The organism is Dietzia sp. NPDC055343 (assembly GCF_053645265.1).
On sequence record NZ_JBSHMJ010000010.1, the window covers coordinates 57,672 to 103,011 of the forward strand.

Sequence of the window (45,340 nt, forward strand, 5' to 3'; positions counted from 1 at the left end):
GCGCTCGAAGAACACGACGTAGGAGTCGGCGGTCATACCGATGCCGATCACGAGTCCGGCGATGCCGGCGAGGTCGAGGCTGTAGTCGACCGTGTATCCGAGGAAGACCAACATCCCGTAGGTGAGGAGGAAGGACAGGGCCAGCGAGATGAACGCGAGCACGCCGAGCAACCGGTAGAACACGGCCGAGTAGATGAGCACGAGGAGGAACCCGATCGCGCCGGCGAGAAGCCCCGCCTCGAGCGAGGCCAGGCCGAGCGAGGCCGGCACGTTGTCGACGTTCGGGTCCTCGAAAGAGATCGGGAGGGCGCCGTACCGGAGGTTGCCGGCGAGCGTCGACGCCTCGTCGGTCGAGAACTCGCCGGTGATCGAGGTTGCCGAACCGACCGGGGTCACGCCCTGGACGACCGGGGCGCTGATCACCTCGCCGTCGAGGAGGATCGCGATCTGCTTCTGCAGGTTCTCCTGGGTCAGACGCGACCAGGTGGCGCTTCCCTGCTCGCCCGGGCCGGCGTTGAACCGGAAGGAGACCTCGTTTTTTCCCGCCTGCTGACTGAACCCGGAGCTGACGGAGTCTTTGACGATCTGCTGCCCGTCCAGGCGTTTGCCGTCGTCGGGCTCTCCGACGAGGAGCGGCACCGGACCGAGTACGTACTTCCCGGTCTCCCCACACGCGATCAACGCCTGCGCAGGATCATCGAAACCCGCGAGGACATCCCGCTCCGGACAGCGGAACGTGGCGAGCGACTCGGTGAGCTCCTGGGGGTCGCCCTGCCGCACCTCGCGAGCCTCGGCGACCTCCTGGGCCACCGCCTCGCTGTCCCCCTTCGCTGCGGGCACCGGTTCACGATCGCCCGGCTCAACGGGCTGGAACTGGATGACCGGTCGAATGGTCAGCTGCGAGGTGGTTCCGAGATCTCGGGCCTGGCTGGAGTCCTCCCCGGGAACGGTGAGCACGATGTTGCTGCCCTCGATCACCACGGAGGTTCCGGCGACGCCCAAACCGTCGACGCGGTCTCGGATGATCTCCTGCGCGAGCTGGAGATCAGCCTCAGCCGGCTGTCCCTTGGGGATCAGCGTCACGCGCGTCCCGCCCTGGAGATCGATCCCCAGTTTCGGGGAGAGCCCCCGGTCCGCCACCGCGAATGAGGCGACGAAGATGATGAACAGAGCCAGGAAGAAGATGGCGAGTAACCGCCATGGCCTCGGTCTCGCGTCCGCGCGCCGGGGACGTACTGGTGTCACGGGGAACTTCCTTGCGTAGGTGACTCGGTGGCCGACAGCGGACCGGACGGCCCTATCACCCTACTTCCGGGTAGGGCCTTACAGAGAACTCGAGTCGTCCGATCCGGAATCTGTCCCGGTATCCGTGGATCCGGCGGTGTCGAGCTTCTCCCGGATCACTCGCCGGTCCCAGACGGTCTTGACGCCGGGCGCGATCTCGAGCCCGACGGTCTCCTCGTCGATCGACGCGATCGTCGCGTGGACGCCGGAGGTCGTGAGCACCCGGTCACCAACCGTGAGGGAGTCCTGCATCTCGCGGAGTGCCTTCATCGCCTTCCGCTGTTTGGAACTCTGCAGGAACATGAGCACGATCAGCACGACGATCATCAACGGCAGAAGCAGTTCAAGTCCCATGGGGTCCTCCTGGTACGGACCCAGCGCTGCTGCAGGCCCTGTCAATTGTGGTCCGGATGGCGGACGGTCTCGTCCGAGGATGCCAGCCGGGGGCTCACCGTGCCGAGTCGGGTCCCCCGTCGACCTCCATACGGAGCATGGGCTGCCCACTCCCCCGTTCCGGACGCGTCATGCCCAAGTGGTCCCACGCCGCCGCCGTTGCCACCCGGCCTCGTGGCGTGCGCGCGAGAAGGCCGGCCCGCACGAGAAACGGTTCACACACCTCTTCCAGCGTGGTGGCTTCCTCACCGACGGCTACGGCCAGTGTGCTCAGTCCGACCGGGCCGCCCTCGTGTTGGACCAGCAGGGCTCGCAGTACGGCCCTGTCCAACCTGTCGAGCCCCAGTTGGTCGACTTCGTAGACCTCCAGTGCCGCGCGGGCGACCGGGACGGTGATCCGGCCGTCGGCCCGCACCTCGGCGAAATCCCGGACTCGCCGCAACAGACGATTGGCGATTCGCGGTGTGCCCCGCGACCTGCCGGCCACCTCGAGCGCCGCATCGGGGTCGACCGGGATGGTCAGGATGTCAGCGGCCCGTGTCACGATCCGCGCCAGATCCTGATCGGTGTAGAAGTCCATGTGTGCGGTGAAACCGAACCGGTCACGAAGCGGCCCGGTCAGTGCGCCGGACCTGGTGGTGGCACCGACGAGGGTGAACGGCGCGATCTCGAGAGGAATCGAGGTGGCGCCCGGCCCCTTTCCCACCATGATGTCGATCCGAAAATCCTCCATCGCGAGATACAACATCTCTTCCGCGGGCCGGGCGATCCGATGGATCTCGTCGATGAACAGCACGTCGCCCTCGATGAGGTTCGAGAGCATGGCCGCGAGATCCCCGGGACGTTCCAACGCGGGGCCCGAGGTGATGCGGAGTGAGCCGCCGAGCTCCGCGGCGACGATCATCGCCAGGCTCGTCTTGCCCAGGCCGGGCGGGCCGGAGAACAGCAGATGATCCGGTACGACCCCACGCCGGGTAGCGGCGGTCAAGACCAGGTCCAGCTGCTCCCGGACCGTCTCCTGGCCGATGAACTCGCCGAGGTTTCGCGGGCGCAACGCCCCCTCGACATCCGTGTCGAACGGGGTGAGTGCAGCAGTGAGCCCTGACTCCGGCTCGCCACCCGATTCCTCGAAGGGACCCGTCATCAGCGTTTCCCGAGCGACTTGAGCGCCATCCGGAGGGCTTCTGCAGGACCCAGACCCGGATCGGAGGCCAACACCGCGGTGGCGGTCTTGTCCGCCTCTGCGGCGGAGAACCCCAGCCCTTCCAGCGCCTCGGCCACCTCGGTCGCGGCGGGGACCGCGCCACCGCTGCCGTCGGCCGAAGCCGCGCCCGCCTCGCCGGGAAGCGGCCCCACCTTGTCCTTGAGTTCGAGAACCATGCGTTCCGCTGTGCGTTTGCCGACGCCCGGGACGCGGGTGAGCGCCTTGACATCACCGGAGCCGAGTGCGCGGATCAACTCGTGCGGCTCGAGAGTGGCCAGGATCGCCAGCGCCAGTCGCGGCCCCACGCCGGACACGGTCTGAACAGTGAGGAACAGTCCCCTGGCCTCCACCGAGTCGAACCCGTAGAGCGTCAGCGAGTCCTCCCGCACCACGAGTTCGGTGTGGAGCATGCCCTCCGAACCGCGGCGCAACCCGGCGAGCGCCGCCGGTGTCGCGTGCACCAGGACCCCGACCCCGCCGGTCTCCACGACACAGCGATCCAGACCGATCTCGGCCACCGTTCCCCGGATCGAGGCGATCACCAGCGGACTCCCTTCGTTCGAGCCATCCCCCGGGCGGCTGCCCGGGCACGTTCCTGGTCCGCGGCGGATCCCCGGCCCCGGATCCCCCGCGACGCGGCCGACTCACGCGCCACCGCGACCTTCGCCTCGAAACCTGCGCGGGACCGCGCCACCTGCGCGTCCAGCGAGGCGACACGGCCCTGCATCGGAGCCCGCCAGCTGTGGCATACGGCCAACGCGAGCGCGTCCGCCGCGTCGGCCGGACTGGGCGGCTTCTGCAGTCCCAGGATCCGGGTGATCATCAGCGTCATCTGCTTCTTGTCCGCGCGCCCACTTCCGGTGATGGCGGCCTTGACCTCCGACGGTGTGTGGAATGCCACCGGGATGTCCCGGTAGGCGGCGGCGAGCGCGACCACGCCGGCGGCCTGCGCGGTGCCCATCGCCGTGGACACCTGGTTCTGTGCGAAGACCCTCTCGATCGCCACGACGTCCGGCTCGTGGACGTCCATCCACTCGTCGGCGACCGTGTGCACCGCCCGCAACCGCCGCTCGAGCGGCTCGTCCGCGGTCGTCCGCACCACGTCCACGTCCAATGCGGTGACAGCCCGACCCGGTGCGGTCTCGATCAGCGCGAGACCGCACCGGGTCAGCCCCGGGTCCACACCCATGACGCGCATAGCGCCCCCTCCACGACCGGCGGTAGAACCTACGTTCGAGACCCTACCAGCGGCACGGCCGTCAGGCGTCGAGGGCCGCCAGCACGTCGTCGGGGACGTCGATGTTGGTGAAGACGTTCTGGACGTCGTCCGAGTCCTCGAGCGCGTCGATGAGCCTGAACACCTTGCCGGCGCCGTCGGCGTCGACGGTCACCTCCACCGAAGCCCGGAAACCGGACTCGGCCGACTCGTAGTCGATTCCCGCGTCCTGGAGAGCGGTACGCACCTGGACGAGGTCGGTGGGCTCGCAGACCACTTCCCACTGCTCCCCGAGGTCGTTGACCTCCTCGGCGCCGGCCTCGAGGACCGCCATGAGCACGTCGTCCTCGGTCAGCTCGGCTTTGTCCAGCACGATCTCGCCCTTGCGCGCGAACAGGTACGCGACCGAGCCGGGATCGGCCAGGTTGCCGCCGTTGCGGGTCATGGCGACGCGCACCTCTCCCGCGGCGCGGTTGCGGTTGTCCGTCAGACACTCGATGAGCATGGCCACGCCGTTCGGGCCGTAGCCCTCGTACATGATGGTCTCCCACTCGGCGCCGCCCGCCTCCTCGCCGGCGCCGCGCTTGCGGGCGCGCTCGACGTTGTCCGCCGGGACGGAGTTCTTCTTCGCCTTCTGGATGGCGTCGAAGAGAGTCGGGTTGCCGGTCGGGTCGCCCCCGCCGGTGCGGGCCGCCACCTCGATGTTCTTGACCAGCTTGGCGAAGAGTTTGCCGCGCTTGGCGTCGATCGCCGCCTTCTTGTGCTTGGTGGTGGCCCACTTGGAATGGCCTGCCATGTGTTTCTCCGCCCTCCGGGGGTGTCTGGGTCCGGGGCCCGCATGTCCGCGGGCTCCGGCGCGAGGTCTCGCTGACCGCCCAGTCTACGAGGTCGCGGCCCGTACCATGTCGAGGAAGTACCTGTGTACCCGAACGTCGTCGGTGACCTCGGGGTGGAACGAGGTGGCCAGCGCGTTGCCCTGACGCACCGCGACCGCGTGGTCGCGTCCATCGGACGCCCGGACCCGGGCGAGTACCTCGACGCCGGGGCCGATGGTCTCGACCCACGGGGCACGGATGAACACCGTCCGCAGTGGTTCCGGCCCGAGGGGGTCGACGACGAGGTCGGCCTCGAAGGAATCCACCTGGCGGCCGAAGGCGTTCCGCCGGACGGTCATGTCGATGGCCGAGAACCAGGTGGCGTCGGCGCGGGTGTCCACGACGTGCGAGGCGAGCAGGATCATTCCGGCGCACGACCCGTATACGGGAATCCCGGCGCCGATCCTCTCGGCCACCGGTTCATACATCTGGTACACGTCGAGCAGTCGGCTCATGGTGGTCGACTCGCCACCCGGCAGGACGAGGCCGTCGACGGCGTCGAGCTCCGACTGCTTCCGGACCAAGATCGCGCGGGCGCCGACCTCCTCGAGATGGCGGATGTGCTCGATCACGGCGCCCTGGAGGGCGAGCACCCCGATCGTCGGTGCGGGCCGGCTCATTCGCCGGAGGCCGGGCCGTCCGACCCCTTCCCGCGGGACAGATCGACCGGGAATGACTGGGCGCCCGGCCGGAGGCGGCGGGACAGCCCTTCCTGGGTGACCGCAGCGACAAGGCGTCCCTGACGGTCGAAGATGCGGCCCTGGGTGAGCGTGCGCCCGCCGGAGGCGGAGGGGGACGTCTGGTCGTAGAGCAGCCAGTCATCCGCGCGGAAGGGACGCATGAACCACATGGCGTGGTCGAGGGACGCGTCCTGGGTGGGTTCGCCGGGGTGCGGGATCTTGGCGGAGCCCAGAAGGGTCATGTCGGACATGTACGCCAGGGTGCACACGTGGAAGTTGGGGTCGTCGGGCAGTGTGTCGACGCAGCGGAACCAGACCCGCTGCTGGGCGGCCAGCGACGAGAGGGTCTCCATGCGGTCCCGCGGCACGATGCGGATGTCCCACTGCGCCCACTCCTCGACGAACACCCGATGGGTCTCGTCGAGATCCTCGATCGTCGGAACGGCGATCTCCTCGGGATCGATCACCCGCGGCATCGAATCCTGGTGCTCGATGCCTTCCTGGGCGACGAGGTGGAACGACGCCGACATCGAGAAGATGGGCTCGCCCTCCTGGATCGCGGTGACCCGCCTGGTGGCGAAGCTGCGGCCGTCCCGTAGGCGGTCCACCTGGAAGACGGTGGGAACGTCGGGGATGCCGGGCCGGATGAAGTATCCGTGGAGTGAGTGGACGTGCTTGTCGTCTTCGACGGTGCGGACCGCCGCGGTCAGGGTCTGTCCTGCCACCTGCCCGCCGAAGGTGCGTTGGAGGTTCGTGGTGATCGCCGGGCCCCGGTAGAGGTCGCGGTCGATGCGCTCGATGTCGAGGATGTCCTCGATCTTGTTCACGACCGCTCACCCGCGCTTCCCGGGGAGCCGGCGCGGTTCGGGCGGACGGTCGATCGCGAGCCCGCCGCCGGGCGACGGGACCGGACCCGGGGCAGGGTCCACAGGGGGGCTGCATGCATGGACAGATCCTAGCGCTGCGGGTACGCACCGCGGTCACGTGTGTCCCGGAGACGAGATCACCCCGGTGGCTCCGGGATTCGGAGCCACCGGGGTGGTTCTGCGCGCACACTCAGCCGGAGCTGATCACCAGCCGCGCTCGGCGAGCCGGTGCGGCTCGGGGATCTCGTCGACGTTGATGCCGACCATGGCCTCACCGAGACCACGCGAGATGTCGGCGAGCACCTTCGGATCATCGAAGGAGGTGGTGGCCTTGACGATGGCCTTCGCCCGCTCGGAGGGGTTGCCGGACTTGAAGATGCCGGAGCCCACGAACACACCCTCGGCGCCGAGCTGCATCATCATCGCGGCATCGGCCGGGGTGGCGATACCGCCGGCGGTGAACAGCACCACGGGCAGCTTGCCGGTCTCGGCGACCTCCTTGACGAGCTCGTACGGCGCCTGGAGCTCCTTGGCGGCCACGTACAGCTCGTCGGCGGGCAGCGACTGCAGCCGGCGGATCTCACCGCGGATGGTGCGCATGTGGGTGGTGGCGTTGGAGACGTCACCGGTACCGGCCTCGCCCTTGGAGCGGATCATGGCCGCGCCCTCGGTGATGCGACGCAGTGCCTCGCCGAGGTTGGTGGCGCCACAGACGAACGGCACCTCGAAGTCGAACTTGTCGATGTGGTTGGTGTAGTCGGCCGGGGTCAGTACCTCGGACTCGTCGACGAAGTCCACGCCGAGCGCCTGCAGGACCTGCGCCTCGACGAAGTGGCCGATGCGGGCCTTGGCCATGACCGGGATGGAGACGGCCTCGATGATGCCGTCGATCAGGTCGGGGTCGCTCATCCGCGCCACGCCACCCTGGGCGCGGATGTCGGCGGGAACACGCTCGAGGGCCATGACGGCCACCGCGCCGGCGTCCTCGGCGATCTTGGCCTGCTCGGCGGTGACGACGTCCATGATGACGCCGCCCTTGAGCATCTCGGCCATGCCCCGCTTGACGCGTGCGGTTCCGGTGGTGTTCTCGCTCGACTCGCTCACGAATAGGCCTTCCTGGCTCAGACGACGTGTGATAGACGTCCAGTGTAGGTTGCCCTCACCCGGACTCTCCAACCGCCGCCCTGGCCGGCTCCCGCTCGTTGACCCGGCCGCCTCGCCTCACCCCACTGGTGCCGGTGCATCGACCAGTTCCACATAGTCGGGCATCGGCGCGTGACCGGCGAGCCGGAGCAACCGGACGAGGGTCTGCTCGCGCAGGCTCCGTGTGTCCCGGACCGCGTCGTTGTAGAAGCGCCGCGCCATCGCGACGCGGTCGGTGACGTCGTCGAGCTCGGCTTCCAGGTCGTCGGGCAGCGCGGCCGTCTCGAGCCCCGCGAGGATCACGCCGAGTCTGTTCTCCGCCAGCTCGGCATCTGGCGAGGAGCCGACGAGGTCGTCGTCACGTGCCGGGCGTCGGCGGTCGGGAGCCGGGGCGGGATCGACGCCGACCACCTCGCCCGGGAGGTGCGAGCGCGCGTCCGCCAGTGCTCGGGTCAACCGCTCCGCGCCGGCCGGGTCCCGGGCCGCGAGGTCCCGCGCGACAGCCGCACCGACGGTGTGACGGCGTTCGAGGACCCCGATGAGAGACGCCCGCGCGAGGTCGGTGCGGATATGGAGACGGTCCAGGCGGTGCGCGGTCAGGTAGGCGCCGAGCAATGCGGCGAGGACGAGGACGGCGACGACGACGAGAAGCACCACGAGCTCAACGGACACGGATCGTCTCCCCCGGCCCGCGGATCGTCTCGTACACCCGGATCACCCTGTCCGCGACGACAGGCCAGTCGTAGTCCCGCACAGCGACGCTGCCCTGCGCACGCAGGTCCGCGCGGCGGTCGTCGTCGACCAGCACGCGCGTCAGGGCCTCCCCGAGGGCTTCCGGGTCGCCGACGGTCGCGAGCTCACCGCATCCGCCGTCCCGCAGGACCCGGCGAAACGCGTCGAGGTCGGATGCCACGACCGCGGTACCGGCCGCCATGGCCTCGACGAGAACGATCCCGAAGCTCTCCCCGCCGAGGTTGGGTGCGCAGTAGACGTCGGCGGCGGCCAGGACCGCGGCCTTACGGGCGTCGTCCACGCGACCGAGGAAGTCCACGGACATACCTCGGGGAAGGCGTTCCCGTAACGCCTTCTCGTCCCCGTCCCCCATGACGCGCAGACGCAGGTCTGGAACCGAGTCGAGAACATTCGGCAGCGCGGCGACCAGGACGTCCATGCCCTTTCTGGGCTCGTCGTAGCGGCCGAGGAATGCGATGGTGGGCACGTTTGCGTACTCCGCCGACGCGTCGACCCCGGCGAAGGCGCCCACATCGACACCGTTGGGGATCTCGACCGCGTCCGAGCCGAGCGCCTCGATCTGCCAGCGCCGGGCCAGTGCCGAGACCGCGATCCGTCCGCGGACCTTCTCCAGCAGCGGCGCGAGCACCGCGTCGGAGGCCTCGAGGATCATCGAACTGGTGGTGGAGGTGTGGAACGTGGCGGTGATGGGGCCCGAGGCCATGGCCAGGGCGAACATCCCGACCCCGGGCGCGTTGGGTTCGTGGATGTGCAGCACGTCCAGCGGTGCCTCGCGCAGCCAGTTGCGGGTCGCCCGCCACGACGCCGGGCCGAAGCTCAGGCGTGCCACCGAGCCGTTGTACGGGATCGCCACCCCGGGCCCTGTGAGTGTCATCCCGGGGGCAGGGGCGTTCTCCGGCCGACCCGGTGCGAGGATCCGGACGTCGTGCCCGCGGCGGCGAAGCTCCTGGGACAGGTCCACCACGTGGGCCTGGACGCCACCGGGCGCGTCGAACGAATACGGGCAGATCATGCCGATGCGCACGGTCGGATCAGCCCTCGAGCTTTTCTCGACGCTCGGCCGACAGGTCGTCGAGCCACAGCGGCTGGAGCATGTGCCAGTCCGCGGGGTGGAGCGCGATTCCCTCGGCGAACGTGTCCGCCATGGCCTGCACGCCCGCCTCGACTCCCCCGGACACGTCGATCGGCGGGGTGATCCGCACGCGCATCGTGTCCTCGTCCTCGTACCAGAAGTGGGCCACTAGCAGCGGGGCTCCGGTCTCCACAGCGAGTTTGGCAGCTCCCGCGGGCATCCGGGTCTCCTCGCCGAAGAACGTCACGGGTACGCCGGTGTGCCGTAGATCCCGTTCGCCGGGAAGACACACGATCCCGCCCTCGGCGAGGTACGCCTTCAGCGCCTCGAGAGGCGGAACTGGCCCCCCGGAATGCGGATAGATGGTGAAGCCCAAACCCTCCCGATACTCCAGGAATCGCTGGTAGAGCGACTCCGGCTTGAGCCTCTCAGCGACTGTGGCGAATCCGCCGTAGCGGCGAGCCAGCCACGTACCACCGAGATCCCAGTTCGCCGCGTGCGGAAGTGCCACCACGACCCCTCGCCCGAGAGCGAGGGCGTCGTCGATGTGCTCCACACCGGAGATGGTTCGGTCCATCTCCTGCGCCACCGCCTCACGGTCCATGGACGGCAGTCGGAACGCCTCACGCCAATAACGAGCGTAGGACCGCATCGAGTCCCGGATCAGCTCGTCCGGGACGTCGGCGGGGGGTACGCCGAGGACGCGGGCGAGGTTCTTGCGCAACTGCGAATCGGGGCGCTGCCGGCGAGCCGCGAGATCCGCGCCCGCGCGGAACAGCCCTCGGGAGAGCCCCTCCGGCAGAGCCCGGACGACCGCCCAGCCGGCGGCATAACCGTAATCGGAGAGCGTCTGGCCCACCCGGCTCATCGGTCACCGACCGAGGCCGCGCCCTTGTCCGCCACCCGGGACAGGTAGTCGGCACGGCCACCCAGGACACGCTGGATGACCGTGATGAGGCTGCCCAGCGCGACCACCGTGACCGCCACCTCGAGGGCCCACGGGACGCCGAGTCCCTCGAGCCCTGCGCCGACGAGGACGATCACCAGCCGGTCCGCCCGTTCCATCAGCCCGCCCGGGGTGCGCAGGTCGCCCGCATCCGCCCGGGCCTTGGAGTACGAGACCACCTGAGACAGGACCATGCAGGCCAGCAGCATGACCAGGGCGAACCGGTTGGTCGGCTCGGTGTCGACGACCCACCACACGAGGGCACCGAGGATCACGCCGTCCGCCACCCGGTCGGACACCGCGTCGACGAGCGCGCCGTACGGCGAGCCGCCGTCGCCGGCCCGCGCGACGGCCCCGTCGACCAGATCGAACAGGGTGCATAGGCCGATCACGATCGCGCCCGCGAACAGATGGCCGGTGCCGAAGAACCCCACCGCCGCAGCGCAGGTCAGGACCAGGCCCGTGAGCGTGATCCCGTTGGCCGTAACGCCGATGCGTACCAGGAAGGCGGCGACGGGGTGCGCCACCTTCGTCACCCCGGACCGTCCGTACTCGCTGAGCATTCTTCTCCCCGCTTCTCAGGTGTGGCCGGGCCCGGAAGGCGTCGTGGTCCACGCGTCAGCGAGCAGCTGACGGGTCTGCTTGAGCAACTGCGGCAACACCTTCGTACCACCGGTCACGGTGATGAAGTTGGCGTCGCCGATCCATCGTGGCACGACATGTTGATGCAGGTGTTCGGAGAGCGAGCCCCCGGCGGCGCTGCCGAGATTCAGCCCCACGTTGAACGAGTCCGGATTCGACACGGCCTTGATGACGCGGAGCAGATGCTGGGTGAACGACATGAGCTCGCGGGCCTCGTCGTCGTCGAGATCCTCCAGGTCAGCCACCTTGCGGTACGGCACCACCATCGAGTGCCCCGGGTTGTACGGGTACAGGTTCAGGACGACGTACACGTGCTCGCCCCGGGCGACCACCAACCCGTCCTCGTCGCTCATTTGCGGAATATCCAGGAACGGCTCCCCGGTCATCCCCTCGGCGGGCTCCGGCCGGGTCTCGGCGATGTAGGACATCCGGTAGGGCGTCCACAGCAACTGGAGACGGTCCTCGCCCACGCCGTACTGGCGGTAGGTCCCGGTGGATACCGGACCGCCGCCCGTCACAACCGCTCCGCGGTCGGGGCGTCGTTACGCTGCGACGAGACCCAGTGCTGGATCTTGTCCATCGCGGCGTTGCGCGAGACTCCGTTGAGCTGCGTGCCATCCGGGAACCGGAAACTCACTGCGCCGGCCTCGACATCACGGTCGCCGGCCAGCAACATGAACGGCACCTTGCCGGTCGTGTGGTTGCGGATCTTCTTCTGCATCCGCTCGTCGGAGGTGTCCAGCTCGGCCCTGATTCCCCGGCCACGCAGCTCGTCGATGATGTCCTCGAGGTGCTTCTCGTGCGCATCCGCGACGGGGATGCCCACCACCTGCACGGGCGCGAGCCACGCCGGGAACAGTCCGGCGTAGTGCTCGAGCAGCACCGCGAAGAACCGCTCGATCGATCCGAAGAGCGCACGGTGGATCATCACCGGGCGCTTCTTGGTGCCGTCGGCGGCGTTGTAGGTCAGGTCGAACAGCTCCGGCAGGTTGAAGTCCAGCTGCACCGTCGACATCTGCCAGGTGCGGCCGATCGCGTCGCGGGCCTGCACCGAGATCTTGGGGCCGTAGAACGCCGCCCCGCCCGGATCCGGCACGAGCTCGAGGCCGGAGTTCGTGGCCACGCGCTCAAGGGTCTCGGTGGCCCGCTCCCAGAGCTCATCGCCGCCGACGTACTTCTCGGGGTCCTTGGTGGACAGCTCGAGATAGAAGTCGTCCAACCCGTAGTCGCGCAGCAGGGAGATGATGAACGAGAGCACCGAGGCGATCTCGCCTTCCATCTGCTCCTCGGTGCAGTAGATGTGGGCGTCGTCCTGCGTGAATCCGCGGGCGCGGGTCAGGCCGTGGATCACCCCGGACTTCTCGTAGCGGTACACCGTGCCGAACTCGAACATCCGCAGCGGCAGCTCGCGGTACGAACGGCCCCGCGAGTCGAAGACGAGATTGTGCATCGGGCAGTTCATGGGCTTGACGTAGTAGTCCTGCCCCGGCTTGGTCTCGTTGCCGTCCGCGTCGTACTCCGCGTCCACGATCATGGGCGGGAACATGCCCTCGGCGTACCAGCTCAGGTGCTGGGACTTGCGGAACAGGTCGCCCTTGGTCATGTGCGGGGTGTTGACGAGCGAATAACCCGCAGCGAGGTGCCGCTTGAGGGAGTGCTGCTCCATCTCGTTGCGGATGATTCCGCCGCGCGGGTGGAACACCGGGAAGCCCGAACCGATCTCGTCGGGGAAGCTGAACAGATCCAGCTCCGTGCCCAATCGCCGGTGGTCGCGCTTCTCGGCCTCGGCGAGGCGGTCGAGGTAGGCGTCCATCGCCTCGGTGCTCTCCCAAGCGGTGCCGTAGATGCGCTGGAGGCCTGCCTTGCTCTGGTCCCCGCGCCAGTAGGCCGCCGATGAGCGGGTGAGCGTGAACGCCGGGATGAACTTGGTGGTGGGCGTGTGCGGGCCGCGGCACAGGTCCGACCAGATGACCTCACCGGTGCGCGGGTTCAGGTTGTCGTAGGCGGTCAGCGCGCCGGCGCCGACCTCCATGATCTCGGAATCCGCCAGGGCCTCGGCTCCCTCGGAATCGCCGGCATCCGCGCGCCCCTTGTCCTCGACGAGCTCGAGCTTGTACGGCTCCCCGGCCAACTCCGCGCGGGCCTCGTCGAGCGAGGCGTACTCACGACGGGAGAAGCGCTGGCCGGCCTTGATGATCTTCTTCATCCGCTTCTCGAGGTCCTTGAGGTCCTCGGGGGTGAACGGCTCGGTCACGTCGAAGTCGTAATAGAAGCCGTTCGCGATCGGCGGACCGATGCCGAGCTTGGCCTCCGGGAACTTGTCCTGAACGGCCTGCGCGAGCACGTGGGCACAGGAGTGGCGGATCACCGAACGGCCGTCCTCGGAATCGGCGCGGACCAGTTCGACCTCGGTGTCCGCCTCCGGCGCCCAGGACAGGTCGCGAAGCGCGTTCTCAGAATCCCGGACCACAACGATTGTCTCGGGGCCGCTCCTGGACTGCAGCTCACGCTCGGCGAGGATCTTCCCGGCCGGCTCCCCCGCCGGGATGACGGTGGTCACGGTCGCCGCACCCGTCACGTCGACATCGGCTTCCGGCATGCGGTTCTCGGACACGGGGGCGATCTCCTCGGCAGTGGACGTCGGGCGGCTTGAGCCACCCGGGCTGACATCCCGGAACGCGGACGCACCGGGGCCGGTCCATGCTACCCGGGCTGTCACGGTATCCCGGATCATCATGAGGTGTTGCACCCGACATGCGCATCGATATCTGGTCCGACGTCATCTGCCCCTTCTGCTGGATCGGGAAACGCCACCTGGAGCAGGCGCTGGAGTCGTTCCGGGGCGGCCACCCGGACGTTCCGGTCGAGGTGGTGTGGCGTGCGTACGAACTCGACCCCGCGTCGCCGACACTCACGGCGGGCCAGCGGGGCGAGAGCAGTGCGCAGATGCTCTCCCGCAAGTACGGGACGCCACTGGCCGACGCGGAGACCGGGCAGGAGCAGATGGCCGAACGCTTTCGCGATCTCGGCTTGGAGTTCGACTGGCGGTCTGCACAGATCTGTTCGACGTTCGACGCCCATCGACTCTCCGCGCTCGCCAGCCGGCACGACCGCTCGGACGTTGTCGACGAAGCAGTGCGCCGCGCCCACTTCACCGCGGGACTGGCGGTTTCGGATCCGGATGTCCTCCGACGTATCGGGATCGAGGCCGGCCTCCCCTCGGACGAACTCGACGCCCTGCTCAGCGGAGAGGACTACGCCGATCAGGTCCGGAAGGACATCGAGACCGCCCGCGAGATCGGCGTGCGGGGCGTGCCGTTCTTCGTCCTCGACGGTCGGCTCGCGGTGAGTGGGGCTCAGCCCGTCGAGGTGTTCTCCCGGGCGCTCGAACAGGCACTGGCGGGCAACGAGTCCTGACCAGACGGAGGCGGCGGGCGAAAGCGAGTCCGCGAAACCGACGAACCCCTCCCGGGCTGACCGGGAGGGGTTCGGTGACTTGGGTGGTGGTCCTAACTGGGTTCGAACCAGTGACCTCTCCGGTGTGAACGGAGCGCTCTTCCGCTGAGCTATAGGACCGCACTGTGTCGAGGCGTTCCCGCCGTGGCACTCGAACACTGTAGCAAGCGTGATCCCGGACCCCAATTCGACCCCGTGATGCCGCGACTGTCCGGGTTCGGCAGCCCATCCGGTGCCCGGCCCGTGGCGCCCGGTACGTGCCCTCCGACGGGCCCACGGCTGGCGCCTGCCGCTCGCCACGCCTGTAGTGGAAGTGCACCGAGCGTCGCACGCACCCCGGCCTTCGGGAGACCCACGCGTTCATGACCACAAAACAGCGCACATCTGCTGTTTTTGCAGTTCACACCCCATATCCGGCCCCCGATTTGTGTTCTTCATCCGGGGTCGGCTAATGTTCTTTCTCGCAGCCCGGAGCGCCTACAGCGAACCGGAACGCAGTGCGGATGTGGCGCAGCTGGTAGCGCATCACCTTGCCAAGGTGAGGGTCGCGGGTTCGAATCCCGTCATCCGCTCGGAGGGATCGAGGAGTCAGGTTGTCCTCACCAGGCTCGATACCTTTTGCGGTGGAGTGGCCGAGTGGTGAGGCAGCGGCCTGCAAAGCCGTCAACACGGGTTCGATTCCCGTCTCCACCTCCACGTCGGAGTGATCCGGCAGGAGATACCCGCGCGATTAGCTCAGCGGGAGAGCGCTTCCCTGACACGGAAGAGGTCACTGGTTCAATCCCAGTATCGCGCACCGCGCAGAACGCCCCGGCTCAGCCCGGGGCGTTCGTCATTTCTCGACAACGGGCGGATTCTGGCGTCAGCGCCCCGTCGTCGCGGGCGTCAGCGCCCCGTAAGCGCCCCGGCCATCGCCGGCAGGGTCATCTCGATGTCATGCTCCTGCGCCGCCCGCGCGCGACCGCGCTCGGCCATCAACTCCCTCCGTGCCGGGTCGGCGATCAACTCCGACAGCGCATTCGCGAGACCTTCGGGATCCCCGGGGGCGACGAGGACCCCGATGCCCTCACGGAGGTACTCCGCCGCTCCCCCGTGATCGGTGGCGACCACCGGCAGCCCCGCGGCCATACACTCGAGAACCCCGAGCGGGCCCGCCTCGGGAAGAACTGACGCCGAGACCGCGATGGCCCACCGGTCGAGCACCTGCCTGCGGTCGACGTGCCCGAGGAACCGGACCCGGCCCCTAGGATTGTGGCCGTGACAGTCTCCGTTCGCCCCGCGTGCCCCGATGACGTGCCCGCCCTCGCCGACCTCGCTGCACGGACGTTCCCCCTGGCGTGCCCGCCTGGGTTGGCCGCGGCCGCCATCGACGCCTTCGTCGCCGAGAACCTCAGCGAGGCGGCCTTCGCCGAATACCTCCGGACCCCCGGGCATACGGTGCTGGTCGGGCTCGACAAGGATGGCGAGGTAAGGGCATATGCATTGCTCGTCAACGGTACGGGGATGGATCCGGAGTGCGCGTCGGTGCTCACGGGCCTGTCCACGGTCGGGGTGAGCAAGTTCTACGTCGACCCGGCATTGCACGGCCTGGGCGTGGCCGGGGTCCTGCTCGACGCCGCGGTCGCCACAGCGCGGCAGGCCGGTGCATCAAGTCTCTGGCTGGCGACGAACGTCGACAACGCCCGGGCCCGGGCGTTCTACGTCAGGAACGGCTTCGCCGAGCGCGGGACACGCGTCTTCACCGTCGGCGGCACTGAGAACAACGACGTGGTGCTGGAGAAGCCCCTGTAGGAAGTGGTGTCCGAAAAGCCCGTGCAGGACGGCCCCGTTCAGCCGCCGACAGTGTCGAAACGGGAGAGCGCGAGCAGTCGAGAGGTGGCCCGTAGGTACTTCTTTCGGTAACCGCCGGTCACCATCTCGTCAGTGAAGATCGCATCGAGCTTCATCCCGGAGTTTCGTACGGGGATACCGGCGTCGTAGAGACGGTCTGCGAGAACCACCAGTCGTAGCGCGATGGACTGGTCCGGGAGCGGCTTGACCCCGCTCAGACACACGCGGTTGACCCCGTCCACGAGCCGGTTGTACTTGGACGGGTGCAGGGTCGCGAGGTGCCGGCACAGCGCGTCGAAATCGTCCAGGGTCGCTCCCGGTGCCGCCGCGGCATCGGCGGCGAGTGCCTCGTCGGACATCGGCTCGGGAGCCGGCGGCAGGTTGCGGTGCCGGTAGTCCGGGCCGTCGACGCGGATCGAATCGAAGATGCCGGACATCTTGCGGATCTCCCGCATGAAGTCCTTGGCCGCGAACCGGCCCTCCCCCAGCTGTTCGGGAAGGGTGTTGGACGTGGCGGCGACGCTCACGCCGGCAGCGGTCAACTCCGCGAGAAGGCGCGAGACCAGCATCGTGTCACCGGGATCGTCCAGCTCGAACTCGTCGATGCACAGGACGGAATGTCCGGACAGTTCCTCGACCGCCCGGTTGAAACCGAGCGCGCCGACCACATGCGTCAGCTCCACGAACGTCCCGAACGCCTTGGGTGCGGGACAGTCGTGGTAGATCGAGGTCAGCAGGTGGGTCTTGCCCACGCCGAACCCACCGTCCAGGTAGATGCCCGTCCCCTGCACGACCTTCGGACGACGGCCGAAGAACCCCTTCTTGGGCGCCCGACGCGCGGTGACGGTCTCGGCGAACTCGCGACACGCCTTGACCGCCGCGGCCTGCGAAGGCTGGGCCGGGTCGGGAATGTACGAATCGAAACTCACGTCGTCGAACATCGTCGGCGGCACCATCTGGGCCACTAGCTGATCGGCGGGAACCACCGGGGTGACGTCTACGAGGCGGGAGACCATGAGCAGAGCCTATCGTGGGGGAACCCCACGTCAGAATGGAGGACATCCGAGGTGCACAGCACGCGACCCGCCGTGTTCGACGACGACCCCGCGGCCCTGGATGTCCTGTGGCACGCGTTGCATCCCGAGCCAGGCGGCCCGGATGTCCGGATTCGCGCGGTGATGATCTCCTCGGTGGACGGAACCACCGCCGTCGACGGACGAAGCGGGCCGCTGGGGACGCCCACCGACCGCCTGGTCTACGACGCGATGCGCGCACGCGCCGACGTCGTGCTGGTCGGCTCCGGAACCGCCCTCGCAGAGGGCTACGGCCCCGCCCGGATCGCGAGTGCCTGGGCGGGCCGTAGGTCACGTCCGGCCCCGCCGGTCCTCGTCGTCACCCGTTCGATTCCCGGCGAGTTGATCGCGCAGTGTTGCTCGGCCGGCGGCGGACTGGAGATCGCGGCCGCCGCCACCACCCCACGGGATCGGGTCGACGCCGCCCGCGAGGCGGGTGTGACGGTCCACGTCATGCCCGACGGGCCCTATGCAGAGGCACTGCGCACACTCCTTCGTGACCTCGGAGCGGGCGAGGTCGCGTTCGAAGGTGGCCCTCGCCTGCTCGGGGAGTTCCTGACACAGGGCCTGGTCGATGAACTCGTGCTCTCGCTGGCACCGGAGGTCGTCGTGGGCGGCCGGGGTCCGGGGCTGGTGAACGCGGACGAGCCCCGGCGCGTACCGATGCGGGTGGTGACCGCGTTCACATGCCCCCGGGGCGGTCTCTACACCCGGTGGGTCGTCGATCACGCCCCGACGGATGTCGGGCGCACCGACAGCGTTGATCGGACGAACGAGGCGAACGGATGAGGCACACACGAGCGGGTCGACTGGTCACCGCCGGACTGACGGTTCTCTTCCTGGCCGCGACGTCGTGCGCACCGCTGCCGGCCACCGGCCCACGGCTGGCCACCGGCGACGACCCCCGCTCGAACGGCGGGACGGGAACCGACGGCAGCGGCCCACCGGAACGGCCGGAGTGGCTCGCCCCGGAGTCCGAACCCGAGTGGGTGAACTGCGGCGATCGCGGAATCAGCGGGATCCCGGACACAGTGACCGCCCGGTGCGGACTCGCCGGGCAATCACCCTCGATCCGTCTGTCGTCGACTGCCACGCCGGACGACGCGGCACCTCTCGTCGTCGTCGCCGGCCCCGAGACCCCCGCATCGGAGCTGGCTCCCCGCCTGGTCTCCTCCGGTACCGAGTTGGTCGACAGTCGGCCGCTCGTCGTCGTCGACCACCGGGGCCGCACCGACGCCGCAGGCGCGTGTCTGACATTCGCGGCGCGACGGACCCTCGACGGCCTCGCCGATGCCGGGGCCGACCCCGGCTCGCCCGAGCTCCGCGGCGAGCTGGCCGACGCCTCCCAGTCGTGCACGGACGAACTCCAGGGGCGCGAACTCGACTACGGCGCCGTGGGCGCGGCGCAGGACCTCGAGGTACTCCGCCAGCACTGGGACGTGCCGGGTCTGGCGATCCTCGGCATCGGGGCAGGCGCGCAGACCGCGCTGGCCTACTCCTCCACCCACCCCGACAGGTTGTCGCTCCTCGCGCTGGACTCCCCGGCGCCGGACGACGGCGATCAGGAGGGCACCGCCCGGGCCGCCCTCGCCGGATCGGATGCCGCCCTCCGGCTGTGGGCATCCTCGTGCACCCGGCCCGAATGCGGACCCGGCGACGCCGACCAGAAGGTCGAGGCGGTCTCCGCCGCGCTCGACAGGGCGCAGGAACCCCTCGCTGACATCCCTGCAGCGCTGCTCTCGGACGTTGTCCGCTCCGCGCTGGGCGATCTGTCCGGCGCCTCCGCGCCCGAGCCCTCCGGCGGTGACATCATCCTCGGCGACCTCATCGCCGCCGGGCCCGGAGAAACTCCCGAGAGCGTGCGGGGGCGGGCCGAGACGCTGAGTCGGTCCTCCCTCCCCTACGTCGCCGGCTGTTCCGACCTGTCGCAACGAGTTCCCGTCAGCCGGGTCGACGAACTCGAGGCGGAATGGGCCGACACCCCGCCGTTCGGAGAGATCCTCGCCGCCCAGCTCTCCGCGTGCTCCACCTGGCCCGTCCCGGCCCCGATGCCGCTACAGGTCCCGCCCACGGTTCCGGTTCTCCTGCTGGCGGGTATCGCCGATCCCGTCGCCGGCGCCGCCTACCTCGAACCGACCGCGGGCCGACTCACCGCTGCCGGCGCCACCGAGGTCCGCACCGTCAGCTGGGGGGCTCCCGGTTCAGCGGTGATGCTGCACTCCGGCTGTGCGCGAGAGGCGGTGACGACCTTCCTCGACGACCCGGCGGCAGCCGAGAAATCCACCGCCTGTCCGTCCTGACGAACCGGAGTGCCTCACCCGGGGGCAGGGGCCCGGGCGGTAGCCTCCTCAGCGTGCCGCTGCCCACCCGAAGCTCGACGACCGTGCCCCGCATCCTCGCCAATGTCCTCTGGCCACTGGCGGTCATGACGGTGATCCACCGTGTCCTGATCAGGGCCGTCAACGGCGCGATCACCAACGATTTCGCCACGGTGTACGCCGCCACCCGGCGCTTCCTTGCGGGCGAGCCCGTCTACTCCGAGAACCTGCTCACCGTGCAGCCGCACTACCTGTACGCCCCGAGTGGGACGTTGCTCCTGTCGCCATTCGGGGTGATCGACAACTACACGATCTCCAGGTGGCTGTTCATCCTCATCAACACCGCGGCAATCATCGCCGCATTGTGGCTGCTCATGAGGATGTTCGACCTCGACGTGAAGTCGTTCGCCGCCCCCGCGATCCTCCTCGCGGCGTTCAGCACCGAAGCGGTGACCAACACGCTGGTGTTCACGAACATCAACGGCGTGATCTTCCTCTGCCAGGCCGCGTTCCTGTACCTGTTGCACACGCGGCGTCTCTGGTGGGCAGGTGTCGCGATGGGGCTGTCGCTGGCCGTCAAACCGATGCTCGCCCCGCTGCTGGTACTGCCGTTGATCCGTAAGCAGTGGCAGCCGTTCGTGGGCGCGCTGGCCATCCCCGCGGCCGCGATGGCGGCGGGATGGGCGCTGACGGTCGACGCCTCCCGGTACCTCGACACCACCATGCCGTACATGGGGCAGGTGCGTGATTACTACAACAGCTCGATCGCCGGTCTCGGCGTCTACTACGGCATTCCCGAGCCGCTGATCCTGGTCGCCCGGATCCTGGTCGTCGCGGCGACCCTGCTCGCGGTGTGGCTGCTGCTGGACTACCGGCACAACAACGAGGTGCTGTGGCTGGCCACCACCTCGGGAGTCGTCCTGGCCGGGGTATTCCTCGTGTCCACGCTCGGCCAGATGTACTACTCCATGATGCTGATCCCGCTCATGCTCACCGTGGTCCTCAAAGGGTCCCTGGTGCGGACCTGGCCCGCCTGGCTGGCGGCGTACGCGTTCTTCTTCCCGGACAACTGGGAGTCCGTGCGCTGGCCCTACTACGGCCGGGTCATGGAGTTCGCGCACCCGACGCTGGGCTGGCTCCTCATCCTCGCCACGATCCTGGTCGTGCTCCTGTGGCGCCGCGCGGCCCCGGGCCGGCACGAGCGGATCGCACCCGCCGCCACGTCGGCGTAGCCTGCGGTCATGAGCGAGTCCACCGATACCAACGCCCCGCAGCCGAACTTCACCCTCGACGACGCCGAGTGGCGCCGCCGGCTGACCCCCGACGAGTATCAGGTCCTGCGCCGGGCGGGCACCGAGCGGCCCTTCACCGGCGAGTACAACGACACCAAGACCGAGGGCGTCTACCGCTGCCGCGGCTGCGGCGCCGAACTGTTCCGTAGCGAGGGCAAGTTCGAGTCCAGCTGCGGTTGGCCGTCGTTCTTCACCCCGCTCGCCGGCGACTCGGTGATCGAGCGCGTCGACGACTCCATGGGGATGCGCCGGATCGAGGTGCTGTGCGCGAACTGCCACGGCCATCTCGGGCACGTCTTCGAGGGCGAGGGCTACCCCACCCCGACCGACCTGCGCTACTGCATCAATTCCCTCAGCCTGACGCTCGAGCCGACACAGAACTGATCCGCGCCCGCGCGACCGGAGACGAGCAGAGCCCGCCGGGGTCGATCCCCGGCGGGCTCTGCTCGTCTCCCCTGCAGGAGTCAGGGCATCGTGGTGGCGAGCTTCTCGGCGGTCACGCGCGGCCCGGTGAAGAACGGGATCTCCTCGCGCACGTGGCGCCGGGCCTCGGTGGCGCGCATCTCGCGCATGAGGTCGACGATCCTGTCGAGCGCGGGTGCCTCGAACGCCAGCAGCCATTCGTAGTCACCCAGCGTGAACGCGGGGACGGTATTGGCGCGCACATCCGGGAACTCCCGGGCGGCGCGGCCGTGGGCGGCGAGGATCTGGCGCCGCTCCTCGTCCGGCAGCAGGTACCACTCGTAGGAGCGGACGAACGGGTACACCGAGATGAACGCACCGGGCTCCTCCTCCGCGAGGAACGCCGGGATATGGCTCTTGTTGAACTCCGCCGGGCGGTGCAGGGCCGTGTTGGACCAGAACGCGGTGCTGGCCTTACCCAGCAGGGTGGTGCGGCGGAACTCGTTGTAGAACCCCTGGAGGTCCTCGATGTGCTCGGCGTGGGTCCAGATCATGAAGTCGGCCTCGGCGCGCAGGCCGGAGACGTCGTACATCCCGCGGACCACGACGTCGGTGTCCTCGTACCCGGCGAGGAACTTCTCGAGATCCGCGGCCACCGCGGCCCGGTCCTCCCCGAGCTGCCCCGGCGTCACGGTGAAGACCGAGAACATCAGGTAGCGAAGAGTCGAGTTAAGCTTGGAGTAGTCAAGGCGTGCCATGGCTCAATCCTGCCACTTCCCGGCCAACCGGCGGGCCGCGACCCGGGCCGACCCCACGCAGGAGGGCACCCCGACCCCCTCGGTCGCACCGCCGACGAGCTCGACTCCGGGGAGGTCCTCGACGAGACGGCCGCGGATGCCGGCGATCAGCGCATCGTGACCCGGGCCGATCTCGGCGAGGGCGTTGTCCCAGCGGCGCACCCGCGAGTGCAGGACGGTGGGGGTCGATCCGCACACCCCGGCCAGCGCGGAGACCGCCATCCGGACCAGTGTGAGGTCGTCCGTTGCGAGTATCTCGTCGTCGTCGAGCCTGCCGAAGGACACCCGCACCAGATGGCCGCGCCGGTCGTCCAGGTGTGGCCACTTACGGCTCGAGAACGTCATCGCCTTGAACGGCACGGGTTCGTCGGTGGCGACGAGCACCCCGGATCGTTCGGGCAGGTCGAGGGAGCGGTCGACCTCGAGCGCCACCACCGCCGAGGAGGCGGTGCGGATCCCCGACAGCGCCCGCACCGCGTCGTCGACTCCCCCGGCCGCGGTGAGGAGCGGTGCGGCGAGCGGGACCGGGACCGCGACGACGACGAGGTCGGCCTCATGCGTCCACGGACCACGATCGTCGGAGCCGACCAGCGCGTATCCCCCGCTGTCCCGTCGGATCGCGGTGCACCGCGCCCCGGTCACCACCCGCGCCCGGGACGCACGGACGAGCGCGTCCACGAGGACGCGGTAGCCACCGGACAGGGTGGCGAACACCGGGCCGGGGGTGCGGTGCGCGGTGAGATCCCTGGCCGCCGCGGTGAGGTTGGGCGCCCCGCGGTCCAGCGCGTCGGCCAGGCCGGGCACCACCTGGCGCAGCCCCAACCCCACGCTGGGCGCGGCGTACACGCCACCCAGCATCGGGTCGACCAGACGGGCCACCACCGCGGAACCGAAGCGGTCGGCGACCAACCTGCCCAGGGCGACGTCCCCGCCGGGGGCCCAGTCGAGAGGCAGCTCCGGCTCCCGCGCCGCCCGCTCCACGTCCGCCGGCCGGAGCACCCCGGACAGTGTCGACGCATCGGAGGGCAGACCCATCAGCGTGCCGGCCGGCATCGGGACGAGACGGCCGCCGGTGAGGATGGCGGGACCGAGGGTCCCGGGATGCCGCAGTTCGTGTGTCAGACCGAGTTCGGCGACGAGCTCCGAGGCCTCCGGGCGCCTGCCGATGAACGCCTCGGCACCGAGCTCCATGGGGCCGGACGGGAAGTCGGCCGTATCCAGGCAGCCACCGGGCACCGGCGACGCCTCGAACACCGTGACCCGGGCGCCCGGGAGGTCCCGGGACAGTTGATAGGCGGCCGTCAGCCCACTGAGGCCGCCACCCACCACGGCGACGCGTGGGGCCGCCATTACTCGGCGGTCAGCTCGTGGACGAGCTCCACGACGTGGGTCACCGCCGTCGGGTCCGTGCTCGGTAGGACCCCGTGTCCGAGGTTGAACACGTGGCCGCGTGCGCCGGCCTCCCGCGCACGTCGTCCCTCGGCCACGATGCGCGTGACCTCGGCGTCGAGGGCGGAGCGATCGGCGAACAGCATCGCCGGGTCGAGGTTTCCCTGGAGGACCTTGCCCGGCACGCGGGTGGCGGCGTCATCGAGCGGGATCCGCCAGTCCACGCCCACGACCTCCGGGCCCGCCTCGCCCATAGCGCCGAGCAGTTCGCCGGTGCCCACGCCGAAGTGGGTGCGCGGGACGCTCGAGACCACGTCATCGGCGAAGATCCGGGTGGAGTGCGGCAGCACCAGTGAACGGTAGTCGCGCTGCGTGAGCGCACCGGCCCAGGAGTCGAACAGCTGGACCGCGTCCACGCCGGCGCCCACCTGGGCACGCAGGAAGACCGTCGTGAGGTCGGCGATCCTGGACATGAGATCGTTCCAGAGGTCCGGACGCGAGTACATGAGCGACTTGGTGTGCTCGTGGTTACGGCTCGGCCCCCCTTCGATCAGGTAGGACGCGAGCGTGAACGGGGCGCCGGCGAACCCGATGAGCGCGACACCCGGGTCCAACTCGCCGATGATGAGGCGGACCGCCTCCTCGATCTTCTCCAGCCGGTCCGGGGTCAGTTCGGGGAACGCCGCGATGCCCGCCTCGTCGCGGATCGGCTCCGCCACCACCGGGCCCACGCCCGGGACGATGTCGATGTCCACACCGGCCGCGGCGAGCGGAATCACGATGTCGGAGAAGAAGATCGCGGCGTCCACGCCGTGACGACGCACCGGCTGGAGCGTGATCTCACACGTCATCGCCGGATCGAAGCACGCCTCGAGCATGCTCGAGGTGCCGCGCACCTGCTTGTACTCGGGCAGCGATCGCCCCGCCTGGCGCATGAACCACACCGGCGTGTGGGGGCCGCCCTTGCCGGTCACCTCGTCGAGATAGGGGCCGGTCCCCGGGCGGCGGCCGATGGTCGCGGCGCTGGTCGGGGCGTCGCCAGAGGGAGAGGTCGAGGGCATATCGGATTTCAACACGCCCTCCATGGTCCCATGAATGGGCCGAGGAGGGCGGCCAGCCCACCCCGATGGCTGACGGCGCGCCTCCGGAGCACGCCGCCGGGCGGTGACTAGCGTGACGCCCTGTGAGTACATCGGTCAATGACGGCGAGCCGGAGGTCTTCCAGGAGGCGGTCGAGTCCCTGTCGCGGCTCGAGGTGCGCCCCGAGATCTCGGTCGGGCCGATCCGCCCCCCTCAGCGGCTGGCGCCGTACAGCCACGCACTGGGCGTCGAGATCATCCCGCCCTCCGGAGACGACGTCCCGGAGTTCTCCGACGGTGACGCGTTCGGCCGTCTGATCCTCCTCCACGACCCGTCCGGCGACGACGCCTGGAACGGCACCCTCCGGCTGGTGGCCTACATCCAGGCCGACATGGAGGCCGCGCTCGCCGGGGACCCGCTCCTGCCGCAGGTCGCATGGAGCTGGCTGACCGAGGCGCTCGACGAGGAGGCGGGACCGTATACGGCGCTGGGCGGTACCGTCACCAGCACCGCGTCGGTCCGCTACGGCGATATCGCGGGCCCTCCCCAGGCACACCAGCTGGAACTCCGGGCCTCGTGGACGGCGCTCGAAGCAGACCTCACCGGCCATGCGTCCGCCTTCTGCAAGACTCTGGCCCTCGCAGCCGGTCTGCCTCCCGTCGGCGTGACGTCGCTGCATCGTCGCGCGTGAGTGTCCGCCGCAGGGGTGAGACCCCGCCGGGAGCGGCGCCGCCGCCGGCCGAGTACGAGTTCGTCGACGACGACGCGGGACTCGATGTGGTCGCGGGGGCGCTGAGTGCGTCGTCCGGCCCGGTGGCGGTGGACGTCGAACGGGCCTCCGGGATCAGATACCCCGAACGCGCGTTCCTGCTCCAACTCCGACCCGCCGACGGGCCCGCACTCCTCGTCGACCCCGAGACCCCGGGCCGCACCGTCGGTCCGCTCGCCGATCTCCTGTCCGACCGCCCGCTGTTGCTGCACGCGGCGAGCCAGGATCTGCCCTCTCTGCGCGAGCTCGGGATCATCCCCTCGTCGTTGGCCGACACCGAGCTCGCCGGGCGTTTCCTCGGAACCGAGCGGGTCAACCTCGGCGCGATGATCTCCGAACATCTCGGCATCGGTCTGGCCAAGGCACATTCGGCCGCCGACTGGTCCCGTCGACCACTTCCCGCGTCCTGGCTCGACTACGCGGCCTACGACGTGCTCTTCCTCCACGAACTGGCGGACGCAGTCCTGCCACGTCTCGATGATCTCGGTCGGCGCGACTGGTACGAGGCGGAGTGCCGCTATCTCGTCGAATCCGAACCTGCACCCGCCGCACCCGAGCCGTGGCGTCGCCTGTCGCGGCTCACCTCGCTCCGGGATGTGCGCCAGCTCGCGCGGGCGCGGGAGCTGTGGATGGCTCGGGACCGCATCGCCGAGGACCGGGACATCGCCCCCAAGCGACTCCTACCCGACGCCGCGATCGTCGAGGCCGCGCGCATCGGCCCGGCCGGCAGATCAGCTCTGCTCGCGATCGACGGTTTCGACGGGCCACACCGTCGGAGGATGGCCGGTGACTGGCTGGAGGCCCTCGAATGGGCCGAGGGGCTCGGTCGTGCGGACCTCCCGACCCGTCAGGGACCCCGCGGCGAGCACCCGCCCCACGCGTCCTGGAAGCGTAACGAACCGGAGGCCGCCACTCTGCTCGAGCTGGCCCGCGCCCGGATCGGTGAACTCGGCGACGAGCTCGGACTGGAGGCCGGCCTGCTGTTGAAGCCCGCCACGCTGCGACTGTGGGTGTGGCGGGCCGCCACCACTCGTCCCGGGGACGACGGCGAGCTACTGGACGAGGTCCTCCGGGGCGAGGAGGCCCGGGACTGGCAGCGCGTACTCACCTCCGCGCCCCTGCTCGAGGCTGTTCGGGAGTTCCGGGCGACGAGCTGACCCGCTCGGCGCCGCGAGCTCACACGACGTGGAGCGGCTCGCCCTCGGTCAGTCGGCGAGTCGCGCCCGGATCGAGGCCGCGATCCCCTCACCGGTGAGCCCGGCGTCGGTCAGGATCTCTCCCCGCGACGCGTGGTCCAGGAACTCCTGCGACAGCCCCAGCGACATCCGGTCGCCCCGGACGCCGGCTGAGTCCAGCCGCGCACAGACCGCGGACCCGACCCCACCGTGGAGACCGTTGTCCTCGACCGTGACGACCAGGCGGCGGCCCCGGGTGGACCCGACGAGCGAGTCGGAGACCGGGTAGACCCAGCGCGGGTCGACCACGTCCACGCCCAGACCGTCCGACTCGAGCTCGCGCGCCGCAGCGATGGCCGGGGCGACCATCGAGCCCACAGCCACGATCAACACATCCGACGAGCCCGGACCGTGGACACGGTCCACGCCGTCCTCCGAGGTCTCCAGCGCCGGGATGGACTCCCCGACCGAGCCCTTCGGGAAGCGCACGACCGTCGGCCCATCGGTGACGTCCACCGCCTCACGCAGTTCCTGGCGCAGCGTCACGTCGTCGCGCGGCGCGGCCACCCTGATGCCCGGCACGATCCCGGTCAGGGACAGGTCCCACATCCCGTTGTGGCTCGCGCCGTCCGGCCCCGTCACGCCCGAACGGTCGAGGACCAGGGTCACCGGCTGTCCGAGCAGGGCGACATCCATGAGCAACTGGTCGAAGGCCCGGTTGAGGAAGGTCGAGTAGACGGCGACGACGGGGTGCAGCCCGCCGAGCGCCAGGCCGGCGGCGGACGCCACCGCATGCTGCTCCGCGATTCCGACGTCGTACATCCGGTCCGGGAAGCGGTCGCCGAAGGCGGTCAGCCCGGTGGGCCCCGCCATGGCGGCCGTGATGGCCACGACGTCCTCCCGTTCCGCGCCGATGGCACAGAGCTCGTCGGAGAACACCGAGGTCCAATCGACGGAGGACGAGGTGGACAGCGGCTTGCCGGTCTCGGGGTCGATGACCCCGGTGGCGTGCATCTGGTCGGCTTCGTTGTTCTCGGCGTGCACGTAGCCCATGCCCTTGCGGGTCACCGCGTGCACGATCACCGGGCCGCCGAAGTCCTTCGCCAGTCGGAGCGCGGCCTCGGTGGCGGCCAGATTGTGGCCGTCGACCGGGCCGATGTACTTGATCCCGAGGTCGGCGAACAACTCCTGGGGTGAGACCGCGTCCTTGAGGCCGGCCTTGATGCCGTGGAGCACGGAGTACACGGCCTTGCCCAGGAGACCCTTCCGAGAGGTCAACGCCGTCTTGGTGCGGTCCATCGCCTTCTCATAGGCGGGCTGCAGTCGCAGGGCGCCCAGCCGATCGGCGATCCCGCCGATGGTCGGCGAGTACGAGCGGCCGTTGTCGTTCACCACGATCACCAGGGGACGGTCCTTCGCGGCGGCGATGTTGTTCAGCGCCTCCCAGGCCATCCCGCCGGTCATCGCGCCGTCGCCGATCACGGCGACGACCGTCCGGTCCGAGTGGCCGCGCAGGGCGAAAGCCTTGGCGAGGCCGTCCGCGTACGACAACGACGCGGTGGCGTGCGAGGACTCCACGATGTCGTGTGGGCTCTCGGCGCGGCACGGGTAGCCCGAGAGACCGTCCCGCGTGCGCAGTCCGTCGAACCGGTCCTTGCGGCCGGTGAGCATCTTGTGGACGTAGGACTGGTGGCCGGTGTCGAACACGATCGGGTCCCGCGGTGAATCGAACACGCGGTGCAACGCGACGGTGAGTTCGACGACGCCGAGGTTCGGGCCGAGATGCCCACCCGTCGCCGCGACCTTGCGAATGAGGAACTCTCGGATCTCGCCGCACAGACGGCTCAGCTGGTCGGGACCCAGGCCCCGCAGATCGGACGGGCCGTCCACCTCATCGAGCACGCTCATTGCTGTCGACCGCCCCTTTCCTGACCTTCACCCCGCTGGGTCGAACGGCCAGTCTACGGGCTGCTGACGCGGGAGCCCTCCCGTGGGCGGCAGTCTGAGGCCCTCATCACCTACGACGATCAGTTCCGGCCGGGCGCGTCCAGCACCGCGATCCCCTCGACGTGGTGGGTCCCCGGGAACGCCGCCACCCCACGGAACTCGCGCAGCGACCACCCGGCGGAGACGAGAACCCCCACATCACGCGCGAGACTGGCCGGGTCGCAGCCGACGTGGACGACCCGCGACCTCGCGGTCCGGGCCACCTTCTCCATCACCGGGATGCCGGCGCCGCCCCGCGGCGGGTCGAGGATCACGACGTCAGGCCGTCCGAACGGATCGGTCTCGTCGCCCGGCTCGAGGAAGGTCTCGACCCGCGAACGCACGGTGCGGATCCCTCCGTCGGCACCGAGCGCCGCCTCCGCCGCGCCGAGCGCATCCGGCGCGGATTCGACGACCGTGATCCGGGCGCCCGGCGCGGCATCCAGGGTGGCCGCCGCGAAGACTCCGGCGCCGCCGTACAGGTCCCACACCACCGGGGCCCCCGTCACCCCGGGCGCGCCTGCCACGGCCGCACGGACGACGTCGCTGTAGTGGGTGGCCGCGGACCGGTGGGCCTGCCAGAACGCGTCCACCGGCAGGTGCCACCGACGTTCCCCTACACGCCGGACCATCGTCGGCCCACCGACCACGTGCTCCCAGCCCCGGCCACGCGCCTGGCGGGCCCGTGCTCTCGTCGCCGCGGAACGGGCCGCGTTGCGCCCCCGTCCGCGGGGCCGGTCCTCCGTTACAGCTCGATGGGCCACATGGATCGCACCCTCGTCGTCCAGGACACCCAGTATCTCGCGATCCGGGCCGATACCCGCCGAGAGCACCGCGTCGAGCAGACGTGGATCCGACTGGCTGCAGGGCTTCGTGATCACGTCCCGGGAGCGGGCGCGGCGCACTCCGGGGCGCCCAGCGGCGTCCGTCACCCACCGTGCGGTCGTGCGCCACCCCGTCGTGGCGGGGTCGCCGGCGGGGAGATCGACAGGAACCGGCGAGTGCGGGATCCCGATACGGCCGATCCGGGCCGCCTGCTCCGCGAGGACCCGACCCGCCAGGTCTCGGGCTGCGGGGCCGTCGATATAACTCCAGTCACAGCACCCCGCGCCGGCCGCAGCCGCCTCACACACAGGCCGCACCCTGTCCGGGGACGGTTCCAGCACCTCGCGAACGGTCCCCCGGCAGAAGCCCTTACCCGGGTCGTCGTCGACGACGACCTCCACCAGCTCGGCGGTGAGCGCACCCCGACAGAAGATCACGCGACCGGAGTGTCGCGCGACGAACTCCCCGCCGTGCGCCGGCCCCTCCACCCGCACCCGGAGAACCTGGCCGGTCCAGTCGATCGATTCCCTGACAGTCATTGCGCCTCCGGTTCACGCCAGCGTCCGACGATCGGCTCGTCTCGGGCCTGCTCCGCGCGGCCGTCTGACGAGGACAACTGCCACGGCACGCTGGTCACCATGACACCTCGCTCGTAGAGCAGGCGGGATTTGAGCCGCAGCGCGCTCTGGTTGTGGAGGAACTGCTCCCACCAGTGCCCGACGACGTACTCGGGGATGTAGACGATCACCACGTCCCGCGGTCGCTGCTCCCGTAGTCTCGTCACATAGTCCACCACGGGCCGGTTGATCTCGCGGTACGGGGACTCGACGACCTTGAGCGGCACCTGGATCCCCCGGTCCTCCCACTCGCGCACCAACGCTCGCGTATCGGCGGTGTCGATGTTGACCGTGAGCGCCTCGATGGTGTCCGGCCGGGTCGCCCGGGCGTAGGCCAGTGCCCGTAGCGTCGGCAGGTGCAGCTTGGACACCAGGACCAGACAGTGGGTCCGGCTGGGCAGTACGACCTCCCACGACGAGTCGTCCAGCTCCCGCGCAACGGAGTCGTAGTGTCGGCGGATGAGTTTCATCACCACGAACAGACCCACCATCCCCAGCACGGCGATATAGGCCCCGGACAGGAACTTGGTGGCCATGACGATCACCAGGACGCTCGCCGTCAACACCATCCCGGTCGCGTTCACGATCCGAGCGCGCCTGACCCCCCTGCGCACCGCAGCGTCCTCCTCGTGGCCGAGACGCCGGTTCCAGTGCCGGATCATCCCCCACTGGCCCAGTGTGAACGCGACGAAGACCCCGACGATGTAGAGCTGGATCAGCTCCGTGACCTGCGCGTCGAAGACGATCACCAGTGCCGCGGCGGCCACGGCGAGCAGCACGATGCCGTTGGAGAACGCGAGCCGGTCGCCACGGGTCGCGAGCTGGCGGGGCAGGTACTTGTCCCGCGCAAGCACCGAAGCCAGCATCGGGAAACCGTTGAAGGCCGTGTTCGCGGCGAGCACGAGGATGAGCCCGGTGGCGCCCATGATCACGTAGAAGACCAGCGGAACGCCGGCGAAAACGGGCTCGGAGAGCTGCGCGATCATCGTCTTCTGCCGGTAGCCCTCAGGTGCGCCGAGCAGTTGGGCGCCGGGATTCTCGGCGATCTTCACGTCGAGGCGGCGGGCGAGTTCGATCAGACCCAGCAGGAACGAGACCGCGAGCACCCCGAGCATGCCCAGGGTCGCGGCGGCGTTGCGGGCGCGCGGCTTGCGGAACGCTGGTACGCCGTTGTGGATGGCCTCGACCCCGGTCAGGGCCGCACATCCGGACGCGAACGACTTCGCCACGATGAACACCAGCGCCAGCCCGGTGATCGACAGGCCGTCCGGCGTGACGAGCGTGAAACCCGCGGACTCGGCGTTCAGATCCCGCCCGAGTACTTCGACCTGGAACAGGCCCCACGCCACCAGACCGGTCATCGCCGCCATGAACGTGTACACCGGGATGGCGAACATCGCGCCCGATTCGCGAACCCCCCGCAGGTTCACGGCCGCCAGTCCCGTGATCGCCAGGACCGCGAAGAGCACCTCATGATCGTGGACGAACGGTATCGCCGAGCCGATGTTCTCGGCGGCCGCGGCGATCGACACCGCCACCGTCAGCACATAGTCGATCAACAGCGCGGCCCCCACGCCGAGGCCGGCGTTGGGCCCGAGATTGACCGTCGCGACCTCGTAGTCGCCACCACCCGAGGGATACGCCCGGACGTTCTGCCGGTAACAGGCGATGACGACGACCATGACGATCGCGACCGCCAGCCCGACCCACGGGGTGAACGCGAGCGCGGACATCCCGCCCATCGAGAGCACGAGGAAGATCTCCTGCGGCGCGTATGCCACGGACGACAGCGCGTCGGAGGCGAACACCGGCAGGGCTATCCGTTTACGCAGGCGGGTGGCCCCGATCGTGTCGCTGCGGAACGGACGACCCACGAGCAGCCGCTTGGCTCCCACGGAGACCTTGGAGATCCTGGACACCGACACATCGTATGACCCGCACGCCATCTCGGACAGCACCGCAGGCGGGCAAGTAGCGTAACCGGATGGACGCACGCGGTGTGCGCCGTGAGGAGTGAGACCGCCATGAAGGTCGTCATCATGGGGTGCGGGCGCGTCGGCGCGGCGCTCGCGACCGAGTTGGACGCCGCCGGGCACGACGTGGTGGTGATCGACCACGAGCCGCGGGCTTTCGGCCGCCTGTCCGAGGACTTCACCGGTCGAACCGTGACCGGCACGGGCTTCGACAGGGACGTGTTGGAGGGCGCGGGTATCCGCGACGCTCATGCCTTCGCCGCGGTGTCATCGGGCGACAACTCCAACATCATCGCGGCGCGCGTGGCACGCGAGACGTTCGGGCTCGACCGGGTCATCGCTCGGATCTATGACGCCGGGCGCGCCGAGGTCTACGAGCGCCTCGGTATACCCACCGTCGCCACCGTCCCGTGGGCGACCGGCCGGCTGGTGCGGTTCATCACCGCGGGATCCAGCCCGGTGCTCTGGCGGGACCAGACCGACTCGGTGTCACTCGTGGCGATCGATGCGCCGAAGGAGTGGGTCGGGGCGCCGCTCGACGCGCTCGCCCGCGCGGCGGGTGGACGGGCCGTGACCCTCACCCGCTTCGGCGAAGGCCGTCTACCGAACGCGGACACCCTCGTCCAGGCCCAGGACATCGTGCACCTCGCGGTCCCCTCCGCCACGGTCGCCGAACTCGACGAAGTGCTGAGACGAGGTCCCGCCGATGTCTGAGAACCAGATCCCCGACTACGCGGACGGGACCGGACTGCTCGACGAGTCGCCGATCCCGCCCGCCCGTCCCGCGATCATGACGGTGGTCGTGGCCGGCGCCGGCGTCGTGGGCCGATCGATCGCGCGGGAACTGCTCGCCAGCGGCCACCACGTGATCCTCGTCGACAAGGACGCCTCGGTGTTCGAGGCCGATCCGGTCGACGGTGCTGATCTCCACACCGGGGACGCCTGCGAGCTCAGTTTTCTGTCCCGTCTGGGAGTCGAGGACGCGGATGTGGTGGTCGCGGCGACCGGGGACGACAAGGCCAACCTGGTGGTGAGCCTGCTCGCCACTACCGAGTTCGCCGTTTCCCGGGTCGTCGCCCGGGTCAACAACCCCCGTAACGAGTGGCTCTTCGACGAACGCTGGGGTGTGGACGTCGCCGTGTCCACCCCGCGGCTCATCGTGTCGATGGTCGAGGAGGCGGTCTCCGTCGGCGACGTCGTCCGTCTGATGACGTTGCGCCGCGGTGGGGCGAATCTCATCAGCGTCACGCTCCCCGAGCAGACGCCGCTGGCCGGCCGGCCGGTCAACCGCGTGCGGTTCCCCCGCGATGCCGCGCTGGTCGCGATCCTGCGCGGCGGGCGTGTGATCGTCCCCGCCCCGGACGTACCGTTCGAACCCGGTGACGAGCTGCTCGTGGTGGCACCCGAGGAGGTCGAGCCCGAGCTCAGCGACGTGGTGCTCCGGGGCTGACGGTCACCGCGATCTCACGACCGTATCCCCAGCCCGGGGCGAGCGGGAGGCTGTCACCGCTCCAGAAGCGGCCGGGGTCGTACCAGCTGGTGTCCCCCGCCGGCAGCAGGATCCCCATCTCCTCCAGCGTGGCTCCGACGACCTCGGCACAGTACGCCGCCTCGAGACGTCGGGCCGGCCCCCGCGCGAAAGCGGGCCCGCGTGCCCCGGCCCCGTCTGCTTCCGCGGGCACGGCGGAGGCAGCCGCCTGTGTCCGCGAACGCCGAAACTCCGGCAGCGGAGAACAGCCCCGGCGACCGTCGGGACTGCCTGCGTCGGCGTCGTCCCTCTCTCCGGGTTTCCTCCCGCCTTGTTCGGCGCGGCCGCCAACCCCCTCCTCGGCGCCGACGTCCCCGCTCCTCCCGGCTGCCCACCTGCCCCGTGCCCATCGCGCGGCAAGGCGTCCTGTCGACGGAAAAGACACGCCGTTCAGCCGGGCGATCGACTCGAGCAACGCGTCCTCCTGCCCGGGGCCGACCTCCGGACTGATCTGCCGGAACCACGCCCGCTGACCGTACGGGCCGGCCCACTGGCGAACCGCGGCCTCGAGGTCGTGCAGCTGAACACCCCGCTGGCGACGCCCCGTCCACACATCGGGCAGCGCCCGGCCCATCTCCGCGTGCCACATCAGGGGCGGCATGTCCTCCAGCACCACCGCGATCCCGACGTGGTTCACAGGCGCGTTGGTCAGTGTCTGGATGAGCCTGTCGGCGGTCGAGCGGCCACGGAACACCCACAGGTCCCCGGTCCTCGTCCGTTCGGTGGCGGCCGCCAGGGGCACGGTGTCGACGGTCATGATGAGATCCTGCCAGGCGGTTGCCATCCTCCGCCTACAGTTGTCGCATGGCTCCTCGTGGACGGCAGTGGCTCAAGGTGGTCGGCGCGGCGGGCATGGCCGGAGTCGCCGCAACCGGAATCCTCGCGGCACGCTCCGAACGGCGGCGTCGCGCCTACGAGCCGGACGAGATCCGCGAACGGCTCCACGAACGCTACGCACGGGTTCAATCCCGCCGGGAGAGCGGCGCCGACTGACCACCGCGCGAGGGGCTATATCCTTGCGGGCACCATGTCCTCGTCTTCCGCGCCCTCCCCTGAGCTCCGCCGGGCCCGCCACGAGCTGCTCGTCCGCCTCGACGAGGTCGGCACCCTCGACGCCCACCGGCTCCGGCCCCGGATCCGGCGGGCCCGCGCAGACCAACTGGACGAGCTCTCCGAGCGCGTCGACAAGGCAGCCGAGTGGCTCCGGCGTCGGGCTGACTCGATCCCGATCCCCGAGTACCCCGGGCAGCTGCCGGTCAGCACGCGCAAGGACGAGATCGCAGAGGCCATCCGCGGCAACCAGGTGGTGGTGATCGCCGGCGAGACCGGCTCGGGTAAGACCACGCAGATCCCCAAAATCTGCCTCGAACTGGGCCGCGGTGTCCGCGGGATGATCGGTCACACACAGCCGCGCCGGCTCGCCGCCCGGTCGGTCGCCGAGCGCATCGCCGAGGAGCTGGGTGTGCAGATCGGCGGTCTCGTCGGCTCCGCTGTGCGCTTCGACGACCGCACGAGCCCGGAAACCGCGGTCAAGCTGATGACCGACGGCGTGCTGCTCGCCGAGATCCGCCGCGACCGGCTGTTGCGCGCCTACGACACGATCATCATCGACGAGGCGCACGAGCGCAGCCTCAACATCGACTTCCTGCTCGGCTACCTCAAGCAGATCCTGCCGAAGCGCCCCGACCTCAAGCTCATCATCACCTCCGCGACGATCGACCCCGAGCGGTTCGCCCGCCATTTCGCCGACGCCGGGGGTCGGCCCGCGCCGGTCATCGAGGTCTCCGGCCGTACCTACCCCGTCGAGATCCGCTACCGCCCTCTACAGGTGGAGCAGGGCGACAGGGTGATCGATCTCGACCCACTGGACGGGCTGGCTGACGCGGTCTCCGAACTGCTCCGGGAGGACGACGGCGACGTCCTGGTGTTCCTCTCCGGCGAGCGCGAGATCCGCGACGCCGAGGAGGTGCTGCGCGGACGTCGGTTCAAGAACACCGAGATCTTCCCGCTGTTCGCCCGACTCACCGCGGCCGAGCAGCAGAAGGCCTTCCGCGCCCATTCGACGCGCCGGGTGGTGCTCTCGACCAACATCGCCGAGACATCCGTCACCGTGCCGGGCATCCGCTACGTCGTGGACACAGGCCTGGCCAGGATCTCCCGCTACTCCACCCGCACCAAAGTCCAGCGGCTGCCCATCGAGCCGGTATCGCAGGCCTCCGCCGCACAGCGCGCCGGTCGCTGTGGCCGTGTCGCGGACGGGATCTGCATCCGCATGTACTCGGAAGACGACTTCGAATCCCGGCCCGAGTTCACCGACCCGGAGATCCTCCGGACCAACCTGGCGTCGGTGATCCTGTCCATGGCCGACCTCGACCTGGGGCCGGTGGATGACTTCCCGTTCGTGGAGCCACCGGACCGCAGGTCCGTCCGGGACGGGATGACGCTGCTCACCGAACTGGGCGCCCTACGCATCGACGACGACGAGCGGCCTCATCTGACGAAGCTCGGCCGCGAGATGGCGGTCCTCCCGCTCGATCCGCGCCTGGCCAGGATGGTCGTGGAAGGCCACCGGAACGGGTCTCTCGGCGACATCCTCGTCGTGGTGGCGGCGCTCACGGTACAGGACGTGCGCGAGAGACCGGCCGAGGAACGGGACAAGGCGGATCAGTTGCACCGCCGGTTCGCGGACAAGAGCTCGGACTTCCTCGGCTACCTCAATCTGTGGCGCTACATCACCGAGCAGCGGCGCGAGCTGTCCGGCAGTGCGTTCCGCAGGATGTGCAAGGCCGAGTACCTACACTGGCTGCGCATCCGTGAGTGGCAGGACCTCACCGCCCAACTGCGGAGCATGTGCCGAGAACAGGGCTGGCACCCGCCGTCCGAGCACGCCGTCGAGGACGATCTCCACAAGGCGATCCTGGCGGGACTACTCACCAATGTGGGAGTGCGCGACGAGGACACACGCGAGTTCCGCGGCACCCGCGGGATCCGGTTCCAGGTGTTCCCGGGCTCGGACCTGGCCAGGAAGCCCCCCCGCTGGGTGATGGCATCCGAACTGGTCGAGACCTCTCGGCTCTGGGCGCGAGATGTGGCGCGAATCGATCCGGCATGGATCGAGCAGTTGGGAGAGCACCTGGTGCGCTCGCAGTACTCCGAACCCCACTGGTCCGACGCCCAGGGCGCCGCCATGGCATACGAGAAGGTACTCCTGCTCGGCTTAACGGTAGTAGAGGCGCGGCGGATCCTGCTCTCGCGGGTCGATGCACCGTTGGCGCGGGAGATGTTCGTGCGCCACGGGATCGTCGAGGGCAGATGGACGACGCGGGTCCCGGCGATCATCGACAACGCACGGGCTGTCGAGCAGGCCCGCGAGCTGGAAACCCGTAGCCGTCGGCGTGACCTCGTGATCGACGACGAGGCGCTGGCCGGGTTCTACCTCGAGCGCCTTCCCGCGGACATCACCTCCGGTCGGCACCTCGAATCATGGTGGAAGAAGAAGGGCCACCGCGATCCCGCTGCGCTGCGCCTGACCGACGAGGACATCCGCACCGCGGAGAAGGCGCCGGATGCCGCCGCCTTTCCGCCGTTCTGGCAACAGGGTGAACGTCGCTTCGAACTGCACTACGAGTTCGAACCCGGTGGCGCCGCGGACGGGATCACCATCCGTATCCCGCTCCCGCAGCTCAGTTCCGTGACCGCAGCGGGGTTCGAGTGGCTCGTCCCGGGGTTGCGCGAGGAACTCTACACCGAGATGCTGCGGACGCTGCCCAAGTACCTACGGCGGATGTGTTCGCCACCGGCCGAGTACGCCGGTCTGCTGCTCGCCGATGTGAAACCTCGCTCGGCCCCTCTGCCCGTCGCGTTGGCGGAGGCGCTGTCGACCCGGATCGGGACCACCGTGGATCCGAGAGAGTTCCGACCGGAGCAGTTACCTGATCATCTGCGTGTCAGGTTCGAGGTCGTCGACGGCGACACGGTGGTCGACGCGGGGACCGACCTCAGAGCACTGCGTTCCAGACTCACCGACAAAGTCCGTTCCACCCTCAATCGACGGCTGATCCCCGACGACGGGCCGCACCGCGAATGGACTGCCGACACGATCGGTGATCTGCCTCGCTCGGTGACGGGGTCGGTGGACGGCGTCGAGGTGACCGTCTATCCCGCCCTGCGGATCACGACAGACGGCATCCACCGGGTCGCGTGCACCACCGAGGAAGAGCGCCGGGCGACCCAGACCAAGGCCGTCCTGTCCTTGATGACCGCTGATCTCGTCGCACCGTCGTCGATCCTCCGGGGGCGCCCGGTCGAGCAACGTCTCGCCCTCAGCCAGTATCCGTACGGCGGCATCGATGCTCTGGTCTCGGATGCCTCTCTCGCCGTGTGCGCCAGACTGCTCGCGAGCCGACAGGGCGCGCCGGTACTCGAGGCCGCTGATTTCCTGGAACTACGTGCCACCGCGCGGGCCGAGGTGCCGGGGGCTGTCGCCACCTCCATCTCGACCGTCGTGACAGCGTTGGTCCGGGCTCAGCAGGTCTCGGCACGCCTGGCGGAGTCCCCGCCCACGCTCGCTGACACTGTTCGTCCCTCCCTGGAGTACCTGACCGGAAAAGGGTTCCTGGCCCGGCATCCCGCGTCCGTGCTGCCGCATCTGGAGCGCCATGTCCGAGCCGTGTCGATGCGCCTGGATCTGGCGGAGAAGGCGCCGGGGCGCCACGCCGAACTGTCGGCACGGGTTGCCCGCTCGGAATCCACGGTCGAGGAGGCATGTGCTGTGCTTCGCGCGCGGCCGGGCGGCGCCAGAGCGATCCGTGACCTGCGGTGGATGCTGGCGGAATACCGGGTCGGGCTGTTCGCGCAGTCGCTCGGTACGGCCCAGTCGGTATCGCCGGAGCGGATCGACAAGGCTGTCCGTACCGCACTGTCCCAGAAGTCCTCGCGTTGAGCCGGCCGGCTACCGAGTGTCGCGGCGCTCTTTGAGAGCGATGATCTCTCGTTCGAAATCGTCCGCCGAACTGAACTGCTTGTATACGGAGGCGAACCTCAGATACGCGACTTCGTCCAAGTCCTGCAGCGGCCCCAGGATGGCGAGTCCGATCTCGTGCGCAGGGACCTCGGAGGCGCCTCGTGCGCGGACCGCGTCCTCGACCTGCTGCGCGAGCCTGCGGAGTGCGGCTTCCTCCACAGACCTCCCCTGGCATGCACGGCGCACGCCTCTGACCACTTTGTCGCGGCTGAAGGACTCGGTCACTCCATTGCGTTTGAGGACCGTCAGCAGAGGCGTCTCGAGAGTGGTGAACCTGTGCCCGCATTCCGAACACTCGCGACGGCGTCTGATCGCCTGCCCCTCGTCGACGGACCGGGAATCGATCACCCGGGAGTCCTCGTTGTGGCACGTCGGGCAGTACATTCCCGTTCCGCCCTTCATTGACCGGATCTCACGCCCTCAGGTGAACTGCTCACCGGGACGGAGACGGACCATGTGCCGTCTCTACTCCAGTCTAAGAGGCCGACCACCCGATCACGCGTAGGCGGGCCCGCCGAGGAAGGCCAGCGCCAGGAGCATCGCGATCCCGAAAAGGACTCCACAGACGACCAGCGCCCACGTCGGCACGTCATCCACCACTCCCACGGGCGCCGTCGCCGGCGCCTGCACGTTGCACGCGCGCACAGACCCCGCCGATCGGACCACGATCCGACGACCGGGCACGACCGGGGCAGCAGAAGTCGAACGACCGCTCGCCGGCGATCGGTCGAATGCCACACCCCGGCGCTGCACTGACTTGCGTGCCGATACCGGCCGCGCGCGATCCGTGCTCACAGCCCCACCGGCACGTCGGCCCTTCGAACGGACCACCGGCCGGGTGCGTGAGGCGCCGGACGGCAGAGCCGACGCCGGCCGCCCGCCCCGGCCCCCCGAGTCCCGGACCGAGACGACGCCGTGTTCCCCTGCGCAGACCTCGGTCCAGCTCCGCGTGAGGTGCGCGTGCGACTGAAGCTCCTGAACGGACATGGCCACTCCCTACTCGACAGACTGTGCGACACGGAATCGCACGCTTGTGTGTGTTGCCCGAAACACCTGTTCGAACTCGAACACTGCCTAGAGTTGTATCACGCGACTCCGACAGAGTCACCACCCGAGCGCGAATTTCTTCGAACAGGTGTGTGGCGCTTCGTTCCCGGCCCGTCTAGGGTGTAGACAAAGAGAGACGTCGAACATCCATTCGCCGAAGGGACATCGCGATGCCGAAACCGGACTTCGAGGCGCTCACGCCTCGTCAGAAGAGCGTGTTGCTACATATCCACGACACGGTGAAAGACCGTGGATATCCGCCCAGCATCCGGGAGATCGGCGATGCGGTGGGACTGCAGTCCACCTCCTCCGTCGCGCATCAGCTCCGGACCCTCGAGAAGAAGGGCTTCCTGACCCGGGATCCCCACAAGCCGCGGGCGGTCGACGTGCATGGCGTCCCGGGCCAGAAGTCGCGGGGTCGGCGCGCACCCACCCCGCCTCAGGGGCGCCCGTCCGGGGCAACGGAAGCGGTCTATGTTCCCGTGCTGGGGCGCATCGCCGCCGGGGGGCCGATTCTGGCTGAACAGGCGGTCGACGAAGTGTTCCCGCTACCTGCGGACCTGGTGGGGTCGGGGGAGTTGTTCATGCTCAAGGTGGTCGGCGAGTCGATGATCGACGCCGCGATCTGTGACGGCGACTATGTGGTGGTCCGTCAGCAGAACGTGGCCGACAACGGCGAGATCGTGGCCGCGATGATCGACGGGGAGGCCACGGTCAAGACCTTCCGTAAGGACGAGACGGGCGTCTGGCTACTTCCCCATAATCCCGCGTTCAGCCCCATTCCCGGCGAGCATGCGACGGTGCTCGGCAAGGTTGTCACGGTCTTCCGCAAGATGTGACGTTCACGAGAAGTCCCCAGTCCGGCCCGCGCCGCCTGCTCCCGGAACCCGGGCTCAGGCGGCGCCGCCGTGTGTGCCGTCGGCCAGGAACTCGGACACCTCGCCGGCCACCGACTGGGGCAGCCGCACCGTGATCCTCGTGCCCTCCTGCGTGTGCGCCTCAGCGAGAACCGCGCCCTCCGCGTGCACCCGGGAGATCACCTCACCCCGCCGGTAGGGCACGAGTAGCGTGACCTCAGTGTCACCGGAGGCAATGATGTCCATGATCGCCTCGAGGAGCTCGTCCATCCCCTCCCCCGTCGCGGCGGACACGAACACGCCGTCCGGAACCGCGTGATGCAGCTCGGTCAGCACCAACGGGTCTGCCGCATCGATCTTGTTGATCACGACCAACTCACGGGGCCGCTCGGCGCCCTGCTCCTCGACGACGTCGTTGATCACCCTGCGCACCGCTTCGATCTGGTGCAGCGGCATCGGATCCGAGCCATCGACCACGTGCAGGAGCAGTTCCGAATCGACGACCTCTTCCAGAGTCGATCGGAATGCCTCAACGAGTTGCGTGGGAAGGTGTCGGACGAAGCCCACGGTGTCGGTGAACACGACCGTTCGCCCGTCCGGGAGATCTGCACGCCGGGTCGTGGGGTCCAGGGTGGCGAACAGCGCGTTCTGAACGAGCACCCCGGCTCCGGTGATCCGGTTCAGGAGACTCGATTTACCGGCGTTCGTGTACCCGGCGATCGCGATCGACGGCACCGGGGTGGCACGACGGCGGTGACGCTTGGTGTCGCGAGCCTGCTTCATACCCTTGATCTCGCGTCGCAGCTTCGCCATCCGCTCACGGATCCGGCGGCGGTCGGTTTCGATCTTGGTCTCGCCGGGACCGCGCAGGCCCACGCCACCGTTGCTGCCGGCGCGGCCGCCTGCCTGCCGGGAGAGCGACTCGCCCCAACCCCGCAGCCTGGGAAGCATGTACTCCATCTGGGCCAGCGAGACCTGCGCCTTGCCTTCGCGGCTCGTGGCGTGCTGGGCGAAGATATCCAGGATCAGTGCGGTCCGGTCGATGACCTTGACGTTCACGGCTTTCTCCAGCGAGATCAGCTGGCCCGGGGTCAGCTCACCGTCACAGATCACCGTATCCGCGCCGGTGGCGGCGATCACATCCTTGAGCACGCTCACCTTGCCGGACCCGATGTACGTCGACGCATCGGGCTTGTCCCGGCGCTGGATCAGCGCGTCGCACACCTCGGACCCGGCGGTCTCCGCGAGTTGGGCGAGCTCGGCCATCGCCGCGTCGGCCTGGGCGGACGAGCCCTCGGTCCACACCCCGACGAGCACGACCCGCTCCAGTCGGAGTTGCCGGTACTCGGCATCGTTGACGTCCTGGAGCTCTGTGGACAGACCCGCGACCCGGCGCAGCGAGGAGCGTTCCTCGAGCTGCAGTTCGCCGATGGAGGGGTCGAGATTACGTAGTGGGCGGTCCGCCGCCCCGGATTCGTTAGTCATTCCCGGCCATCATCTCATACCAAGCCCGGTCATGCCGCCGGGCGCCGACCCCGGGATAGACGGAGAACATGCGCTACGACCTCCGGAATGTGCCCTCCGCGACGAGTACCGACGGGCCGGTGAGCGTGGATCCGCTCTCGGTCAGGCCGACGGCGACCTCCCCGCCCGGCACCGTGACGACGACCTCGCCGGCGGTCCGGCCGGCATCCGCGAGCGCGGCCACCGCCGTGGCGACGATTCCGGTCCCACAGGACATCGTCTCGCCCGCCCCACGTTCATGGACCCGCATCGAGACACGGCCCTCCCGCAGGGGAGTCGAGATCTCCACGTTGACCCCCTCCGGAAAGAAGTCCGTGTCGAACCCCGGTTGGCGGTGGAGGGGAAGCGCCGCAAGCGTCTCACCATCGAGCCCGGGCACGACACAGGCGAGGTGGGGATTGCCCATGTCCACCGCGATCCCGGCGAACGTCCGATCCCCGACCTGCACTGACGACAGACCGAGAAGCTCCGGCTGCCCCATATCGACACGGACCACCGCGCGATCTCCGCGGTGTTCGAGGATCCGGGCCGGTCGGGGTCCGGAACGGGTGCCGACCCGGACCTCTCCCGTCTCCGCGCGGCCGGTCGCGACCAGCGCGTGGGCGAACACCCGGACCCCGTTGCCACACATCTCGGCGATGGAGCCATCGGCGTTGCGGTAGTCCATGAACCAGTCCGCCTCGAGCACACCGTCCGGCAGCTCGGACAGGACCGCCTGTTCCACAAGCGCCCCTGCCGTGGCGATCCGCAGGATCCCATCCGCTCCGATACCCGCGCGGCGGTCGCACAGGGCACGCACGAGATCGGAGTCGAGCTCGAGCTCGGCGCGGTCGTCCGGCAGGAGAACGAAATCGTTCATGGTGCCGTGCCCCTTGATGAACGTGATCTCCGCCGGAGCCACCGACCTGTTCTGCGCCATGGGCCGAATCCTACCCAGGGGGCCCGGCGTTCCACACTGTGGAAATGCCAGATGAAGCCGTCAGAGGCGCCAACTAGAGTCTGAGCCGAGAACGATCCCCTAACAGGAGGAGAGCATCGATGTCCGATCGCATCACCGTCGGCGGTATCCAGGTCGACAAGGTCCTGTACGACTTCGTCAATTCGCAGGCGATCCCGGGTACCGGGGTCGACCCCGACGAGTTCTGGGCCGGCGCGGCGGCGATCTTCACCGACCTCGCGCCTCGTAACCGGGAACTTCTGGGGGTGCGCGACGAACTGCAGTCGAAGATCGACGCGTGGCATCAGGAGAACCCGGCCCCGATCGATCCCGCCGCGTATAAGACGTTCCTCCGGGAGATCGGGTACCTCGTCCCCGCGCCCGAGTCCGTCTCGGTGAAGACCGCAGGCGTCGACGAGGAGATCGCGACGATCGCCGGCCCGCAGCTCGTGGTGCCGATCACCAACGCGCGCTTCGCGATCAACGCCGGCAACGCGCGGTGGGGTTCGCTCTATGATGCCCTCTACGGCACCGACGCCATCCCGGAGTCCGATGGCGCGGAGCAGGGCAGCTCCTACAACAAGGTGCGCGGCGACAAGGTCATCGAGTGGGCCCGCGAGTTCCTCGACGACGCGGCCCCGCTCGAGACCGGCAGCCATGTCGGCTCCACCGGCTACGCGGTCGTCGACGGCGCTCTGCAGGTCACGGTCGCCGACGGCTCGACCACCGGACTCCGGGACGCCGCTCAGCTCGTGGGCTATCTCGGCGATGCCGGGTCGCCGTCGTCGGTTCTCCTGCGCAACAACGGTCTCCACATCGACATCGAGATCGATGCGGATTCCCCGATCGGCTCGACCGATGCCGCCGGCGTGAAGGACGTCGCCCTGGAATCCGCGGTGACCACCATCATGGACTTCGAGGATTCGGTCGCCGCGGTGGACGCCGAGGACAAGACCCTCGGGTACCGCAACTGGCTGGGGCTGATGAAGGGCGATCTGTCCGAGGAGATCTCAAAGGGCGGCAAGACCTTCACCCGTGTCCTCAACGACGACCGGGTGTTCACCTCGCCGGACGGCACCGGCGAGGTGCGCCTGCACGGCCGTTCCCTGCTCTTCGTCCGCAACGTCGGACACCTCATGACCAACCCGGCTGTCCTGGACACCGAGGGCAACGAGCTCCCCGAGGGCATCCTCGACGCGCTCGTCACCGCTCTCGCCGGTATCCACGGCATCGCCGAGGGCAACGAGCGTGGCAACAGCCGTTCCGGCTCGATCTACATCGTCAAGCCCAAGCAGCACGGCCCTGCCGAGGTCGCGTTCACCAGCGAGCTGTTCGGCCGTGTCGAGAAGCTCCTGGGCCTTCCGGCCAACACGCTCAAGGTCGGCATCATGGACGAGGAGCGCCGCACCTCGGTCAACCTCGCGGCGTGCATCGCCGAGGCCACCGAGCGCGTCGTGTTCATCAACACCGGCTTTCTCGACCGCACCGGCGACGAGATCCACACCTCCATGGAGGCCGGCCCGATGATCCGCAAGGCGGAGATGAAGTCCGCGCTGTGGATGAGCGCCTACGAGGATTTCAACGTCGACACCGGCCTGGCGTGCGGTCTCCGCGGTCGCGCCCAGATCGGTAAGGGGATGTGGGCCAAGACCGACCTCATGGCCGAGATGCTCGCCGAGAAGATCGGCCAGCCCGAGGCCGGGGCCAACACCGCCTGGGTCCCGTCGCCGACGGGTGCGACCCTGCACGCCACGCACTACCACCGCGTGAACGTGATGACGCGCCAGGAGGAGCTCCTGGCCGGCGGCCCGCGCGCCTCGGTGGACGAGATCCTCACGGTGCCGCTGGCGCCCAGCACGGACTGGACCGACGCGGAGAAGAAGGAGGAGGTCGACAACTCCTGCCAGACGATCCTCGGCTACGTGGTGCGCTGGGTCGAGCAGGGCATCGGCGTCTCCAAGGTTCCGGACATCCACGATGTCAATCTCATGGAGGACCGCGCCACGCTGCGCATCTCCTCGCAGTTGCTGGCCAACTGGATCCGCCACGGGATCGTCTCCGCCGAGTTCGTCGAGGACTCCCTGCGCCGCATGGCCGAGATCGTCGACGGCCAGAATGCCGGCGACGACGCGTACCGGAACATGGCTCCGAACGTCGAGGAGTCCATCGCCTGGCAGGCCGCCCGTGAGCTCGTCCTCGAGGGCACAACGCAGCCCTCGGGCTACACCGAGCCGATCCTGCACCGGCGCCGCCGCGAGTTCAAGGCCGCCAACGGTCAGTGATCGCCGGGGCCGGTGACCACCACGGCCCCGCGCGATCGGCGATCCACGCGTGACGAGAGCCGGCAGTCCACCCGGGTGGTCTGGCG

General features: G+C 69.3%; 42 protein-coding genes and 4 tRNA genes (1 of these 46 running past the window's edge). 17 read left to right on the forward strand and 29 right to left on the reverse strand.

Annotated features, from left to right (window positions below):
• The 15 genes from secD to thrS form a co-directional block, all read right to left on the reverse strand.
• A protein-coding gene (gene secD / locus ACWIE7_RS07050; protein WP_454058727.1) for a protein translocase subunit SecD crosses the window boundary here: on the reverse strand, nucleotides 1–1,245 show its 5' portion. It extends 456 nt beyond the left edge of the window; 1,245 of the gene's 1,701 nt are visible here — the first part of the coding sequence; the start codon lies at nucleotides 1,243–1,245; its stop codon lies beyond the left edge, outside the window.
• Nucleotides 1,246–1,323: 78 nt separating this feature from the next.
• Nucleotides 1,324–1,638, reverse strand: a complete 315-nt coding sequence (gene yajC, locus ACWIE7_RS07055; protein WP_452098942.1) for a preprotein translocase subunit YajC — start codon at nucleotides 1,636–1,638, stop codon at nucleotides 1,324–1,326.
• 94 nt (nucleotides 1,639–1,732) lie between these two features.
• A complete protein-coding gene (gene ruvB, locus ACWIE7_RS07060) occupies nucleotides 1,733–2,821 on the reverse strand; it encodes a Holliday junction branch migration DNA helicase RuvB (protein ID WP_454068872.1) in 1,089 nt (362 codons plus the stop codon).
• A complete protein-coding gene (ruvA, locus tag ACWIE7_RS07065) occupies nucleotides 2,821–3,423 on the reverse strand; it encodes a Holliday junction branch migration protein RuvA (protein WP_452098945.1) in 603 nt (200 codons plus the stop codon). Before ruvA ends, ruvB begins: the two co-directional genes overlap by 1 nt.
• Nucleotides 3,420–4,079, reverse strand: coding sequence for a crossover junction endodeoxyribonuclease RuvC (gene ruvC, locus ACWIE7_RS07070; RefSeq protein ID WP_452098946.1), 660 nt, complete (start codon nucleotides 4,077–4,079; stop codon nucleotides 3,420–3,422). The genes ruvA and ruvC overlap by 4 nt, the downstream gene beginning before the upstream one ends.
• Nucleotides 4,080–4,140: 61 nt before the next feature.
• Nucleotides 4,141–4,893, reverse strand: coding sequence for a YebC/PmpR family DNA-binding transcriptional regulator (locus ACWIE7_RS07075; RefSeq protein ID WP_452098947.1), 753 nt, complete (start codon nucleotides 4,891–4,893; stop codon nucleotides 4,141–4,143).
• A gap of 84 nt (nucleotides 4,894–4,977) precedes the next feature.
• The gene (pdxT, locus tag ACWIE7_RS07080; RefSeq protein ID WP_454068873.1) at nucleotides 4,978–5,592 is read right to left on the reverse strand and encodes a pyridoxal 5'-phosphate synthase glutaminase subunit PdxT; all 615 of its coding nucleotides are present in this window, start codon (nucleotides 5,590–5,592) and stop codon (nucleotides 4,978–4,980) included.
• Nucleotides 5,589–6,479 (reverse strand): acyl-CoA thioesterase, encoded by an 891-nt coding sequence (locus ACWIE7_RS07085; protein WP_452098949.1) that lies wholly within the window; start codon nucleotides 6,477–6,479, stop codon nucleotides 5,589–5,591. The genes pdxT and ACWIE7_RS07085 overlap by 4 nt, the downstream gene beginning before the upstream one ends.
• A 243-nt stretch (nucleotides 6,480–6,722) precedes the next feature.
• Nucleotides 6,723–7,622 carry a pyridoxal 5'-phosphate synthase lyase subunit PdxS gene (pdxS, locus tag ACWIE7_RS07090; RefSeq protein ID WP_452098950.1) on the reverse strand — a complete coding sequence of 300 codons (900 nt, stop codon included), beginning with the start codon at nucleotides 7,620–7,622 and terminating at the stop codon, nucleotides 6,723–6,725.
• Nucleotides 7,623–7,739: 117 nt separating this feature from the next.
• Nucleotides 7,740–8,333, reverse strand: a complete 594-nt coding sequence (locus ACWIE7_RS07095; RefSeq protein WP_454058726.1) for an NUDIX hydrolase — start codon at nucleotides 8,331–8,333, stop codon at nucleotides 7,740–7,742.
• Complete coding sequence (locus tag ACWIE7_RS07100; RefSeq protein ID WP_452098952.1) at nucleotides 8,323–9,438, reverse strand: glycosyltransferase family 4 protein; 1,116 nt, start codon at nucleotides 9,436–9,438, stop codon at nucleotides 8,323–8,325. Before ACWIE7_RS07100 ends, ACWIE7_RS07095 begins: the two co-directional genes overlap by 11 nt.
• 7 nt (nucleotides 9,439–9,445) lie before the next feature.
• Nucleotides 9,446–10,354, reverse strand: coding sequence for a phosphatidylinositol mannoside acyltransferase (locus tag ACWIE7_RS07105; RefSeq protein WP_452098953.1), 909 nt, complete (start codon nucleotides 10,352–10,354; stop codon nucleotides 9,446–9,448).
• Entirely contained in the window at nucleotides 10,351–10,995 is a 645-nt protein-coding gene (gene pgsA, locus ACWIE7_RS07110) for a phosphatidylinositol phosphate synthase (protein WP_452098954.1), read from the reverse strand. The genes ACWIE7_RS07105 and pgsA overlap by 4 nt, the downstream gene beginning before the upstream one ends.
• Nucleotides 10,996–11,010: 15 nt before the next feature.
• Nucleotides 11,011–11,592, reverse strand: coding sequence for an HIT family protein (locus ACWIE7_RS07115; protein WP_452098955.1), 582 nt, complete (start codon nucleotides 11,590–11,592; stop codon nucleotides 11,011–11,013).
• Complete coding sequence (gene thrS / locus ACWIE7_RS07120) at nucleotides 11,589–13,673, reverse strand: threonine--tRNA ligase (RefSeq protein WP_454068882.1); 2,085 nt, start codon at nucleotides 13,671–13,673, stop codon at nucleotides 11,589–11,591. Before thrS ends, ACWIE7_RS07115 begins: the two co-directional genes overlap by 4 nt.
• Before the next feature lie 155 nt (nucleotides 13,674–13,828).
• Here thrS and ACWIE7_RS07125 point away from each other — a divergent pair, with 155 nt between their 5' ends.
• On the forward strand, nucleotides 13,829–14,491 hold the full coding sequence (locus tag ACWIE7_RS07125) for a DsbA family oxidoreductase (protein ID WP_454068874.1): 663 nt from the start codon (nucleotides 13,829–13,831) through the stop codon (nucleotides 14,489–14,491).
• An 84-nt stretch (nucleotides 14,492–14,575) separates the two neighbouring features.
• Here ACWIE7_RS07125 and ACWIE7_RS07130 read toward each other — a convergent pair.
• A tRNA-Val gene (locus ACWIE7_RS07130) sits at nucleotides 14,576–14,650 on the reverse strand.
• Between the two features lie 379 nt (nucleotides 14,651–15,029).
• Here ACWIE7_RS07130 and ACWIE7_RS07135 point away from each other — a divergent pair.
• The 3 genes from ACWIE7_RS07135 (at nucleotide 15,030) to ACWIE7_RS07145 (ending at nucleotide 15,326) form a co-directional block, all read left to right on the forward strand.
• A tRNA-Gly gene (locus ACWIE7_RS07135) sits at nucleotides 15,030–15,102 on the forward strand.
• A 50-nt stretch (nucleotides 15,103–15,152) separates the two neighbouring features.
• Nucleotides 15,153–15,226: transfer RNA gene (locus ACWIE7_RS07140), tRNA-Cys, on the forward strand.
• A 28-nt stretch (nucleotides 15,227–15,254) separates the two neighbouring features.
• Nucleotides 15,255–15,326 (forward strand) — tRNA-Val (locus ACWIE7_RS07145).
• 89 nt (nucleotides 15,327–15,415) lie between these two features.
• On the opposite strand, the gene ACWIE7_RS07150 is transcribed toward ACWIE7_RS07145, so the two are convergent.
• Nucleotides 15,416–15,820, reverse strand: coding sequence for a glycosyltransferase family 4 protein (locus ACWIE7_RS07150; RefSeq protein WP_454068883.1), 405 nt, complete (start codon nucleotides 15,818–15,820; stop codon nucleotides 15,416–15,418).
• Between ACWIE7_RS07150 and ACWIE7_RS07155 the strand changes: the two genes are divergently transcribed.
• Complete coding sequence (locus ACWIE7_RS07155; RefSeq protein WP_454068875.1) at nucleotides 15,788–16,321, forward strand: N-acetyltransferase family protein; 534 nt, start codon at nucleotides 15,788–15,790, stop codon at nucleotides 16,319–16,321. The two genes, ACWIE7_RS07150 and ACWIE7_RS07155, sit on opposite strands and share 33 nt — an antisense overlap.
• Before the next feature lie 38 nt (nucleotides 16,322–16,359).
• On the opposite strand, the gene zapE is transcribed toward ACWIE7_RS07155, so the two are convergent.
• Nucleotides 16,360–17,376, reverse strand: a complete 1,017-nt coding sequence (gene zapE, locus ACWIE7_RS07160; RefSeq protein ID WP_454068876.1) for a cell division protein ZapE — start codon at nucleotides 17,374–17,376, stop codon at nucleotides 16,360–16,362.
• A 51-nt stretch (nucleotides 17,377–17,427) separates the two neighbouring features.
• Here zapE and ACWIE7_RS07165 point away from each other — a divergent pair, with 51 nt between their 5' ends.
• From ACWIE7_RS07165 to msrB, 4 genes are read left to right on the forward strand one after another with little or no spacing between them, the layout of a single operon-like run.
• Entirely contained in the window at nucleotides 17,428–18,222 is a 795-nt protein-coding gene (locus ACWIE7_RS07165) for a dihydrofolate reductase family protein (protein ID WP_454058711.1), read from the forward strand.
• Complete coding sequence (locus ACWIE7_RS07170; RefSeq protein WP_452098974.1) at nucleotides 18,219–19,733, forward strand: alpha/beta hydrolase; 1,515 nt, start codon at nucleotides 18,219–18,221, stop codon at nucleotides 19,731–19,733. Before ACWIE7_RS07165 ends, ACWIE7_RS07170 begins: the two co-directional genes overlap by 4 nt.
• Before the next feature lie 53 nt (nucleotides 19,734–19,786).
• A complete protein-coding gene (locus tag ACWIE7_RS07175; RefSeq protein WP_452098975.1) occupies nucleotides 19,787–20,983 on the forward strand; it encodes a glycosyltransferase family 87 protein in 1,197 nt (398 codons plus the stop codon).
• 9 nt (nucleotides 20,984–20,992) lie between these two features.
• Entirely contained in the window at nucleotides 20,993–21,427 is a 435-nt protein-coding gene (msrB, locus tag ACWIE7_RS07180; RefSeq protein ID WP_452098976.1) for a peptide-methionine (R)-S-oxide reductase MsrB, read from the forward strand.
• A gap of 80 nt (nucleotides 21,428–21,507) precedes the next feature.
• Here msrB and hemQ read toward each other — a convergent pair whose 3' ends face one another.
• The 3 genes from hemQ to hemE are packed head-to-tail and all read right to left on the reverse strand — an operon-like array spanning nucleotide 21,508 to nucleotide 24,692.
• Complete coding sequence (gene hemQ, locus ACWIE7_RS07185) at nucleotides 21,508–22,203, reverse strand: hydrogen peroxide-dependent heme synthase (RefSeq protein WP_230928835.1); 696 nt, start codon at nucleotides 22,201–22,203, stop codon at nucleotides 21,508–21,510.
• 3 nt (nucleotides 22,204–22,206) lie between these two features.
• Nucleotides 22,207–23,592, reverse strand: coding sequence for a protoporphyrinogen oxidase (gene hemG / locus ACWIE7_RS07190; protein ID WP_454058709.1), 1,386 nt, complete (start codon nucleotides 23,590–23,592; stop codon nucleotides 22,207–22,209).
• Entirely contained in the window at nucleotides 23,592–24,692 is a 1,101-nt protein-coding gene (gene hemE, locus ACWIE7_RS07195) for a uroporphyrinogen decarboxylase (protein WP_452099067.1), read from the reverse strand. Before hemE ends, hemG begins: the two co-directional genes overlap by 1 nt.
• 122 nt (nucleotides 24,693–24,814) lie before the next feature.
• Between hemE and ACWIE7_RS07200 the strand changes: the two genes are divergently transcribed.
• Together ACWIE7_RS07200 and ACWIE7_RS07205 are read left to right on the forward strand one after the other, a co-directional pair.
• Complete coding sequence (locus ACWIE7_RS07200) at nucleotides 24,815–25,402, forward strand: DUF3000 domain-containing protein (protein ID WP_452098978.1); 588 nt, start codon at nucleotides 24,815–24,817, stop codon at nucleotides 25,400–25,402.
• Nucleotides 25,399–26,637 (forward strand): HRDC domain-containing protein, encoded by a 1,239-nt coding sequence (locus ACWIE7_RS07205; protein WP_454068877.1) that lies wholly within the window; start codon nucleotides 25,399–25,401, stop codon nucleotides 26,635–26,637. The genes ACWIE7_RS07200 and ACWIE7_RS07205 overlap by 4 nt, the downstream gene beginning before the upstream one ends.
• 48 nt (nucleotides 26,638–26,685) lie before the next feature.
• Here the strand turns inward: ACWIE7_RS07205 and dxs are convergent, their stop codons facing one another.
• The 3 genes from dxs to ACWIE7_RS07220 all read right to left on the reverse strand — a co-directional run bounded on the left by dxs (nucleotide 26,686) and on the right by ACWIE7_RS07220 (nucleotide 31,993).
• A complete protein-coding gene (gene dxs / locus ACWIE7_RS07210; protein ID WP_454068878.1) occupies nucleotides 26,686–28,563 on the reverse strand; it encodes a 1-deoxy-D-xylulose-5-phosphate synthase in 1,878 nt (625 codons plus the stop codon).
• A gap of 119 nt (nucleotides 28,564–28,682) precedes the next feature.
• Nucleotides 28,683–30,005 (reverse strand): class I SAM-dependent RNA methyltransferase, encoded by a 1,323-nt coding sequence (locus ACWIE7_RS07215; protein WP_454068879.1) that lies wholly within the window; start codon nucleotides 30,003–30,005, stop codon nucleotides 28,683–28,685.
• Nucleotides 30,002–31,993, reverse strand: a complete 1,992-nt coding sequence (locus ACWIE7_RS07220; protein ID WP_452099069.1) for an APC family permease — start codon at nucleotides 31,991–31,993, stop codon at nucleotides 30,002–30,004. Before ACWIE7_RS07220 ends, ACWIE7_RS07215 begins: the two co-directional genes overlap by 4 nt.
• 114 nt (nucleotides 31,994–32,107) lie before the next feature.
• Between ACWIE7_RS07220 and ACWIE7_RS07225 the strand changes: the two genes are divergently transcribed.
• Nucleotides 32,108–32,770, forward strand: a complete 663-nt coding sequence (locus ACWIE7_RS07225) for a potassium channel family protein (protein WP_452098982.1) — start codon at nucleotides 32,108–32,110, stop codon at nucleotides 32,768–32,770.
• Nucleotides 32,771–32,846: 76 nt separating this feature from the next.
• Nucleotides 32,847–33,506, forward strand: coding sequence for a potassium channel family protein (locus tag ACWIE7_RS07230; RefSeq protein ID WP_454058731.1), 660 nt, complete (start codon nucleotides 32,847–32,849; stop codon nucleotides 33,504–33,506).
• On the opposite strand, the gene ACWIE7_RS07235 is transcribed toward ACWIE7_RS07230, so the two are convergent.
• A complete protein-coding gene (locus ACWIE7_RS07235) occupies nucleotides 33,481–34,341 on the reverse strand; it encodes a hypothetical protein (RefSeq protein WP_452098983.1) in 861 nt (286 codons plus the stop codon). The genes ACWIE7_RS07230 and ACWIE7_RS07235 overlap by 26 nt on opposite strands.
• Before the next feature lie 47 nt (nucleotides 34,342–34,388).
• Between ACWIE7_RS07235 and ACWIE7_RS07240 the strand changes: the two genes are divergently transcribed.
• Together ACWIE7_RS07240 and hrpA are read left to right on the forward strand one after the other, a co-directional pair.
• The gene (locus tag ACWIE7_RS07240; protein ID WP_452098985.1) at nucleotides 34,389–34,577 is read left to right on the forward strand and encodes a hypothetical protein; all 189 of its coding nucleotides are present in this window, start codon (nucleotides 34,389–34,391) and stop codon (nucleotides 34,575–34,577) included.
• Nucleotides 34,578–34,611: 34 nt separating this feature from the next.
• A complete protein-coding gene (gene hrpA / locus ACWIE7_RS07245) occupies nucleotides 34,612–38,526 on the forward strand; it encodes an ATP-dependent RNA helicase HrpA (protein WP_454068880.1) in 3,915 nt (1,304 codons plus the stop codon).
• A 9-nt stretch (nucleotides 38,527–38,535) separates the two neighbouring features.
• Here the strand turns inward: hrpA and nrdR are convergent, their stop codons facing one another.
• On the reverse strand, nucleotides 38,536–38,991 hold the full coding sequence (nrdR, locus tag ACWIE7_RS07250; protein WP_295651783.1) for a transcriptional regulator NrdR: 456 nt from the start codon (nucleotides 38,989–38,991) through the stop codon (nucleotides 38,536–38,538).
• A gap of 111 nt (nucleotides 38,992–39,102) precedes the next feature.
• Nucleotides 39,103–39,345, reverse strand: a complete 243-nt coding sequence (locus tag ACWIE7_RS07255; RefSeq protein ID WP_454068881.1) for a hypothetical protein — start codon at nucleotides 39,343–39,345, stop codon at nucleotides 39,103–39,105.
• Between the two features lie 479 nt (nucleotides 39,346–39,824).
• Between ACWIE7_RS07255 and lexA the strand changes: the two genes are divergently transcribed.
• Nucleotides 39,825–40,493 carry a transcriptional repressor LexA gene (lexA, locus tag ACWIE7_RS07260; RefSeq protein ID WP_452098988.1) on the forward strand — a complete coding sequence of 223 codons (669 nt, stop codon included), beginning with the start codon at nucleotides 39,825–39,827 and terminating at the stop codon, nucleotides 40,491–40,493.
• Nucleotides 40,494–40,547: 54 nt separating this feature from the next.
• Here lexA and hflX read toward each other — a convergent pair whose 3' ends face one another.
• Nucleotides 40,548–41,996 carry a GTPase HflX gene (gene hflX / locus ACWIE7_RS07265; RefSeq protein WP_452098989.1) on the reverse strand — a complete coding sequence of 483 codons (1,449 nt, stop codon included), beginning with the start codon at nucleotides 41,994–41,996 and terminating at the stop codon, nucleotides 40,548–40,550.
• Nucleotides 41,997–42,069: 73 nt separating this feature from the next.
• Nucleotides 42,070–42,954, reverse strand: a complete 885-nt coding sequence (gene dapF, locus ACWIE7_RS07270) for a diaminopimelate epimerase (RefSeq protein WP_452098990.1) — start codon at nucleotides 42,952–42,954, stop codon at nucleotides 42,070–42,072.
• Between the two features lie 119 nt (nucleotides 42,955–43,073).
• Here dapF and ACWIE7_RS07275 point away from each other — a divergent pair, with 119 nt between their 5' ends.
• A complete protein-coding gene (locus ACWIE7_RS07275) occupies nucleotides 43,074–45,254 on the forward strand; it encodes a malate synthase G (protein ID WP_452098991.1) in 2,181 nt (726 codons plus the stop codon).
• Nucleotides 45,255–45,340 lie beyond the last annotated feature (86 nt).

Excerpts from the sequence above, each read along its gene's own strand:
- yajC (WP_452098942.1), bottom strand. The coding sequence starts at position 1,638 with ATGGGACTTGAACTGCTTCTGCCGTTGATGATCGTCGTGCTGATCGTG.
- ruvB (WP_454068872.1), bottom strand. The coding sequence starts at position 2,821 with ATGACGGGTCCCTTCGAGGAATCGGGTGGCGAGCCGGAGTCAGGGCTC.
- ruvC (WP_452098946.1), bottom strand. The coding sequence starts at position 4,079 with ATGCGCGTCATGGGTGTGGACCCGGGGCTGACCCGGTGCGGTCTCGCG.
- ACWIE7_RS07075 (WP_452098947.1), bottom strand. The coding sequence starts at position 4,893 with ATGGCAGGCCATTCCAAGTGGGCCACCACCAAGCACAAGAAGGCGGCG.
- pdxT (WP_454068873.1), bottom strand. The coding sequence starts at position 5,592 with ATGAGCCGGCCCGCACCGACGATCGGGGTGCTCGCCCTCCAGGGCGCC.
- ACWIE7_RS07105 (WP_452098953.1), bottom strand. The coding sequence starts at position 10,354 with ATGAGCCGGGTGGGCCAGACGCTCTCCGATTACGGTTATGCCGCCGGC.
- pgsA (WP_452098954.1), bottom strand. The coding sequence starts at position 10,995 with ATGCTCAGCGAGTACGGACGGTCCGGGGTGACGAAGGTGGCGCACCCC.
- thrS (WP_454068882.1), bottom strand. The coding sequence starts at position 13,673 with ATGCCGGAAGCCGATGTCGACGTGACGGGTGCGGCGACCGTGACCACC.
- ACWIE7_RS07125 (WP_454068874.1), top strand. The coding sequence starts at position 13,829 with ATGCGCATCGATATCTGGTCCGACGTCATCTGCCCCTTCTGCTGGATC.
- zapE (WP_454068876.1), bottom strand. The coding sequence starts at position 17,376 with ATGGTCTCCCGCCTCGTAGACGTCACCCCGGTGGTTCCCGCCGATCAG.
- ACWIE7_RS07170 (WP_452098974.1), top strand. The coding sequence starts at position 18,219 with ATGAGGCACACACGAGCGGGTCGACTGGTCACCGCCGGACTGACGGTT.
- msrB (WP_452098976.1), top strand. The coding sequence starts at position 20,993 with ATGAGCGAGTCCACCGATACCAACGCCCCGCAGCCGAACTTCACCCTC.
- hemQ (WP_230928835.1), bottom strand. The coding sequence starts at position 22,203 with ATGGCACGCCTTGACTACTCCAAGCTTAACTCGACTCTTCGCTACCTG.
- hemG (WP_454058709.1), bottom strand. The coding sequence starts at position 23,592 with ATGGCGGCCCCACGCGTCGCCGTGGTGGGTGGCGGCCTCAGTGGGCTG.
- hemE (WP_452099067.1), bottom strand. The coding sequence starts at position 24,692 with ATGCCCTCGACCTCTCCCTCTGGCGACGCCCCGACCAGCGCCGCGACC.
- dxs (WP_454068878.1), bottom strand. The coding sequence starts at position 28,563 with ATGAGCGTGCTCGATGAGGTGGACGGCCCGTCCGATCTGCGGGGCCTG.
- ACWIE7_RS07215 (WP_454068879.1), bottom strand. The coding sequence starts at position 30,005 with ATGACTGTCAGGGAATCGATCGACTGGACCGGCCAGGTTCTCCGGGTG.
- ACWIE7_RS07225 (WP_452098982.1), top strand. The coding sequence starts at position 32,108 with ATGAAGGTCGTCATCATGGGGTGCGGGCGCGTCGGCGCGGCGCTCGCG.
- ACWIE7_RS07230 (WP_454058731.1), top strand. The coding sequence starts at position 32,847 with ATGACGGTGGTCGTGGCCGGCGCCGGCGTCGTGGGCCGATCGATCGCG.
- ACWIE7_RS07235 (WP_452098983.1), bottom strand. The coding sequence starts at position 34,341 with ATGACCGTCGACACCGTGCCCCTGGCGGCCGCCACCGAACGGACGAGG.
- ACWIE7_RS07240 (WP_452098985.1), top strand. The coding sequence starts at position 34,389 with ATGGCTCCTCGTGGACGGCAGTGGCTCAAGGTGGTCGGCGCGGCGGGC.
- hrpA (WP_454068880.1), top strand. The coding sequence starts at position 34,612 with ATGTCCTCGTCTTCCGCGCCCTCCCCTGAGCTCCGCCGGGCCCGCCAC.
- nrdR (WP_295651783.1), bottom strand. The coding sequence starts at position 38,991 with ATGTACTGCCCGACGTGCCACAACGAGGACTCCCGGGTGATCGATTCC.
- lexA (WP_452098988.1), top strand. The coding sequence starts at position 39,825 with ATGCCGAAACCGGACTTCGAGGCGCTCACGCCTCGTCAGAAGAGCGTG.
- hflX (WP_452098989.1), bottom strand. The coding sequence starts at position 41,996 with ATGACTAACGAATCCGGGGCGGCGGACCGCCCACTACGTAATCTCGAC.
- dapF (WP_452098990.1), bottom strand. The coding sequence starts at position 42,954 with ATGGCGCAGAACAGGTCGGTGGCTCCGGCGGAGATCACGTTCATCAAG.
- ACWIE7_RS07275 (WP_452098991.1), top strand. The coding sequence starts at position 43,074 with ATGTCCGATCGCATCACCGTCGGCGGTATCCAGGTCGACAAGGTCCTG.